61 protein-coding genes (1 of these 61 only partly in view) are annotated in these 54,820 nt (G+C 61.0%); 26 read left to right on the top strand and 35 right to left on the bottom strand.

Annotated elements, in window-relative coordinates; translation table 11 throughout:
• Positions 1–53: 53 nt before the first annotated feature.
• The 5 genes from QMK50_RS18395 to QMK50_RS18375 form a co-directional block, all read right to left on the bottom strand.
• Positions 54–965 (bottom strand): SDR family oxidoreductase, encoded by a 912-nt coding sequence (locus tag QMK50_RS18395; protein WP_095169390.1) that lies wholly within the window; start codon positions 963–965, stop codon positions 54–56.
• Between the two features lie 162 nt (positions 966–1,127).
• The gene (locus QMK50_RS18390) at positions 1,128–2,030 is read right to left on the bottom strand and encodes an alpha/beta hydrolase (RefSeq protein WP_320333671.1); all 903 of its coding nucleotides are present in this window, start codon (positions 2,028–2,030) and stop codon (positions 1,128–1,130) included.
• Positions 2,030–2,812, bottom strand: a complete 783-nt coding sequence (locus QMK50_RS18385) for a class II aldolase/adducin family protein (protein ID WP_095169388.1) — start codon at positions 2,810–2,812, stop codon at positions 2,030–2,032. The genes QMK50_RS18390 and QMK50_RS18385 overlap by 1 nt, the downstream gene beginning before the upstream one ends.
• A gap of 141 nt (positions 2,813–2,953) precedes the next feature.
• Positions 2,954–3,640 carry an LrgB family protein gene (locus QMK50_RS18380; protein ID WP_095169387.1) on the bottom strand — a complete coding sequence of 229 codons (687 nt, stop codon included), beginning with the start codon at positions 3,638–3,640 and terminating at the stop codon, positions 2,954–2,956.
• Positions 3,630–4,016: a CidA/LrgA family protein gene (locus tag QMK50_RS18375; protein ID WP_159993810.1), complete on the bottom strand. Its 387-nt coding sequence runs from the start codon at positions 4,014–4,016 to the stop codon at positions 3,630–3,632. Before QMK50_RS18375 ends, QMK50_RS18380 begins: the two co-directional genes overlap by 11 nt.
• A gap of 95 nt (positions 4,017–4,111) precedes the next feature.
• On the opposite strand from QMK50_RS18375, the gene QMK50_RS18370 reads away from it, so the two are divergent.
• Positions 4,112–5,008, top strand: a complete 897-nt coding sequence (locus QMK50_RS18370; protein ID WP_320333670.1) for a LysR family transcriptional regulator — start codon at positions 4,112–4,114, stop codon at positions 5,006–5,008.
• Here QMK50_RS18370 and QMK50_RS18365 read toward each other — a convergent pair.
• Complete coding sequence (locus QMK50_RS18365) at positions 4,989–5,444, bottom strand: flavodoxin (RefSeq protein WP_095169384.1); 456 nt, start codon at positions 5,442–5,444, stop codon at positions 4,989–4,991. The two genes, QMK50_RS18370 and QMK50_RS18365, sit on opposite strands and share 20 nt — an antisense overlap.
• 153 nt (positions 5,445–5,597) lie before the next feature.
• Between QMK50_RS18365 and QMK50_RS18360 the strand changes: the two genes are divergently transcribed.
• Both QMK50_RS18360 and QMK50_RS18355 read left to right on the top strand, forming a co-directional pair.
• Positions 5,598–6,062, top strand: a complete 465-nt coding sequence (locus tag QMK50_RS18360) for a PAS domain-containing protein (protein ID WP_320333669.1) — start codon at positions 5,598–5,600, stop codon at positions 6,060–6,062.
• A gap of 63 nt (positions 6,063–6,125) precedes the next feature.
• Positions 6,126–6,731: a hypothetical protein gene (locus QMK50_RS18355; RefSeq protein WP_320333668.1), complete on the top strand. Its 606-nt coding sequence runs from the start codon at positions 6,126–6,128 to the stop codon at positions 6,729–6,731.
• Positions 6,732–6,734: 3 nt separating this feature from the next.
• On the opposite strand, the gene QMK50_RS18350 is transcribed toward QMK50_RS18355, so the two are convergent.
• A complete protein-coding gene (locus tag QMK50_RS18350; RefSeq protein WP_159998734.1) occupies positions 6,735–7,694 on the bottom strand; it encodes a MerR family transcriptional regulator in 960 nt (319 codons plus the stop codon).
• Positions 7,695–7,900: 206 nt separating this feature from the next.
• Between QMK50_RS18350 and QMK50_RS18345 the strand changes: the two genes are divergently transcribed.
• The 6 genes from QMK50_RS18345 to QMK50_RS18320 all read left to right on the top strand — a co-directional run bounded on the left by QMK50_RS18345 (position 7,901) and on the right by QMK50_RS18320 (position 10,923).
• A complete protein-coding gene (locus tag QMK50_RS18345; protein ID WP_159993804.1) occupies positions 7,901–8,470 on the top strand; it encodes an antibiotic biosynthesis monooxygenase in 570 nt (189 codons plus the stop codon).
• 61 nt (positions 8,471–8,531) lie between these two features.
• Positions 8,532–9,242 carry a dihydromonapterin reductase gene (gene folM, locus QMK50_RS18340; RefSeq protein ID WP_320333667.1) on the top strand — a complete coding sequence of 237 codons (711 nt, stop codon included), beginning with the start codon at positions 8,532–8,534 and terminating at the stop codon, positions 9,240–9,242.
• A gap of 22 nt (positions 9,243–9,264) precedes the next feature.
• Positions 9,265–9,825, top strand: a complete 561-nt coding sequence (gene folE, locus QMK50_RS18335) for a GTP cyclohydrolase I FolE (RefSeq protein ID WP_159993800.1) — start codon at positions 9,265–9,267, stop codon at positions 9,823–9,825.
• A 2-nt stretch (positions 9,826–9,827) separates the two neighbouring features.
• A complete protein-coding gene (folX, locus tag QMK50_RS18330; RefSeq protein ID WP_027618555.1) occupies positions 9,828–10,199 on the top strand; it encodes a dihydroneopterin triphosphate 2'-epimerase in 372 nt (123 codons plus the stop codon).
• A 96-nt stretch (positions 10,200–10,295) separates the two neighbouring features.
• Positions 10,296–10,592, top strand: a complete 297-nt coding sequence (locus tag QMK50_RS18325) for a DUF1244 domain-containing protein (protein WP_095169378.1) — start codon at positions 10,296–10,298, stop codon at positions 10,590–10,592.
• A complete protein-coding gene (locus QMK50_RS18320) occupies positions 10,585–10,923 on the top strand; it encodes a HopJ type III effector protein (protein ID WP_320333666.1) in 339 nt (112 codons plus the stop codon). The genes QMK50_RS18325 and QMK50_RS18320 overlap by 8 nt, the downstream gene beginning before the upstream one ends.
• Positions 10,924–11,170: 247 nt before the next feature.
• Here the strand turns inward: QMK50_RS18320 and trxB are convergent, their stop codons facing one another.
• Complete coding sequence (gene trxB / locus QMK50_RS18315) at positions 11,171–12,127, bottom strand: thioredoxin-disulfide reductase (RefSeq protein WP_095169376.1); 957 nt, start codon at positions 12,125–12,127, stop codon at positions 11,171–11,173.
• A gap of 312 nt (positions 12,128–12,439) precedes the next feature.
• On the opposite strand from trxB, the gene cysZ reads away from it, so the two are divergent.
• Positions 12,440–13,195: a sulfate transporter CysZ gene (gene cysZ / locus QMK50_RS18310; RefSeq protein WP_320333665.1), complete on the top strand. Its 756-nt coding sequence runs from the start codon at positions 12,440–12,442 to the stop codon at positions 13,193–13,195.
• A 40-nt stretch (positions 13,196–13,235) separates the two neighbouring features.
• Positions 13,236–14,459 carry a glycosyltransferase family 4 protein gene (locus QMK50_RS18305; RefSeq protein ID WP_159993798.1) on the top strand — a complete coding sequence of 408 codons (1,224 nt, stop codon included), beginning with the start codon at positions 13,236–13,238 and terminating at the stop codon, positions 14,457–14,459.
• On the opposite strand, the gene QMK50_RS18300 is transcribed toward QMK50_RS18305, so the two are convergent.
• The 3 genes from QMK50_RS18300 to QMK50_RS18290 all read right to left on the bottom strand — a co-directional run bounded on the left by QMK50_RS18300 (position 14,428) and on the right by QMK50_RS18290 (position 16,789).
• Positions 14,428–15,531 carry an NADH:flavin oxidoreductase gene (locus QMK50_RS18300; protein ID WP_095169373.1) on the bottom strand — a complete coding sequence of 368 codons (1,104 nt, stop codon included), beginning with the start codon at positions 15,529–15,531 and terminating at the stop codon, positions 14,428–14,430. The genes QMK50_RS18305 and QMK50_RS18300 overlap by 32 nt on opposite strands.
• Positions 15,532–15,688: 157 nt before the next feature.
• Positions 15,689–16,171: a glutathione peroxidase gene (locus QMK50_RS18295; RefSeq protein ID WP_095169372.1), complete on the bottom strand. Its 483-nt coding sequence runs from the start codon at positions 16,169–16,171 to the stop codon at positions 15,689–15,691.
• Between the two features lie 132 nt (positions 16,172–16,303).
• Positions 16,304–16,789, bottom strand: a complete 486-nt coding sequence (locus tag QMK50_RS18290; RefSeq protein ID WP_095169371.1) for an FKBP-type peptidyl-prolyl cis-trans isomerase — start codon at positions 16,787–16,789, stop codon at positions 16,304–16,306.
• Between QMK50_RS18290 and QMK50_RS18285 the strand changes: the two genes are divergently transcribed.
• From QMK50_RS18285 to QMK50_RS18275, 3 genes are read left to right on the top strand one after another with little or no spacing between them, the layout of a single operon-like run.
• Complete coding sequence (locus tag QMK50_RS18285; RefSeq protein ID WP_095169370.1) at positions 16,758–17,096, top strand: DUF3565 domain-containing protein; 339 nt, start codon at positions 16,758–16,760, stop codon at positions 17,094–17,096. The genes QMK50_RS18290 and QMK50_RS18285 overlap by 32 nt on opposite strands.
• A 60-nt stretch (positions 17,097–17,156) precedes the next feature.
• Entirely contained in the window at positions 17,157–19,256 is a 2,100-nt protein-coding gene (gene pta / locus QMK50_RS18280) for a phosphate acetyltransferase (protein ID WP_095169369.1), read from the top strand.
• Positions 19,257–20,159: an acyltransferase gene (locus QMK50_RS18275; protein ID WP_320333664.1), complete on the top strand. Its 903-nt coding sequence runs from the start codon at positions 19,257–19,259 to the stop codon at positions 20,157–20,159.
• 187 nt (positions 20,160–20,346) lie between these two features.
• On the opposite strand, the gene cysN is transcribed toward QMK50_RS18275, so the two are convergent.
• From cysN to QMK50_RS18255, 3 genes are all read right to left on the bottom strand, one after another.
• Entirely contained in the window at positions 20,347–22,245 is a 1,899-nt protein-coding gene (gene cysN, locus QMK50_RS18270; RefSeq protein ID WP_159993790.1) for a sulfate adenylyltransferase subunit CysN, read from the bottom strand.
• A gap of 9 nt (positions 22,246–22,254) precedes the next feature.
• On the bottom strand, positions 22,255–23,172 hold the full coding sequence (gene cysD / locus QMK50_RS18265; RefSeq protein ID WP_060542996.1) for a sulfate adenylyltransferase subunit CysD: 918 nt from the start codon (positions 23,170–23,172) through the stop codon (positions 22,255–22,257).
• 260 nt (positions 23,173–23,432) lie between these two features.
• On the bottom strand, positions 23,433–24,191 hold the full coding sequence (locus QMK50_RS18255; protein WP_159993788.1) for a Nif3-like dinuclear metal center hexameric protein: 759 nt from the start codon (positions 24,189–24,191) through the stop codon (positions 23,433–23,435).
• 102 nt (positions 24,192–24,293) lie between these two features.
• Here QMK50_RS18255 and algW point away from each other — a divergent pair, with 102 nt between their 5' ends.
• The gene (gene algW / locus QMK50_RS18250; protein WP_095169365.1) at positions 24,294–25,451 is read left to right on the top strand and encodes a Do family serine endopeptidase AlgW; all 1,158 of its coding nucleotides are present in this window, start codon (positions 24,294–24,296) and stop codon (positions 25,449–25,451) included.
• 69 nt (positions 25,452–25,520) lie between these two features.
• On the opposite strand, the gene hisC is transcribed toward algW, so the two are convergent.
• From hisC to QMK50_RS18200, 10 genes are all read right to left on the bottom strand, one after another.
• Positions 25,521–26,573 (bottom strand): histidinol-phosphate transaminase, encoded by a 1,053-nt coding sequence (hisC, locus tag QMK50_RS18245; protein WP_320333663.1) that lies wholly within the window; start codon positions 26,571–26,573, stop codon positions 25,521–25,523.
• 2 nt (positions 26,574–26,575) lie between these two features.
• Entirely contained in the window at positions 26,576–27,901 is a 1,326-nt protein-coding gene (hisD, locus tag QMK50_RS18240; protein ID WP_320333662.1) for a histidinol dehydrogenase, read from the bottom strand.
• Between the two features lie 125 nt (positions 27,902–28,026).
• Complete coding sequence (hisG, locus tag QMK50_RS18235) at positions 28,027–28,662, bottom strand: ATP phosphoribosyltransferase (RefSeq protein WP_095169362.1); 636 nt, start codon at positions 28,660–28,662, stop codon at positions 28,027–28,029.
• Between the two features lie 125 nt (positions 28,663–28,787).
• Positions 28,788–30,053, bottom strand: coding sequence for a UDP-N-acetylglucosamine 1-carboxyvinyltransferase (murA, locus tag QMK50_RS18230; protein ID WP_095169361.1), 1,266 nt, complete (start codon positions 30,051–30,053; stop codon positions 28,788–28,790).
• Positions 30,054–30,075: 22 nt separating this feature from the next.
• Positions 30,076–30,315 (bottom strand): BolA family protein, encoded by a 240-nt coding sequence (locus QMK50_RS18225; protein WP_003439919.1) that lies wholly within the window; start codon positions 30,313–30,315, stop codon positions 30,076–30,078.
• 114 nt (positions 30,316–30,429) lie between these two features.
• Positions 30,430–30,735, bottom strand: a complete 306-nt coding sequence (locus QMK50_RS18220) for a lipid asymmetry maintenance protein MlaB (protein ID WP_095169360.1) — start codon at positions 30,733–30,735, stop codon at positions 30,430–30,432.
• Positions 30,732–31,373, bottom strand: a complete 642-nt coding sequence (locus QMK50_RS18215; protein ID WP_159993784.1) for a phospholipid-binding protein MlaC — start codon at positions 31,371–31,373, stop codon at positions 30,732–30,734. Before QMK50_RS18215 ends, QMK50_RS18220 begins: the two co-directional genes overlap by 4 nt.
• A gap of 11 nt (positions 31,374–31,384) precedes the next feature.
• A complete protein-coding gene (gene mlaD, locus QMK50_RS18210; protein WP_027618532.1) occupies positions 31,385–31,852 on the bottom strand; it encodes an outer membrane lipid asymmetry maintenance protein MlaD in 468 nt (155 codons plus the stop codon).
• The gene (mlaE, locus tag QMK50_RS18205; protein ID WP_320333661.1) at positions 31,852–32,649 is read right to left on the bottom strand and encodes a lipid asymmetry maintenance ABC transporter permease subunit MlaE; all 798 of its coding nucleotides are present in this window, start codon (positions 32,647–32,649) and stop codon (positions 31,852–31,854) included. Before mlaE ends, mlaD begins: the two co-directional genes overlap by 1 nt.
• Positions 32,649–33,458, bottom strand: a complete 810-nt coding sequence (locus QMK50_RS18200; RefSeq protein ID WP_320333660.1) for an ATP-binding cassette domain-containing protein — start codon at positions 33,456–33,458, stop codon at positions 32,649–32,651. The genes mlaE and QMK50_RS18200 overlap by 1 nt, the downstream gene beginning before the upstream one ends.
• Before the next feature lie 277 nt (positions 33,459–33,735).
• Here QMK50_RS18200 and QMK50_RS18195 point away from each other — a divergent pair, with 277 nt between their 5' ends.
• The 10 genes from QMK50_RS18195 (at position 33,736) to QMK50_RS18150 (ending at position 40,792) form a co-directional block, all read left to right on the top strand.
• The gene (locus tag QMK50_RS18195; protein WP_320333659.1) at positions 33,736–34,710 is read left to right on the top strand and encodes a KpsF/GutQ family sugar-phosphate isomerase; all 975 of its coding nucleotides are present in this window, start codon (positions 33,736–33,738) and stop codon (positions 34,708–34,710) included.
• Entirely contained in the window at positions 34,710–35,234 is a 525-nt protein-coding gene (locus tag QMK50_RS18190; RefSeq protein WP_320333658.1) for an HAD family hydrolase, read from the top strand. The genes QMK50_RS18195 and QMK50_RS18190 overlap by 1 nt, the downstream gene beginning before the upstream one ends.
• A 7-nt stretch (positions 35,235–35,241) precedes the next feature.
• A complete protein-coding gene (gene lptC, locus QMK50_RS18185; RefSeq protein ID WP_095169354.1) occupies positions 35,242–35,814 on the top strand; it encodes an LPS export ABC transporter periplasmic protein LptC in 573 nt (190 codons plus the stop codon).
• Complete coding sequence (gene lptA, locus QMK50_RS18180) at positions 35,801–36,349, top strand: lipopolysaccharide transport periplasmic protein LptA (RefSeq protein WP_095169353.1); 549 nt, start codon at positions 35,801–35,803, stop codon at positions 36,347–36,349. Before lptC ends, lptA begins: the two co-directional genes overlap by 14 nt.
• Positions 36,349–37,074 (top strand): LPS export ABC transporter ATP-binding protein, encoded by a 726-nt coding sequence (gene lptB / locus QMK50_RS18175; RefSeq protein ID WP_095169352.1) that lies wholly within the window; start codon positions 36,349–36,351, stop codon positions 37,072–37,074. The genes lptA and lptB overlap by 1 nt, the downstream gene beginning before the upstream one ends.
• Positions 37,075–37,256: 182 nt before the next feature.
• Positions 37,257–38,750 carry an RNA polymerase factor sigma-54 gene (locus tag QMK50_RS18170; protein WP_320333657.1) on the top strand — a complete coding sequence of 498 codons (1,494 nt, stop codon included), beginning with the start codon at positions 37,257–37,259 and terminating at the stop codon, positions 38,748–38,750.
• Between the two features lie 108 nt (positions 38,751–38,858).
• A complete protein-coding gene (gene hpf, locus QMK50_RS18165) occupies positions 38,859–39,167 on the top strand; it encodes a ribosome hibernation-promoting factor, HPF/YfiA family (RefSeq protein WP_003178005.1) in 309 nt (102 codons plus the stop codon).
• 12 nt (positions 39,168–39,179) lie between these two features.
• Positions 39,180–39,644, top strand: a complete 465-nt coding sequence (ptsN, locus tag QMK50_RS18160) for a PTS IIA-like nitrogen regulatory protein PtsN (protein ID WP_095169350.1) — start codon at positions 39,180–39,182, stop codon at positions 39,642–39,644.
• A 2-nt stretch (positions 39,645–39,646) separates the two neighbouring features.
• Positions 39,647–40,504, top strand: a complete 858-nt coding sequence (gene rapZ, locus QMK50_RS18155; protein WP_320333656.1) for an RNase adapter RapZ — start codon at positions 39,647–39,649, stop codon at positions 40,502–40,504.
• Between the two features lie 15 nt (positions 40,505–40,519).
• Positions 40,520–40,792 carry an HPr family phosphocarrier protein gene (locus QMK50_RS18150; RefSeq protein WP_095169348.1) on the top strand — a complete coding sequence of 91 codons (273 nt, stop codon included), beginning with the start codon at positions 40,520–40,522 and terminating at the stop codon, positions 40,790–40,792.
• A 58-nt stretch (positions 40,793–40,850) separates the two neighbouring features.
• Here the strand turns inward: QMK50_RS18150 and QMK50_RS18145 are convergent, their stop codons facing one another.
• The 6 genes from QMK50_RS18145 to pmbA all read right to left on the bottom strand — a co-directional run bounded on the left by QMK50_RS18145 (position 40,851) and on the right by pmbA (position 46,124).
• Positions 40,851–41,744: a ZIP family metal transporter gene (locus QMK50_RS18145; RefSeq protein WP_095169347.1), complete on the bottom strand. Its 894-nt coding sequence runs from the start codon at positions 41,742–41,744 to the stop codon at positions 40,851–40,853.
• Positions 41,745–41,775: 31 nt separating this feature from the next.
• Positions 41,776–42,387, bottom strand: coding sequence for a superoxide dismutase (locus QMK50_RS18140; RefSeq protein WP_159993772.1), 612 nt, complete (start codon positions 42,385–42,387; stop codon positions 41,776–41,778).
• Position 42,388: 1 nt separating this feature from the next.
• On the bottom strand, positions 42,389–42,826 hold the full coding sequence (locus QMK50_RS18135) for a hypothetical protein (protein ID WP_095169345.1): 438 nt from the start codon (positions 42,824–42,826) through the stop codon (positions 42,389–42,391).
• A gap of 27 nt (positions 42,827–42,853) precedes the next feature.
• Positions 42,854–44,230, bottom strand: coding sequence for a class II fumarate hydratase (locus QMK50_RS18130; protein WP_320333655.1), 1,377 nt, complete (start codon positions 44,228–44,230; stop codon positions 42,854–42,856).
• Entirely contained in the window at positions 44,223–44,618 is a 396-nt protein-coding gene (locus QMK50_RS18125) for a FagA protein (protein WP_095169343.1), read from the bottom strand. Before QMK50_RS18125 ends, QMK50_RS18130 begins: the two co-directional genes overlap by 8 nt.
• Positions 44,619–44,777: 159 nt before the next feature.
• A complete protein-coding gene (gene pmbA, locus QMK50_RS18120; RefSeq protein WP_095169342.1) occupies positions 44,778–46,124 on the bottom strand; it encodes a metalloprotease PmbA in 1,347 nt (448 codons plus the stop codon).
• A gap of 108 nt (positions 46,125–46,232) precedes the next feature.
• Between pmbA and yjgA the strand changes: the two genes are divergently transcribed.
• Positions 46,233–46,757, top strand: a complete 525-nt coding sequence (yjgA, locus tag QMK50_RS18115; RefSeq protein ID WP_095169341.1) for a ribosome biogenesis factor YjgA — start codon at positions 46,233–46,235, stop codon at positions 46,755–46,757.
• Between the two features lie 49 nt (positions 46,758–46,806).
• Here yjgA and tldD read toward each other — a convergent pair whose 3' ends face one another.
• From tldD to QMK50_RS18090, 5 genes are all read right to left on the bottom strand, one after another.
• A complete protein-coding gene (gene tldD / locus QMK50_RS18110; protein ID WP_095169340.1) occupies positions 46,807–48,249 on the bottom strand; it encodes a metalloprotease TldD in 1,443 nt (480 codons plus the stop codon).
• 16 nt (positions 48,250–48,265) lie between these two features.
• Positions 48,266–49,114: a carbon-nitrogen hydrolase family protein gene (locus QMK50_RS18105; RefSeq protein ID WP_095169339.1), complete on the bottom strand. Its 849-nt coding sequence runs from the start codon at positions 49,112–49,114 to the stop codon at positions 48,266–48,268.
• Between the two features lie 69 nt (positions 49,115–49,183).
• Entirely contained in the window at positions 49,184–52,987 is a 3,804-nt protein-coding gene (locus tag QMK50_RS18100) for a YhdP family protein (RefSeq protein ID WP_320333654.1), read from the bottom strand.
• A 69-nt stretch (positions 52,988–53,056) separates the two neighbouring features.
• Positions 53,057–54,514 (bottom strand): ribonuclease G, encoded by a 1,458-nt coding sequence (gene rng / locus QMK50_RS18095; RefSeq protein ID WP_095169337.1) that lies wholly within the window; start codon positions 54,512–54,514, stop codon positions 53,057–53,059.
• Between the two features lie 45 nt (positions 54,515–54,559).
• Positions 54,560–54,820: the end of a Maf family protein gene (locus tag QMK50_RS18090; protein WP_320333653.1), read on the bottom strand. It continues 357 nt past the right edge of the window; only the last 261 of its 618 coding nucleotides appear in the window; its start codon lies beyond the right edge, outside the window; the stop codon is at positions 54,560–54,562.

Genomic DNA, 54,820 nt, shown 5'->3' with positions numbered 1-54,820 from the left:
CCGTAGTTGAGACAGAGCGCAAGCCGCCAGCCTTGCGCTCGATTCTTGCCCGCTTACAACGAATACTTCTGCAAATTGCCCATCATTTCCTTCAGCGCTTCAATGTTGTCTTTGGGGTGCGCCGCGCCTTCGAAGTCGCAAATCTGCTGCCAATGCGCCGCCACATCCTCAGGCGAGAAACCCTCCCGCGGATCAAACCCCGCCCCCAGGCTGCGCTCCCATCGCACTTTGCCCATCCAGCCGCCGCCGACTTCAAACAGCCCCGAGGTTTCCTGGCAGTTTTCGCTGGCCAGGTACACCACCAACGGGCTGACCAACTCCGGCTTAAGTTGCTCGAACACTTGCGGCGGGATCAGGCCTTCGGTCATGCGCGTGCCGCCGGTGGGGGCGATGGCGTTGACCAGGATGTTGTTCTTGCGCCCTTCGATGGCCAGGGTCCGGGTCAGGCCATAGAGCCCGAGCTTGGCCATGCCGTAGTTGGACTGGCCGAAGTTGCCGTAGATACCCGAGGTGGATGCGGTGAAGATCACCCGCCCGTAGTTTTGCTCGCGCATGTGCGGCCAGGCGGCGCGGGTGACTTTGTAGGCACCTTCGACATGCACCCGGTAAACCAGGTCCCAGTCGCTGTCGTCCATTTTATGGAAGGTCTTGTCCCGCAGGATTCCGGCGTTGTTGACTACCACGTCGATCCGGCCAAAGGCATCGAGGGCGTGCTGGACGATTTTTTCGCCATCGGTCACCGAGTCATGGTTGGCCACGGCAGTGCCGCCGGCCTCACGAATCTCTGCCACCACGCGGTCAGCGGCCGAGGCGTTGGCGCCTTCACCCTGCGCGGAACCACCCAGGTCGTTGACCACCACCCGGGCACCCTGCCTGGCGAACAACAGTGCATGGGCCCGTCCCAGGCCGCCGCCCGCACCAGTGACGATCACGACTTTATCTTCGAAGCGCACAGACTCATTCATTACCCAACTCCAGCAGGCCAAGGACAGTGAGGCCGAGTGTCAGGCACGAGGCCTGGGCTCACAATCAACTGGGCTGGGGCTGAATGGTGCGCGATAAGGCACGGGGATGATTGCACGGCAGGCGCTCATCGAACCGCAAGGCTTGGTTAACTGGAAGTCACCTCAGGAACAGGCAATTTTCAACGCCGGGGAGTCCTGCTGGTCACGAAACGCCAAGTAGTGCTTGAGCACCTGCACCGGGGCTTCGATCTGTGGGTAATGACCAATCCCGGGCAAGAGCACGGTATCGGCATCTGCGATCAATTGCCGATAACGCTCGACCATGTGGGCACCGGAAACCGGGTCGACTTCGCCGTCGATCACCCGCAACGGTACTTCGCCCGATTGCATGGCTTTGAGCCAGCGATCGCGCTGTACGCGGCGCTGGGGCACGTACTGGATCAGCTTGTGCATGATCCGCGTCCCGCGGTTGTTGTCGATCAGGCTCCAGAAATCGTCCAGCTCGCTTTCGCTGGGCCGGGTCTGCGGGCCGAAGATCTGCCGGAAGCTCTTGACCAGGGCATCCCGGGTAAAGGCACGACCGATCATCCAGCCCAAGGGGCTGAGCAACAGCTTCTGCATCAGTACCGGACGGTGCGTCTCGGGAAACAGGCCGCCATTGAGGAACACACAGCTGGCGATGTCGCTTCGCGCCTCAAGGTGCCTGGCGAGCAATTCCTGGGCGACGCTGTCGCCATAGTCATGGGCCAGCAAGTGCACCGGCTGATCGATGCCCAGGTGTGCCAGCAACGCCTGCTGCAAGTCGGCCTGCTCCAGCAGGCAGTATTCATGGCCCACGGGTTTGGCCGAATCGCCGAAGCCCAGCATGTCGCAGGCAATCACCCGATAACGCTGGGCCAGGGGCTGCCACAGGTAGTGCCAATCCCAACTGGCGGTAGGAAAACCGTGGATAAGCAGTAAGGGCTCACCCTGTCCGGCCACCCAGTAACGAATGGTCTGACCCCGGAATACAAAGCTCTGGCCGCGTTTGCGCCAGACGCACAGTGGAATCTCGGCGAGTGGCATTAGAGTTTATAACCCGGGTCTTGTTTATCGAGTTTACGCAGCAGCGCCGGCCAGGCCAGCGCGCCTCCCATTCCTTGTGCACTTTTGGTCACGCCGGCAATCATCGCCTTGGCCCCCGCGAGGATCTGCGGCTCGATGCTGATCAGCTCGGCGCCACCGTTCTGCGCCAGCACCTGGATATCGCAGGCCCGCTGGAAGGTAAACATCATCAGAAACGTATCGGCGATGGTGCCGCCACAGGTCAACAACCCATGGTTGTGCAGCATCAGGAAATTCTTGTCACCGAGGTCGGCCTGCAACCGCGCCTTTTCCTCGTGATTGAGCGCCACCCCTTCGTAGGCGTGATAACCCAGGCTGGAAAGGACAAACAAGGATTGCTGGCTGATCGGCAGCACGCCTTGTTTTTGCGCCGAAACGGCCACGCCAGCTGCGGTGTGGGTATGCAGGACACAGACCACATCGTGACGCACTTCGTGCACGGCGCTGTGAATGGTGTAGCCGGCGGGGTTGATCTCGTAGGGACTGTCCATCAGCTTGTTGCCGGCCTGGTCAACCTTGACCAGGCTCGAGGCGGTGATTTCGTGAAACATCATGCCAAACGGATTGATCAGGAAATCTTCGGTGCCGGGGACCTTGGCCGAGATATGCGTGAAGATCAAATCATCCCAGCCATGTGCGGCTACCAGGCGATAACAGGCGGCCAGGTCCACTCGGGCCTGCCATTCGGTGGCACTGACCTGGTCTTTCACGCTCTGGCTTGACTGGACGGGGGCTACGCTCACGGCAAGGACCTCTGGTTTTTATTCTTTTGGGGGTGTCAAAGCAGTCTAGTCAGCTGCCGGGATTCGGGTAGTTGCATTGGCAGCCAGCTTACTGACCCAACGAGTCAGTTGGCTTTCAAGCAAAATCCACTGTGCAGTGAGTCACAGTATGTGCGTCAGCAATGGCGCCGCGAACAGGTTCATCAAGCCCGTCAGGACCATCACCAACCCCGCCACCGAACCTTCTTCGCCGCCCACCTCATGGGCGCGACTGACCCCGGCGCCATGGGCCCCGACCCCGAACAACGCGCCGCGGGCCAAGGCGCTGCGCAGTGGCAACCACTTGAGCAGGATCCCGCCGAGCATGGCGCCAAATACTCCGGTGAACATGACGAACACCGCCGTCAGCTCCGGTACGCCCCCCAGGTCGTGGGCCAGCGGCATGGCGAATGGCGTGGTGATCGAACGAGGCAGCAGCGACAGGGTCACCGAACTGTCCAGCGCCAGGAGCCGAGCCAGGCCAAACGAGCTACCCATCGACGCGGCGCTCCCGGCCAGCATCCCCACCAGCAACGCCGACCAATGCCGCGCCAGCAACTGACGCTGCTGCCAGATCGGCACCGCGAACGCCACGGTGACCGGCCCCAGCAACGCCATCAACCAATGGGTATTTTGCGCATACTCGCTATAGGCCGTGTGCAGCGGTACCGCCACCAGCAGCAACAGCACGGGCACCAGGATCAGCGGCGACACCAGGTAACGTCCGCTGCGTCGATACAGCCAGCGACTCAATACATAAGCGGCCAGGGTAAAGACCAACCAGAACAGCGGCATCCACTCACTTCTCATGAGCCAGCCTCCAGCGGCAGACCCATTCGACCGTGAATGCCGTCACCAGCATGACCAGCAGGGTACTGAGCGCAATCACCACGAGGATCCGCCAACCTTCATCGCGCAATAGGCCGCCATAGTCGAGCAAACTCATCAAGGCTGGAATGAAGAACAGCAGCATCTCGGCCATCAACAGCCCGGCCCCCATTTGCAACGCCGCCGGCTTGACCCACCCCAGGGCAAATACCAGCAGCAACAATGCCAGGCCCATCACCCCGCCCGGGATCGGCCAGGCCAACCATATGGCCAACTGGCATCCGAGCAGATAAATAGCCGACAACACCAGCAGTTCAGCGAGCAGGCGGGCGAGTTTTTTAGCGCGTGTTACGTTCATCGGTTGGCTCCTCACAGGAAGCCATTTTAAAGAGCGGGCTGTCATCACCGAAGCGAATTGTTAGACTCAAGACTATTCCAAAATGGAATCAGATCATGGAATTCAAACAACTGCGCAGCTTCATTGAAGTCGTTCATCAGGGCGGCTTCACCCAGGCCGCCAAGACCTTGCACATCAGCCAATCGGCGGTCAGCAAACAAGTGGCACAGCTGGAGCACAGCCTGGGCACGCTGCTGCTTGAGCGACTGGGGTCACAGGTGCGGTTGACGGCGGCCGGCACGGTGGTCCTGCAACGCGCCGAGAGTATGCTGCGCTTGCGCAATGAACTGCTCAGCGAACTCGACGACCTGAGCGACCTGCGCCGTGGCGAACTGCGCCTGGGCCTGCCGCTGCTGGGCAGCGATGCGCTGTTCGCTGGTTTGTTCGCCGAGTACCGGCGGCGTTATCCGAACATCAGCGTGCAGTTGCTGGAAGGCGGCAGCCTGAACATTGAGCAGGCAGTGCTCAGCGGTGAACTGGAACTGGGCGGCAGCCTGCTGCCCCAGGACCCGCAGTTCGCCTGGCAACCGTTCTGCGACGAACCCCTGGATGCGCTGCTGGCGGCGGACCATCCATTGGCCGGCAAGACCAGCCTGCGCCTGGAAGAACTGGCCGACACTCCGTTCCTGCTGTACCAGCGCAGCTTTGTACTCAATGAACGGTTGCTGCAGGCGTGCCAGCAAGTGGGCTTTACCCCCAAGGAGGGCGGGCGTAGCGGGCAGGCGGATTTTCTCGTGGCCCTGGTGGCCGCGGGACAAGGCGTGGTGCTATTGCCACGGGTGGTCGCCCGCGGGCTGGTCCGCCCGGGCGTGGTGCGCCTGGGATTGCAGGCGCCCCGTGAACTGCGCTGGGATATTGCGTTTATCTGGCGTCAGGGTGCCTATCTGTCGAAAGCCGCCCAGGCTTGGCTCGCGTTGTTGCGCGAGTTTCCGGTCAGCCGCGCAGAGCCGTGATCAACTGCTCCAGCCAAGGCTCGGCATCACTTTCCGGGGTCACGCTTTCACTGGCGTCCAGGCGCAGCATTGGCAGCACTTCGCGCACGCCCAGTTCACCGAACAGCTCACGCAATTGTTCACCGCCGCCACAGAAAGTATCGCCGTAGCTGGCATCGCCGAGGCCGATCACCGCCCCAGGCAAGCCACGCCAGGCGCCTGGCAGTTGATCACGAATCATCGAATACAGCGGTTGCAGGTTGTCCGGCAACTCGCCCATGCCAGTGGTGGAGGTCACCGCCAGAAAGGCTTCGGGGGCAAATGCCTGAAGTTCGTCGAGGGTGGCACGCGGGTTATACAAGGTCTGAAAACCTGCCGCGTCGAGAAGTTTCGACGCGTGCCGGGCAACTTCTTCTGCCGTGCCGTACACCGAGCCGGAAATGATGGCGACTTTCATCAAACTGATCCTGCACCTGAGTCAAAGACCGAGATCTTAACAGCAGACGACAAAAAACCGCGATTGACTCTCATCGACGCCGATGGCAAGTGGACAGCCCAGCAGCCTGTCTTAGAATGCAACGCATTACACAACACAGAAAGGACTCGCACGATGATCAATGCGCAATTGCTGCAACTGGTGATCAACGCTTCAAACGACGGCATCGTGATCGCAGAAAAGGAAGGCGAAGATAACATCCTGATTTACGTGAACCCGGCCTTCGAAAAGCTCACCGGCTACAGCGCTGACGAAATACTCTATCAGGACTGTCGTTTTCTCCAGTCTGGCGATCGGGATCAAGCCGGATTGGCACCGATTCGCGAAGCCCTTCAAAGTGGCGGATCCTGTCGAGAGATCCTGCGAAACTATCGTAAGGATGGCACTCCATTCTGGAATGAGCTGTCACTTTCAACGGTCTACAATGAGAATGACAAGCAGACCTATTTTGTCGGTGTACAAAAAGATGTCACCACCCAGGTCAAGGCGTTGCAGCGCGTGGCGCAACTGGAGGCGCAGTTGGCAGCCGCTCAGGCTGAGTTGCAGGCAATGAAAACGACCAACGGTCAGAACCTGTAAGCGAATTAGCGGTCACTAACTACAATCACCAGTGACTTTGTAACTATATCTTTCGAGCTAGCCATGCAGCAAGATGCCCTCCTCACCCAGGATGAGCTGGATTTTATCCAGACCATGCAACATAACCCGCAGCTCAACGTGCGTGATGCGACGTCGAGCCTGCTGGTTAACGGGGGTTCGCAAATCCGTGACCTGCTGACACGCCTGGCGGCCAACGAACAGGTGACTATCCAGGCACAGTTCGAAAACCAGCAGATGACCTTCCCGCTGCACCTGGTGGAAGATGAGTTCCATGCGCTGCATCTGCGCCTGGGCGTACCGAGCATTTATGAAAGCGGGCCGAAGGTGCGACCTTGGCGCCTGCCCCTGGAAGAGCCGGTTGCCCTGGAAAACGCCAAAGGCCAGGCGGGTACACTGTGGGTCCACGAAGTGTCGTTCAAGGGTATCTTGCTCGAGGTGCGCAACCGGACCAAACCGCCGAAGAGTTTCGCGCTGTGGTTCAGCCCTTCTGGTTACGAGCGCATTGCCTTGCGCGGCACTTTCGAGCGGCAGACCGAGCAGGGTTATTACGCCTACCAACTCAACCAAGGCAACTCGGTCGAAACCGAGCGCCTACGCCAGTACATCCTTCAGCAACATCGCCTGACCCACCCCGCCATGCACGTCTGAATTTCAGGTATCCAGCGTTCCGCCAAGAAAATGCTGCAGGCGCTGGCGCATCAGGCCACCTTCATTGCCCAGGCAACCGATAGACGAACCGGCCAGGCTGTCCTGCGCCAGCTCCGACGCATCGCCGCACAACAACAGACGACACTGCAGGCTCATCGCCAGCCGATTCAGACGCCGGGCAAAGTCAGCGGCCGGCGCCCGATTGGAAACCAGCACCAGCACCTCGGGCCGGATTTTCTCACAGACCAGGGACAGCTCCTCGAAAGGCTTGCCCAGCGCCAGTACCCGGACGCCCACCGCGCCACCGCTCAGGAACAATGCCGCCAGTAGCAACTCCAGCTCATGGCAATGGCCTTCGATTGCCGCCACCGCAGCCCGAACCGGCTGTGAGCCGCGCAACATAATCAGTCGTTGCAGCACCCGTGACCGCAGGAAGGCGTCGAGCATCACCCATTCACTGGTTTGCCCGAAGGTCTCCTTTTGTTGCAGCGCCTGAGTCCACAGCGGCATAAAAATGTCCTGGAACACCACATCCAATGAATAAGTGGAGAACACTTGGCCGTAGATCCGCGCCAGTTCCAGATCATCATAATTGCTCAATGCCGTGCGAATCTGGACCTGCCACTGGACATAGTCAGCCTGGACCAACGGGTCCGGAACAATGCTCGACAGCGCCTGCGCGGCCTGGCTCCTGGCCAGAAGCCGGGCGATCTTGCTGACCGCCACCCCCCGAGCGATCCAGCTCAGAATGCTGCGAATCTGCTCGATATCGGTCAGGGAATACAGTCGATGCCCGCTTTCGGTGCGCACTGGCTGGATCAAACCGTAGCGTCGCTCCCAGGCACGCAACGTCACTGGGTTCACACCGGTCAGGCGTGCCACTTCACGAATGGGGAACATTTGCGCTTGGCTGGTGGCATCAACAGCCTGCAACGGCTCGGGAGACTCAGTGATGACGGGCATCGGTGCGTAGACATCCATTTCAAGTTGGATCCATTTTATCGCGCAAGCATGGACGATGTTCAAGTACTGCCTGATCGACGAAGGTCACTGGCGTATTTCGCAAAATCAGGAATAATCCTTGCTTGTTGTAACCCAGCCCTCCACCCCGGGCTGAGTTTGGCGCGCCTCCTACCCGGAATCGCGCCCCCGTTTTATGGAGATACATAATGTCTACCTCACCTGTCACCTTGATGGTGGCGCGCCGCGTTGCCAGCGGACGCTATCAGGAACTGATCGCCTGGTTGCGCGAAGGCGAACAACTGGCCACTGACTTTCCCGGCTACCTGGGCTCCGGCGTACTCGCTCCGCCGCCTGGTGATGACGAATTCCAGATCATTTTCCGTTTCGCCGACGAACCGACCCTGCACGCCTGGGAGCACTCCGCCTCGCGCACGGCCTGGCTAGGGCGTGGCAGCGAACTGTTTGCCCATCCTTCGGAACATCGAGTCAGCGGCATCGATGGCTGGTTCGGCGCCGCCGGCCAGCGCCCGCCGCGCTGGAAACAGGCTGTCGCCATCTGGCTGGCATTCTTTCCGGTCTCGCTGCTGTTCAACTTTGTCCTGGGCCCATTGCTCAGCGACCTCGACATGCTGCCCCGGGTGTTCATCAGCACCCTGGCCCTGACCCCCTTGATGGTCTATTTCTTCATCCCGCTGTCGACTCGCCTGCTGGCCAGTTGGCTGAGCAGCACGCCCGCACCGTCGTTGCCGGCCGAGGCGACTGCGCAAAACCGCTAAAAGGGGCATGGCTCGTGCAGTCGCTGGTATAGTTTTGCCATACCCGCGATGCGAGCCCTTCATGACCTCCTCCCCCGCCCCGATCCTCATCACCGGCGCCAGCCAACGCGTCGGCCTGCATTGCGCGCTGCGGTTGCTGGAGGCCGGGCAGCCGGTGATCATCAGCTACCGCAGCGAACGCCCGGGCGTGCAGACCCTGCGCGACCTGGGGGCAACCGCGCTGTTTGGCGACTTTTCCACGCAAGCCGGAATCCTCGCCTTCATCGCCGAGCTCAAGACTCACACCCAGCAACTGCGGGCCATCGTGCACAACGCCTCGGCATGGACTGCGGAAACTCTCGATAACGAAGTCACGGCCTTCACCCAGATGGTCAATGTGCACATGCTTGCGCCTTATCTGATCAACCTGCAGTGTGCCGAGATGCTGCGGCGCTCGAGCCCCGCCGATATCGTGCACATCAGCGACGACGTCACGCGCAAGGGCAGCAGCCAGCACATCGCCTATTGCGCCAGCAAAGCCGGGCTCGATAGCCTGACCCTGTCGTTCGCCGCCAAGTACGCGCCGCACATCAAGGTCAACGGCATCGCTCCCGCCCTGCTACTGTTCAACCCCGACGACGACGCGGCGTACCGCGCCAAGGCCTTGGCCAAGTCGGCGCTGGGCATCGAACCCGGCAGCGAAGTGGTCTACCAGAGCCTGCGCTATTTGCTGGACAACCCCTATGTCACCGGCACGACCCTGACCGTCAACGGCGGACGGCACGTCAAATAGGCCGCCCCCGCGAGGATGTTCCATGCCATTGTCCCTGCCCCAGAATTACCGCGAGATCCTCATCGGTCTTGGCGAAGACCCAGACCGCGAAGGCCTGCTCGATACCCCGGCCCGCGCGGCCAAGGCCATGCAGTATCTGTGTCATGGTTACGCGCAAAGCGTCGATGAGATCGTCAACGGTGCCTTGTTTGCCTCTGACAACGATGAAATGGTGATCGTCGACAACATCGAGTTGTACTCACTCTGCGAACATCACTTGCTGCCCTTCATCGGCAAGGCCCATGTGGCTTATATTCCTACCGGCAAGGTACTGGGCCTGTCGAAGATCGCCAGGATCGTCGACATGTTTGCCCGACGCCTGCAGATCCAGGAGAACCTCACCCGGCAGATTGCCGACGCCGTGCAGCGCGTGACGGGGGCCGCCGGCGTTGCGGTGGTGATCGAGGCCCGACACATGTGCATGATGATGCGCGGCGTGGAAAAACAGAATTCGACCATGAACACCTCGGTGATGCTCGGCGCCTTTCGCGACTCGAGCAACACTCGCCAGGAGTTCCTGCAATTGATTGGACGGAGCAAGTAGCAATGCCACAACTTCAACCAGGAATGGCCCGCATCCGGGTCAAGGACCTGTGCCTGCGGACCTTCATCGGCATCAATGAAGACGAGATCCTCAACAAGCAGGACGTGCTGATCAACCTGACGATCCTCTATGCGGCACAGGAAGCGGTGCGCGATAACGACATCGACCACGCGCTCAACTATCGCACCATTACCAAGGCGATCATCGCGCACGTGGAAGGCAATCGTTTTGCCCTGCTCGAACGCATGACCCAGGAATTGCTGGACCTGGTGATGGCCAACCAAAGCGTGCTGTACGCCGAGGTCGAAGTCGACAAACCCCACGCCCTGCGTTTCGCCGAGTCGGTGTCGATTACCCTCGCAGCAAGCCGCTAGCTTCAAGCGGCAAGCTGCAAGCGCTAAACTTGCCGCCACCGCCATCCAACTTGCAGCTTGAAGCTTGCCGCTTGAAGCTGTCTCGCAGAGACCGCCATGACCGAACAACAACGCCTGGAACTCGAAGCCGCCGCCTTTCGCCGGCTGGTTGCCCACCTGGACAGCCGCAAGGACGTGCAGAACATCGACCTGATGAACCTCTCGGGTTTCTGCCGCAACTGCCTGTCCAAGTGGTACAAGGCTGCGGCCGACGATCGCCAGATCGACGTCAGCCTCGATGACGCCCGCGAAGTGGTCTACGGCATGCCGTACGCCGAGTGGAAAGCCCAATACCAGCAAGAAGCCAGCGCCGAGCAGCAAGCCGCGTTCGCCAAAGGAAAGACCCATGACTGACCTGAACACCCTGCGCGCCAGCCTCAAGACCGGTGAACATGCATTTGCCCAGACCCTGGCCTTCATCGGCGCGAACTACGACTACCAGCCGCAAGCCTTCAATAACGGTGGCGTGGAAAACGCCGCCGGACAGAACGAAGGTTCGTGCAAGACCCTGGGCCTGGCTGTGCTGGAAGGCTTGAGCGATGAAGAAACCCTGCTGGCATTCGGTGAGCACTACCGTGCTGTGCTGGCCACCCCAGAGGGCAGTGACCACGGCAATATCCGTGCGCTGATGGTCCATGGGTTGGCGGGGGTCAAGCTCTCGGCACAGCCGCTGGCACGGCGCTGATTGCACCGCTGGAGCTTTTTCAGCGCTACAAAAAAACCGGCCGAAGCCTAATGCCGATCAGTTAAGCCCTTTTGTAGGAGCGGGTGCCCGCTTGCGGCTTGCTCGCGAAGAACTCAACGGCGCCGCGTTTATACTGAATACACGCGTTATCGTTGACGTTTTTCGCGAGCAAGCTCGCTCCTACAATTGACAGCGTCGCTTAACTGATCGGCATTAGGCCGAAGCCGGTTTTTTCATGCCCAAAGAATCAAGCGTTCTTCAGGTTGTCCAGGTAACGCTCTGCGTCCAGTGCGGCCATGCAGCCGGCACCGGCGGAGGTGATGGCCTGGCGGTAGACGTGGTCAGCCACGTCGCCGGCGGCAAAGATACCTTCGATGCTGGTGGCAGTGGCGTTGCCGTCACGGCCGCCCTGCACAACCATGTAGCCGTCCTTGAGGGTCAACTGGCCTTCGAACAGCGAGGTGTTCGGGGTGTGGCCGATGGCGATGAACACGCCGTCGACTTTCAACTCGTCGAAGCTGCCGTCGTTGTTCTTCAGGCGCGCACCGGTCACGCCCATGTTGTCACCCAGCACTTCGTCCAGGTTGGAGTTGAGCTTGAGGATGATCTTGCCTTCGGCCACACGGGCGTTCAGCTTGTCGATCAGGATCTTCTCGGCGCGGAAGGTCTCGCGGCGGTGCACCAGGGTCACGGTGCTGGCGATGTTGGCCAGGTACAGGGCTTCTTCCACGGCGGTGTTACCGCCACCAACCACAGCGACCGGCTTGTTGCGATAGAAGAAACCATCGCAGGTAGCGCAGGCCGAAACGCCCTTGCCCATGAACGCTTCTTCCGACGGCAGGCCCAGGTAACGCGCACTGGCGCCGGTGGCGATGATCAGCGCGTCACAGGTGTAAGTGCCGCTGTCGCCAGTCAGGGTGTAAGGCTTGGCTGCGAAGTCGACGGCATTGATGTGGTCGAACACGATTTCGGTCTCGAAGCGCTCGGCGTGCTCTTTCATCCGCTCCATCAGCGCCGGGCCGGTCAGGCCATGGACGTCGCCAGGCCAGTTGTCGACTTCGGTGGTGGTGGTCAGTTGACCGCCAGCCTGCATGCCGGTGATCAGCAGCGGCTTGAGGTTCGCACGGGCGGCATAGACCGCGGCGCTGTAACCGGCAGGGCCGGAACCGAGAATAATCACTCGCGAATGACGTACATCAGACATGACTCACTCCTATCGACCGGCCGGTATTACCTGGCGCGGGTGCCGGATTGCCGGCTGGAATAAAAAAGGACCGTGACAGCACTTGGGGAAGTGCATCGCGCGACAGTCCTGAAAAATAATGGGTGCAGCGTATCGAGGAGGCGAAGATTAAGGAAATACCGTTTAACAATCCAGCTCATAGGCGGTCTCTATCTCCAAGCGGCCGATTTAACGGCGCCTTTGTTACAGTTAATGTCGATCCGCTTGCCACGCTTTCGCCTGTGGGGCAAAGCCGGTAAGGTCGGCGCGTTTTCCCCTTGCTCGGAGCACCTTATGCCCGCCCCCGTTCTGTCCGGCCCGCAATACCTGCGCGAAGGCCTCAAGCTGGTCTTGAGTCCCGGCCTGCGCTTGTTCGTGCTGCTGCCGCTGGCCATCAACCTGGTGCTGTTCGTCGGCTTGATCTACCTGGCCGGCCACCAGTTCAGCCTGTGGGTCGACACCCTGATGCCGTCGCTGCCCGACTGGCTGAGCTTCCTCAGTTATGTTCTCTGGCCAATGTTCGTGGTGTTGGTGGCGCTGATGGTGTTTTTCACCTTCACCCTGCTGGCCAACGTGATCGCTGCGCCCTTCAACGGCTTTCTTGCCGAGAAAGTCGAAGTGGTGGTCCGCGGCACCGATGACTTCCCGGCCTTCAGTTGGGGCGAACTGATGGCCATGGTCCCACGCACCCTGGCCCGGGAAATGCGCAAGCTGGGGTACTTCCTGCCCCGGGCGTTGGCGCTGTTCATTTTGTCGTTCATTCCGGTGGTCAACCTGATCGCCGCACCGCTGTGGTTGATCTTCGGGGTGTGGATGATGGCGATCCAGTACATCGACTACCCGGCAGACAACCACAAGCTGGGCTGGAACGAGATGCTCGCCTGGCTGCGGGAAAAACGCTGGCAGAGCATGAGCTTTGGCGGGATCGTCTATCTAGTGCTGCTGATTCCGGTGGTGAACATTCTGATGATGCCGGCCGCAGTGGCGGGGGCGACCCTGTTCTGGGTGCGTGAGCGCGGTGCGGAAAACCTGGAAACCAGCCAGGGCTGAGCCGGTCATCAATTCATCATCACCCTGACACAATGACGACATGACCCCAACTGACACTGGGGTCATGACGACAACTCTGCATATCACCCTGATCACCGAAACCTTCCCTCCGGAAATCAACGGCGTGGCCAATACTCTGGGCCGCTTGTGTGATGGCCTGCGCGCCCGTGGGCACCAGGTCGAACTGGTGCGCCCGCGCCAGGACGGCGATCAGGCCCTGGCCAGCGACGACGCCCTGCTGCTCTGCCGCGGCTGGCCGCTGCCGGGATATCCGGGGTTGCAGTGGGGTCAGTCGTCGATGCACAAACTGCTCAGGCGCTGGAAACGCCAGCGCCCGGACGTGCTGTACATCGCCACCGAAGGCCCGCTGGGCCTGTCGGCCCTGCGGGCAGCGCGGCGCCTGGGGATCTCGGTGGTGAGCGGTTTCCACACCAATTTCCAGCAATACACCAGTCAGTACGGTCTCGGTTTGCTGACCCGGATGCTGACGCATTACTTGCGCTGGTTTCATAACCGTTCGACGCTGACATTGGTGCCGAGCATCAGTCAGCGACTGGAACTGGAGCGCCGGCATTTCGAGCGCCTGGCGCTGTTGTCCCGGGGCGTCGACAGCCAGTTGTTTCATCCGACCAAACGGCTGAACGCCTTGCGTGAGCAATGGGGCCTGGCTGAGGGAGACATCGCGGTCATGCACGTCGGTCGGCTCGCCCCCGAAAAAAACCTTGGCCTGCTCAAACGTTGTTTCGAAAAGCTGTGCAGTACTTATCCACAGCGCAATCTGAAATTGATCGTGGTCGGCGACGGGCCGCAACGCGCGGCACTGGAAAAGGAGCTGCCGCAGGCGATCTTCTGTGGCTCACAGCGCGGTGAGGCCTTGGCGGCGCACTATGCGTGCGGGGATGTGTTTGTGTTTCCGAGCCTGACCGAAACCTTCGGTAATGTGGTGCTGGAGGCGCTGGCCTCCGGGCTGGGCGTGGTGGCTTATGATCAGGCCGCGGCGGCGCAGCATATTCGCCATGGCTACAACGGCGTGTTGGCGATGCCGGGTGATGAAGAGGCGTTCTGCGATGCGGCAGCGTGGTTGCTGGAGGAGGATGAAACCCTGCGCTGCGTGCGCCTGAATGCGCGACAGCACGCGAGCCGCCAGGGTTGGGCGGCGATCATCGAGCAGTTCGAAGACCAATTGCGCGGGGCCTGTCAGGTCCCCGCGCCAGAGAAGGTTGCGGTGGCGCTTAAACCAGCGTCATCAACGCTTCGCGACTGAACGGCAGAATCTCGCCTTCACGGCCATCGCGGACTTTCTGCGCCCAGTCCGGGTCAACCAGCAGCGCCCGCCCTACCGCCACCAGATCGAACTCATCGTTGTTCAGGCGCTCCAGCAGGTTTTCCAGGCTGGCCGGCTGCGCCACCTTGTCAGTGTTGACCATGAACTGCAGGAATTCGCCGTCCAGGCCCACGCTGCCCACGGTGATGGTCGGCTTGCCGGTCAGCACGCGAGTCCAGCCGGCCAGGTTGAGGTCGGAACCGTCAAACTCCGGCTCCCAGAAACGCCGTGTCGAGCAATGGAAAATGTCCACACCAGCGTCGGACAACGGCTTGAGGAACTCACCCAGCGCCTCGGGCGTCTGCACCAGGCGCGCGGTGTAGTCCTGCTGCTTCCACTGGGAGAAACGGAAAATGATCGGGAATCCTTCGCCGACCGCTGTCCGCACCGCCTGGATCAATTCGATGGCAAAGCGCGAGCGGTTGGCCAGACTACCGCCGTACTGATCGGTACGCTGGTTACTGGTCTCCCAGAAGAACTGGTCCAGCAGGTAGCCGTGGGCGCCGTGGATTTCCACGCCGTCCATGCCGATGCTCTGGGCATCCTTGGCGGCCTGGGCGAAGGCAGCGATTACTTCCTGGATATCCTGCTCGGTCATGCCGTGCACCACGACCTGGCCGTCCTTGAGCTTTTCCGACGGACCATAGCCCGGAACACTGGCGTCCGGCTCGGTGCCGATGCGCCGCACGCTACCGACGTGCCAGAGTTGCGGAACGATCTTGCCACCTTCGGCATGCACCGCGTCCACGACCTTTTTCCAGCCGGCCAAGGCCGCTTCACCATAGAACTGCGGAACGTTCGGGTAACCGTTGGCTGCCTTGTGGCCTACCGTGGTGCCCTCGGTGATGACCAGGCCCACGCCAGCCGCCGCGCGACGACGGTAGTACTCGATGACTTTCGAGTTCGGCACGCCGCCCGGGGAAAACGAACGGGTCATGGGTGCCATGACCACACGGGTCGGCAATTGCAGGGTACCCAGGGAAAACGGCTTAAACAGGGCTTGTACAGGCATGCGGCACTCCACAGGGATCCAAGGTTTATGACGGGGATAATATGGAGTGAGCGCGCGCTTGAATAGCACTATTGATTGCAGTGATTAAGGACCAAAAGATAGGAAATATTGTAGGAGCGAGTGCCCGCTTGCGGCTCGCTCCTACAGGGGGGAGATATCAGCTCAGCGCTTTTTCAATCGCCTGGACGACCGCAGGATCATCCGGTGCCGTACGCGGCGAAAAACGCGCCAGCACCCGGCCGTCCTTGCCCAGCAGGAATTTTTCGAAATTCCAGGTGATGTCGCCAGGAAACTCCGCACCCTCGCCCGCCAGCAGACGGTACAACTGATGGCGCTCATGGCCGTTGACTTCCAGCTTGCTGGACAACGGAAAGCTCACGCCGTAGTTGAGGCTGCAGAAATCCTTGATCTCGTCTTCAGTGCCCGGCTCCTGGCCGGCGAACTGGTTGCAAGGCAAGCCCAGCACGCTGAAGCCTTGGCCTTTGTACTGCTGGTAGAGGCTTTCCAGGGCGGCATATTGTGGGGTCAAACCACACTTGGAGGCCACGTTGACCACCAATACGACATGCCCTTTGAAGGGCGCCAGCGGTAACGCCTGGCCGTCCAACGCTTTTAAAGTAAGGTCGTGAAAAGCACTCATGATGAACTCCAGATATCCCGTGTTTTTCTCGAAACGCCCTTCAACCGCACTCTCGCCCGGCGCCCTTTAACCGGCGCCGACTAAAAAGGCGCCCAAAGGCGCCTCTCCAGATACCTGAGCTTAGCGCAGAAATCAGTGGTGATGACCACCTTCGCCATGGACGTGACCATGGGCGACTTCTTCTTCGCTGGCGTCACGGATGTCGATGATCTTCACTTGGAAGTTCAGGCGCTGGCCGGCCAACGGGTGGTTGCCGTCAACGGTCACGTCGTCGCCGTCCAGGTCACGGATGGTGACGATCTGCATTTGGCCGTCTGGCGCGGAAGCGTGGAACTGCATGCCCACTTCCAGTTCGTCGACGCCTTCGAACATGCTGCGGCTCAGGGTGCTGACCAGCTCGGCGGCGTATTCGCCGTAAGCGTCTTCAGGTTCAACAGCTACGGTCAGTTCGTCGCCGACAGCTTTACCTTCCAGGGCTTTTTCCAGGCCTGGAATGATGTTACCTGCGCCTTGCAGGTAGACCAGCGGCGCGCCGCCGGCGGAGCTGTCGATGACCTCACCAGCGTCGTTGGTCAGGGTATAGTCGATGGAGACAGCCTTATTGGCGGCGATCAGCATGGGGCGAGACCTTTTGCAGAAGAATAAAGAATGGACAAGTTTAGCGAAGCAAACGCCCGAAAGCGAACGGAACCCTGACCAACGGCCCGCTTCGAAAGCTTCGATCATTACCGGTTTCCATCTGGACGAGGATGGGCACTGGGTGGCCGAGCTGTCCTGTGGTCATACCCAGCACCTGCGCCACCAGCCTCCCTGGCAATCCCGGGCCTGGGTCCTGGACCCGTTGCAGCGCCAGGAAAAAATAGGCCAGGCCTTTGATTGCGGTTGGTGCGCTCAAGGCCCGGTTAGCGATAACCTTGGCGTCTGAAATTTCGGTAGGAGGCCAGTCATAGGCCTTCACCTTGCCATGCACCTCTAGAGAATCCGCATGCAAACTTTTTTTATCGCACCCACCGATTTTGGTGTGGGCCTGACTTCCATCAGCCTCGGGCTGGTGCGTACCCTGGAACGTGCTGGGTTGAAAGTCGGCTTCTTCAAACCGATTGCCCAGCCGCACCCCGGCGACACCGGGCCTGAACGCTCCACCGAACTGGTGGCCCGTACCCATGGCCTGAAGCCGCCTCAACCGTTGGGCCTGGCGCATGTCGAGCGGATGCTCGGCGACGGCCAACTGGACGAACTGCTGGAAGAAATCATCACCCTGTACCAGCAAGCCGCCATCGGCAAGGACGTGCTGATCGTCGAAGGCATGGTGCCGACCCGAAGCGCCAGCTATGCCGCCCGGGTCAACCTGCACCTGGCCAAAAGCCTGGATGCCGAGGTGATCCTGGTCTCGGCGCCGGAAAACGAAGTGCTCACCGAACTGTCCGGGCGCGTCGAGTTGCAGGCGCAACTGTTCGGCGGCCCGAAAGACCCGAAAGTCCTCGGCGTGATCCTCAACAAGGTCAAGACCGAGGAAAGCATGGAGGCCTTCGCCGCGCGCCTGAAAGAACACTCGCCGTTGCTGCGCAGCGGTGACTTCCGGCTGCTCGGCTGTATCCCGTTCCAGCCGGAGCTCAACGCCCCGCGTACCCGCGATGTGGCCGACCTGATGGGCGCGCAAGTGCTCAACGCCGGCGACTTCGAAACCCGGCGCATGACCAAGATCATCATTTGTGCGCGGACCATGCGTAACACCGTGGAGCTGCTCAAGCCCGGCGTGCTGGTGGTGACCCCGGGAGATCGCGACGACATCATCCTGGCCGTCAGCCTGGCGGCGATGAACGGCGTGCCGCTGGCCGGCCTGCTGCTGACCAGTGACACCCTGCCAGACCCGCGCATCATGGACCTGTGCCGCGGTGCATTGCAGGCCGGCTTGCCGGTGCTGTCGGTGAGCAGCGGCTCCTACGACACCGCCAACCAGTTGAACGGCCTGAACAAGGAAATCCCGATCGATGACCGCGAGCGCGCGGAAATCATCACTGACTTCGTCGCCAGTCACCTCGACGCCAACTGGCTGCACCAGCGCTGCGGTACGCCGCGAGAAATGCGCCTGTCGCCCGCGGTGTTCCGCTATCAGTTGATCCAGCGCGCCCAGGCAGCCAATAAGCGCATCGTCCTGCCCGAGGGCAGCGAGCCTCTGACCGTGCAGGCGGCAGCCATCTGTCAGGCTCGCGGCATTGCCCGATGCGTGTTGCTGGCCAAACCGGCGGACGTCGAGGCTGTGGCGCGCGCCCAGGGCATCGAGTTGCCGCCTGGCCTGGAGATTCTCGACCCGGACCTGATCCGCGACCGGTATGTCGAACCGATGGTTGCCCTGCGCAAGACCAAGAGCCTCAATGCGCCGATGGCCGAGCAGCAACTGGAAGACACCGTGGTGATCGGCACCATGATGCTGGCGCTGGACGAGGTCGACGGGCTGGTGTCCGGGGTCATTCACTCCACCGCCAATACCATCCGCCCTGCCCTGCAACTGATTAAAACCGCACCGGGCTGCACCTTGGTGTCCTCGGTGTTCTTCATGCTGTTTCCAGAGGAAGTGCTGGTCTACGGCGACTGCATCATGAACCCGCACCCCAGCGCCAGCGAGCTGGCGGAAATCGCCCTGCAAAGCGCCGACTCCGCCGCCGCCTTCGGCATCACGCCACGGGTGGCGATGCTCAGCTACTCCAGTGGCGACTCGGCCAGCGGCGAAGAAGTGGAGAAAGTACGCGAGGCCACGCTATTGGCCCACGAAGCGCAAAATTCGCTGCTGATCGACGGGCCGCTGCAGTACGACGCCGCCGCCAACGCAGACGTCGCGCGACAACTGGCCCCCAACAGCCAGGTAGCCGGGCGCGCCACGGTGTTCATTTTCCCCGACCTCAACAGTGGCAACACCACCCACAAGGCCGTGCAGCGCAGTGCCGATTGCGTCAGCCTCGGGCCGATGCTGCAAGGCCTGCGCAAACCGGTGAACGACTTGCCGCGCGGCGCGCAGGTCGACGACATCGTCTACACCATCGCCCTGACCGCGATTCAGGCCGCCAACCGACCTATGGATCTCTAAATGCTGGATTTTCTCCCTGGCGCCGTGCGTGGCGTGATCGCTGCGCTGCTACTGGCACTCAACACCCTGCTGTTGTGTTCGTTCCTGTTCTGCGTGGCGATCTTCAAGGTCCTGCCATTCGCCCTCACCCAGCGCTTCACCGCCTGGCTGATGAACCACACCCATGAGGCCTGGATCAGTAACAACAAGGCTTGGATGCGGCTGGTCTGCCGCACCCGCTGGCACCTCAGCGGCCTTGAAGGCCTGGACTACCAGCACTCGTACCTGATCACCAGCAACCACCAGAGCTGGGTCGACATCATGGTGCTGCAGTACCTGTTGAACCGGAAAATCCGCCCGCTGAAATTTTTCCTCAAGCAGGAGTTGATCTGGGTCCCGGTAATTGGCCTGGCCTGGTGGGCCCTGGGCTTTCCGTTCATGAAGCGCTACTCCAAGGCCTACCTGGAAAAACACCCGGAGAAGAAAGGCAAGGACCTGGAAACCACCCGCAAGACCTGTGCGAAATTTCGCAACAATCCGGTGGGCATGTTCAACTTCGCCGAGGGCACGCGCTTCACCGAGGCCAAGCACAAACAGCAGCAATCACCGTTCCGCTACCTGCTCAAGCCCAAGGCCGGCGGGATTGCCTTTGTGCTGGACGCCATGGGCGAGCAGCTTGAATCAGTGGTCAATGTGACCATTCACTACCCCGCCGGGCGCCCGGGTTTCTGGGACCTGCTGTGTGGCAACGTGAAGGAGGTGGTGGTGCATTTCCAGGAGCTGTCGATCCCGGCGCAGTTCATTGGCAAGAACTACGAGCAGGATGGCGCCTACCGCTTGCAGTTCCAGGGCTGGATCAATCAGTTGTGGCAGGACAAGGATGCTCTGCTCGCGCAGATGCATCGGGAATATCCGGCAAACTAATCGGGTGCCTGTTCTGACCTCATCGCGGGCAAGCCCGCTCCCACAGGTTTCGCGTACACCACATACCTTGTGGGAGCGGGCTTGCCCGCGATGGGGTCAGAACAGACACAAAAAAGCCCCCAGACAATCACTTGTCTGGGGGCTTTTCCTTGCAGCATGAAGCTAGAAACTTGCCGCTGCTCCTGTCTTAGATCGCGCCGCGGCTACGCAGCAGATCCAGCACCTGCTTGACGCTGTCTTCCAGCGACAGCGCCTGGGTGTCGACCACCAGGTCGGCGTCCAACGGCACGTCGTACGGGAAGGACTCGCCCGGGATGTTATCCCCGGCCGCCGCATACAGGCCCTGTGGATCACGTTCGGCGCAGACCGCCGGCGAAGCCTGGACGTAGACCGTCAGCAGACGGTCCTTGCCGATCAGGTCCTTGGCCTGCTCACGACCTTCGGAACTCGGCGCCACGAAGGCCGCCAGGGTCAGCAGGCCGGCTTCGTTGAACTGCCGGGCAACATGCGCCGCACGACGCCAGTTCTCGGTGCGCCCGGCGCGATCCTGCGGCAGGCCTTTGTTCAGGTCGTGACGCAGGTTCTGGCCATCGAGCACGAACACCGCACGGCCCATGTCGAACAGCTTGCGCTCGACCGCATAGGCCAGGGTGCTCTTGCCCGCGCCCGACAGGCCGCTGAACAGCACGGTGGCCGGCTGCTGGCCGAAGCGCTGGGCACGTTCTTCTGTGGCCACGTGCGCCAGTTTGCCGTGGTGGGTAGCACTGCCGTGCGCCACCGGTTGGGCGACGATCATGCCGGCGCCCACGGTGCCGTTGGTCAAGCGGTCGATGATGATGAACGCGCCGGTGGTGCGGTTGCTTTCGTAACCGTCGAGGGCGATCGGCGCATCGAGCGCGATCCTGACCTTGCCGATTTCGTTCAGTTGCAACGCACTGGCCGGGCCTTCTTCCAGGGTGTTGACGTCGACCTTGTTGACGATGCTGGCAATGGAGCCTGGCACGTAGCTGGTGGCGCGCTTGATGTCGTACTTCTTGCCCGGCAGCATCGGCTCTTCAGCCATCCACACCAGCATGGCTTCGAAGCTGTCGGTCACCGGCGGCACGTTGTCGGCATGTACCAGCAGGTCGCCACGGGAGATGTCGATCTCGTCTTCCATGGTCAGGGTGACCGCCTGGCCAGGACCGGCGTGCTCCAGCTCACCTTCGAAGGTGACGATGGATTTGACGCGGCTGCTCTTGCCCGAAGGCAGGACCACGATTTCGTCGCCTTTCTTGACGATACCGCTGGCCAAGGTGCCGGCGAAACCGCGGAAGTTCAGGTTGGGACGGTTGACGTACTGCACCGGGAAACGCAGGTCGGTGAAGTTACGGTCGCCCGCCACTTCAACGGTCTCGAGGATTTCCATCAGCGACTGGCCGGTGTACCACGGCGAACGCTCGGACTTGTTCACCACGTTGTCGCCCTTGAGGGCTGACATCGGCACAAAGTGCATGCTGGTGGGCTTGAGCTTCAAGCCTTCGGCGAACTGCAGGTAGTCGGCCTTGATCGACTCGAACACGCCCTGGTCGAAGTCCTTGAGGTCCATCTTGTTGATGGCCACGACGATGTGCTTGATGCCCAGCAGGGATGCGATGAAGCTGTGGCGACGGGTCTGGGTCTGCACGCCGTAGCGGGCGTCCACCAGGATGATCGCCAGGTCACAGGTCGACGCGCCGGTGGCCATGTTGCGGGTGTACTGCTCATGGCCCGGGGTATCGGCAATGATGAATTTGCGTTTGGCGGTGGAGAAGTAGCGGTACGCGACATCGATGGTGATGCCTTGCTCGCGCTCAGCCTGCAGGCCGTCGACCAGCAATGCCAGGTCGATATCGTCACCGGTGGTGCCGACTTTTTTCGAGTCGCGGGTAATGGCTTCCAGATGGTCTTCGTAGATCATCTTGGAGTCGTGCAGCAGGCGCCCGATCAGGGTGCTCTTGCCGTCATCGACGTTACCGCAGGTCAGGAAACGCAGCAGTTCTTTACGTTCGTGCTGGCCCAGGTAGGCGAGGATGTCCTCGCTGATCAAATCAGATTGATGCGACATGACAGCCCCTTAGAAATAACCTTGACGTTTTTTGTCTTCCATCGAGCCGGCGCCATCGTGGTCGATGACACGGCCCTGGCGCTCGGAAGTTCGCGTCAGGAGCATTTCCTGAATGATGTCCGTAAGGCTTTCAGCCTCGGACTCCACCGCGCCCGTCAACGGGTAGCAACCAAGGGTACGGAAACGCACTTTCTTTTTGACGATGCGGGCTTTGTCTTCATCGCTCAGGTGTTCGAGGATGCGCTCGTCGTCGATCATGATCAGCGTGCCATTTTTCTCGATGACCTCGCGTTCGGCGGCGAAGTACAGCGGCACGATCGGGATGCCTTCCAGGTAGATGTACTGCCAGATATCCAGCTCGGTCCAGTTCGACAGTGGGAAGACGCGGATCGACTCGCCCTTGTTGACCTTGCCGTTGTAAACGTTCCACAGCTCGGGGCGCTGGTTTTTCGGGTCCCAGCGGTGCTTGCTGTCGCGGAACGAGTACACGCGCTCCTTGGCGCGGGATTTCTCTTCATCGCGGCGCGCACCACCGAAGGCGGCGTCGAAACCATGCTTGTCCAAAGCCTGTTTCAGGCCTTCGGTCTTCATGATGTCGGTGTGTTTGGCACTGCCGTGGGTGAATGGGTTGATGCCCTGCGCAACACCGTCCGGGTTGACGTGGGTGATCAGGTCCAGGCCCAGCTCGGCGACCATTTTGTCACGGAAGCTGTACATCTCCTGGAATTTCCACTGGGTGTCGACGTGCATCACCGGAAACGGCAGCTTGCCCGGGAAGAACGCCTTGCGTGCCAGGTGCAGCATCACGGCGGAGTCTTTACCGATGGAGTACAGCATCACCGGGTTATCGAACTCGGCGGCCACCTCGCGGATGATGTGGATGCTTTCCGCCTCCAGCTGTTTCAGATGCGTCAGTTTGTCGACCATGGCTACTCACGAAAACTTTCTTATGAACGGCCACCGGGCCGTGTTCGAGCGGGGAATCCTAGCACAGCGACCCCTTCTAATCAGGACGCCAACTAGATCGAAAGGGTATATCAATATACCGTCGCGTTCGGGTGATCCGCGCCCCCTGTAGGAGCGAGCTTGCTCGCGATGAACCTGAGAACACTGCGGGATGTCAGGCTTCCTGCGTTATCGTTGACGACCATCGCGAGCAGGCTCGCTCCTACAAAGAAAGCGATTCGTCAGATGGGATTCGGGCAGTCGATGAAGATGTGCTCCAGGGCAAACCGACGCGCCAGGTATTCTCCCAGCGCCTGCACGCCGTAGCGTTCGGTGGCGTGGTGACCGGCGGCGACGAAACTGATGCCGTTTTCCCGGGCGCTGTGGAAGGTCTGCTCCGACGCTTCACCGCTCAGGTACAGGTCGACGCCGGCCTGCACTGCCTGGTCGATATAGCCCTGCCCGCCGCCGGTGCACCAGCCGACTCGCCGGATCATCTGCTCGCCTTCGATCAACAGCGGCTCGCGGCCCATGACCTGCTGCACGTGGCGGGCAAAGTCGCGGGCGGTCATCGGTTCGGCAAGGGAGCCGACCAGCCCGACCACCTTGGCATTGTCTGGGTCCAGCGGGCCTTCCACAGTAATCTCCAGTTGCCGGGCCAGTTGCACGTTGTTGCCCACTTCCGGATGCAGGTCCAGCGGCAGGTGGTAGGCCAGCAGGCTGATGTCGTGTTTGAGCAGGGTCTTGAGCCGGCGCTGCTTCATGCCGGTGATGCACGGGCTTTCGCCCTTCCAGAAGTAGCCATGGTGGACCAGGATCAGGTCGGCGCTGGCTTCGACGGCGGCATCGAGCAAGGCCTGGCTGGCCGTGACGCCGCTGACGATACGCATGACTTGCGGCCGCCCCTCGACCTGCAGGCCATTGGGGCAATAATCGGCAATCCGCGAACTGCCAAGGTAACGATCCGCTTCTGCTACCAGGGTGCTCAGGGCAACGGCCATAAAAGACTCCTAAATATCCCGTTCAGAGGCACGCGCGGCCTCGTATAATGCGCGACATTATGGGCCGTCGTTGGCCCCTCGTAACCTCCCAGGATTTGTTCAATGCTCAAGGGTCTGCGTTTTTTTGGCTGGCCGCTATTGGCCGGCGTGCTGATTGCGTTGCTGATTATCCAGCGTTACCCACAGTGGGTCGGGCTTCCGAACCTGGATGTGAACCTGCAGCAGGCCCCGCAAACCACTCTGACGCAGCAGGGCCCGGTGTCCTACGCGGACGCGGTAGTCATCGCCGCACCCGCGGTGGTCAACCTCTACACCACCAAAGTGGTCAACAAGACCAGCCACCCGCTGTTCGAAGACCCGCAGTTCCGACGTTTCTTCGGCGATAACGCGCCCAAGCAGAAGCGCATGGAATCGAGCCTCGGCTCGGGCGTGATCATGAGTTCGCAAGGTTATTTGCTGACCAACAACCACGTCACCTCCGGCGCCGACCAGATCGTGGTCGCGCTCAAGGACGGTCGCGAAACCCTGGCCCGGGTTATTGGCAGTGACCCGGAAACCGACCTGGCGGTACTCAAGATCGACTTGAAGAACCTGCCGTCGATTACCGTCGGCCGCTCGGAAAGCATTCGTGTGGGTGATGTGGCACTGGCCATCGGCAACCCGTTCGGCGTCGGCCAGACCGTGACCATGGGCATCATCAGTGCCACCGGACGCAACCAGTTGGGCCTGAACAACTACGAAGACTTCATCCAGACCGATGCGGCGATCAACCCCGGCAACTCCGGTGGCGCACTGGTGGACGCCAACGGCAACCTGACTGGCATCAACACGGCGATCTTCTCCAAGTCCGGCGGCTCCCAGGGCATCGGCTTCGCGATTCCGATCAAGCTGGCCATGGAAGTGATGAAGTCGATCATCGAGCACGGCCAGGTGATTCGTGGCTGGCTGGGCATTGAAGTGCAACCCTTGAGCCAGGAACTGGCAGAGTCGTTTGGCCTGTCCGGGCGTCCGGGCATTGTAGTGGCGGGGATTTTCCGTGACGGCCCGGCGCAGAAAGCCGGCCTGCAACTGGGGGATGTGATCCTGAGCATCGACGGTGAGCCGGCTGGCGACGGTCGGCGCTCGATGAACCAGGTGGCGCGCATCAAGCCTACCGACAAGGTCAGCATCCAGGTGATCCGCAATGGCAAGGAACTCAAGCTGACCGCAGAAATCGGCCTGCGCCCACCTCCTGCACCCATGGTCAAGGAACAAGAGTAACGCCTGATATAAACCCTTGTAGGAGCGAGCGCCCGTTGGCGGCTTGCTCCTACAGGGGGCAACGGTGCTTTAGAGGTCGCCCAAGCCGTCGATCAACGCCTGGTTCTGCTCCGGCGTGCCGATGGAGATACGCAGGAACTGGGCAATCCGCTCCTGCTTGAAGTGCCGGACAATCACCCCTTGCTCACGCAACTTCGCCGCCAGTGCAGCCGCATCGTGTTGCGGGTGACGGGCGAAGATGAAGTTGGCTGCCGACGGCAGGACCTCAAAGCCTTTTTCCTGCAACTGCGCGACCACTTGCTCACGACTGTCGATGACCAACTGGCAGGTCTTGGTGAAATACTCGCGATCCTCGAACGCCGCTGCCGCCCCGACAATCGCCAGGCGATCCAACGGGTAGGAGTTGAAGCTGTTCTTGATCCGCTCCAACGCCTCGATCAGGTCCGGATGACCGACGGCCAGGCCAACCCGCAAGCCGGCCAACGAGCGCGACTTGGACAGGGTCTGGGTTACCAGCAGGTTCGGATAGCGGTCCACCAGGCTGATCGCCGTCTCACCGCCGAAGTCGATGTAGGCCTCATCCACCACCACCACGGAATCCGGGCTGGCCTTGAGGATCTGCTCGACAGCCTCCAGGGCCAACAGGCAGCCGGTCGGCGCGTTCGGGTTGGGGAAGATGATCCCGCCGTTCGGCCGCGCGTAGTGCGCCGGGTTGATCTGGAACTGTTCGTCCAGTGGCACCGCGTCGAAGGTGATGCCGTACAGGCCGCAGTACACCGGATAGAAGCTGTAGCTGATATCCGGGAACAGCAGCGGCTTGTCGTGCTGCAGCAGGCCGTGAAAGATGTGGGCCAGGACTTCGTCGGAACCGTTACCGAGGAACACCTGGTTACCCTGCACGCCGTAGTAGCTGGCCACGGCTTGCTTGAGCAGGTCGCTGTTGGGGTCCGGGTACAGGCGCAGGTTGTCGTTCAGCTCGACCTGCATGGCGGCCAGCGCCTTGGGCGATGGACCGTAGGGGTTTTCGTTGGTGTTGAGCTTGACCAGCTTGGTCAGCTTCGGCTGCTCGCCCGGGACGTAGGGCACCAGGTCCTTGACGAACGCACTCCAGAATTTACTCATGTTCAGTTCCCTTCCTGATCGGCAACGATGCGGTATTCGGCGCTACGGGCGTGGGCAGTCAACGACTCGCCGCGAGCCAGCATCGAGGCGGTCTTACCCAGCTCGGAGGCACCCGCTTCGGAGCAGAAGATGATCGACGAGCGCTTCTGGAAGTCGTAGACCCCCAGCGGCGAGGAAAATCGCGCGGTGCCGGAGGTCGGCAGCACGTGGTTGGGGCCGGCGCAATAATCGCCCAGGGCCTCAGAGGTGTGGCGCCCCATGAAGATCGCGCCAGCGTGACGAATCTGCGGCAGCCAGGCTTGCGGGTCGGCCACCGACAACTCCAGGTGCTCCGGGGCGATGCGGTTGGCTACGTCGATGGCTTGTTGCATGTCACGCACCTGGATCAGTGCGCCACGACCGTTGATCGACGTCTGGATGATCTCGGCACGTTCCATGGTCGGCAGCAGCTTGCTGATGCTCGCCGCCACCCGGTCGAGGAATTCGGCGTCGGGACTGACCAGGATGGCCTGGGCGTCTTCGTCGTGCTCGGCCTGGGAAAACAGGTCCATGGCAATCCAGTCCGGATCGGTCTGGCCGTCGCACACCACGAGGATCTCCGAAGGCCCGGCAATCATGTCGATACCGACCTGGCCAAACACGTGGCGCTTGGCAGTGGCAACGTAGATGTTGCCCGGGCCGACCACCTTGTCGACCCGCGGCACGCTTTCGGTGCCGTAAGCCAATGCGGCAACGGCTTGAGCGCCACCGATGGTGAACACGCGGTCGACGCCGGCGATACAGGCCGCGGCCAGCACCAGCTCATTGATTTCGCCCCGTGGCGTCGGCACCACCATGACCACCTCGGGCACACCCGCGACCTTGGCTGGAATCGCGTTCATCAGCACCGAAGACGGGTAGGAAGCCTTGCCGCCTGGCACGTACAGGCCCGCGCGATCCAGCGGCGTGACTTTCTGGCCCAGCACCGTGCCATCGGCCTCGGTGTAGCTCCAGGAGTCCTGCTTCTGCTTTTCGTGGTAGCTGCGCACACGGGCGGCGGCGACTTCCAGCGCTTCGCGCTGAGGCACGGAGATGCGGGTGAGCGCCAGCTCCAGACGCTCGCGCGGCAGGATCAGGTCGGCCATGGACTGCACGTCCAGGCCGTCGAACTGGCGGGTAAAGTCCACCAGTGCCGCATCGCCACGCTCACGCACGGCCTTGATGATGTCCAGCACCCGCTGATTGACCGAGTCGTCAGACACACTTTCCCAGCTCAGCAGATGATCCAGATGATGCGCGAAATCCGGGTCAGCAGCGTTGAGTCGGCGAATTGCAGTCGGTGCGGTCATAGCGAGAGCCTCATAGGAATGGCAAAAACTCAGGCGCCCTAAACTAGCAGTCGTTCCGCTTGGGCACCTGAGAATTCTGGCTATGAGGCGGATAGACGGGCGCGACTTAACGTCGCGCAAGTGAATCAGCCGCGGTGTCGCGACTCCACTGCCTGGCGCAGGGTGTCGATCAACGCCTGGATCCTGGCGTGTTGCATTTTCATCGAAGCCTTGTTGACGATCAGCCGGGAGCTGATCGCCGCAATGAACTCCTGTGGCTCCAGGCCGTTGGCCCGCAGCGTGTTGCCGGTATCGACCACGTCGATGATCTTGTCCGCCAGGCCGATCAGCGGTGCCAGTTCCATCGAGCCATACAGCTTGATGATGTCGACCTGGCGGCCTTGCTCGGCGTAGTAACGCTTGGCAACGTTGACGAACTTGGTGGCGATCCGCAGGCGGCCCTTGGGCTCGATGGCACCGACTTTGCCGGCGGTCATCAGCTTGCATTGGGCGATCTGCAGGTCCAGCGGCTCGTAGAGGCCCTGGCCGCCGTATTCCATCAACACATCTTTACCGGCGACGCCCAGGTCAGCGGCACCATGCTCGACGTAGGTCGGCACATCAGTGGCGCGCACGATGAGCAAGCGCACATCGGCCTGGGTCGTGGGGATGATCAGCTTGCGGCTCTTGTCCGGATTCTCGGTTGGCACGATGCCCGCTTCAGCCAGAAGCGGCAGGGTGTCGTCGAGGATGCGGCCCTTGGACAGTGCGATGGTCAGCATGGGAAACGTCAGTCCTTATCAGGCAACGATGCCCGGTCGCAAACGGCGCCGGACACAGATCGAGCCCGTAACAGGCTCGACTTCAACAAATCTGTGGGCACCTCCCTGTGCCCTTGACGCAACGACTAGCCCGGTACGCGGCGGATCTTCGCGCCGAGCATCTGCAGCTTCTCTTCGATGCACTCGTAACCACGGTCTATGTGGTAGATGCGATCGATCAGCGTATCGCCTTCGGCTACCAGCGCCGAAATCACCAGGCTGGCCGAAGCACGCAGGTCGGTGGCCATGACTGGCGCGCCCTTGAGCTTGTCGATGCCGGTAACGATGGCAGTGTTGCCTTCGACCTGGATATGAGCGCCCATGCGGTGCAGCTCGTAGACGTGCATGAAACGGTTTTCGAAGATCGTCTCGATCACAGCGCCCGTGCCTTCGGCAATAGCGTTGAGGGAGATGAACTGCGCCTGCATGTCGGTCGGAAACGCCGGGTACGGAGCAGTACGCACGTTGACCGCTTTCGGTCGCTTGCCGTGCATGTTCAGCTCGATCCAGTCTTCGCCCGTGGTGATTTCAGCACCGGCTTCGCGAAGTTTTTCCAGCACCGCTTCGAGGATGGTCGGATCGGTGTCCTTGACCTTCACCCGGCCGCCGGTCACGGCTGCCGCGACCAGGTAGGTACCGGTTTCGATACGGTCCGGCATCACGCGGTAGGTCGCAGTGCCCAGGCGCTTCACGCCTTCGATGGTGATGGTGTCGGTGCCAGCGCCCTGGACGTTGGCGCCCATGGCGTTGAGGAAGTTCGCCAGGTCGACGACTTCCGGCTCACGAGCGGCGTTCTGCAGCACGCTGCGGCCGTTGGCCAGTGCTGCGGCCATCATGATGTTCTCGGTACCGGTCACACTGACGGTATCGAAGAAGAAGTTGGCCCCGCGCAAGCCGCCTTCTGGCGCCTTGGCCTTGATGTAGCCGCCTTCCACGTCGATGGTCGCGCCCATGGCTTCAAGGCCACGGATGTGCAGGTCGACCGGACGCGAACCGATGGCGCAACCGCCAGGCAGTGCCACTTCGGCCTCGCCAAAACGGGCAACCATCGGCCCCAGCACCAGGATCGAGGCACGCATGGTTTTCACCAGTTCGTACGGCGCGATCAGGGTCTTGATGGTACGTGGGTCGATTTCGACGCTGAGTTTTTCGTCGATCACAGGCTCAATGCCCATGCGACCGAACAGCTCGATCATGGTGGTGATGTCGTGCAGGTGCGGCAGGTTGGCAACCGTCACCGGGCCATCGCACAGCAGCGTTGCCGCCAGGATCGGCAGGGCAGAGTTCTTTGCCCCGGAGATACGGATTTCGCCATCAAGACGAACGCCGCCGGTAATAATCAATTTATCCATAAGAATCTCGACGCCCTTGGGCTCAGGTGCGCTCGGCCCAGGCCGCGCTGCTGAAAAATTTCATAGTGACCGCGTGGATGCTGCCATCGGCGATCCATGGGTTCAAATGGGCATAGATGCTCTGCTGACGCTTGACCGGGCTCAAAGCCACCAGTTCATCGCTAATCACGTTCAGCTGAAAGTTGCAGCCTTCGCCTTCAACTTCTACCTGAGTTCCGGGAAGCTTTCCCTCAAGGAAGCTCTTCACTTCTACGGCCTGCATGCTAAACCTCAATCGGCGCCCTGTGCGCGCGGGTCGGACATCATACAAAAAAGCCCCGCGCCTGCGAACCCCGCATAGCAGGACTCTGACGGGGGGCTTCTTTATAGATGGTAGTTAAGGGTGCGCCAAAAGCTCGGTCAAACCCGAGACCTGAGCAATTTCACGCATATCGTCAGGCAGGGCACGGATGCTCACCGCCTTGCCGGCCGCTGCCGCATCACGAATGAACGCCAGCAGCAAGGACAAGCCAACGCTGCTGGATTTCTCCACGCCGGCGCAATCGAGCACCACGGCAGGTGCCGTGCTCGATTTGATCAAGGCCTGGCCCTGCTTGCGCAGGACTGGCCCGGAGCGGTAATCGAGAACTCCGCTGAGCAGCAGCTCACCGGCCTCCCCCAAACGCACGGCCGAGTCACTCATTGGCTTTGCTTCTCGGTGTTTTCCTTGGCCTTGGCCACTTCACCGGCCCAACCATTGATGGTCTTGTCCAGGTCGTTGCCGTTGCGTTGCATGGCGTCGGCGAACTGGTCACGGAACAGCTTGCCAATGTTGATGCCATTGATGATCACGTTGCGCAGTTTCCACTCGCCATTGATCTTTTCCAGGGTGTAGGACACTGGATAGATCGCGCCGTTGCTGCCCTTGACGGTCATGCCGACGCTGGTGCGGTCGCCCGACTCGTCCTTGGCCGGGTCCACGGTGATGCCCTGGTTGTTGTACTCAAGCAGCGCATTGCCATAGAACTGGAACAGGCCAGTCTTGAAGTTCTCTTCGAAGGTCTTCATCTGCGCCGGCGTGGCTTTGCGCGAATACTTGACGGTCATGATGCTCTTGGAGATGCCTTCGGCATCCACCACGGGCCCGACAATGCTGTTCAGCGCGGCGTAGAAGTCTTTCGGGTCCTGCTTGTACTTTTCCTTGTTGGCCGCCAGATCGGCGAGCAACCGGCTGGTCGTATCCTGCACCAGATCATGCGCAGAGGGCGCAGCCACGGCGTTAGCCACCAGCGGCAAGGCCGCGAGCAGTACCAACAGGCCACGTCGCAAGGTAGAGATCATGGAAAAACTCCTCATTTAGCTTCTTTACTAACAGTATTGAGCAGGAATTTACCGATCAGGTCTTCGAGCACCAGCGAGGACTGCGTGTCATGGATGGTCCCGCCATCCTTGAGCAAGGATTCTTCGCCGCCCACGCTGATACCGATGTATTTCTCGCCCAACAGGCCAGCGGTGAGGATAGATGCAGTGGAGTCGGACGGCAGGTTATCTACCCGTTTTTCCAGCTGCAGCGTCACACGTCCGGTGAAACTGTCGCGATCCAGATCGATTGCCGTGACCTTGCCGATGGTCACACCGGCCATGGTCACTTTCGATCTGACAGTCAAACCGGCGATATTGTCGAAATACGCATAAAGTTTATAGCTGTCGGTGCTCGACACCGGGGACAGTCCACTGACCCGCAGAGCAAGCAACAGTAAAGCCAGGATGCCAGCCAGCAAGAAAAGGCCGACACCGATTTCCAGGGTGCGGTTTTGCATCAGAAATCTCCAAACATCAAGGCGGTCAGAATAAAGTCCAGGCCGAGAATGGCCAATGAGGCATACACCACGGTCTTGGTGGTGGCACGACTGATCCCCTCTGAAGTGGGCTCACAGTCATAGCCTTGGAATACGGCGATCCAGGTCACGACAAAGGCAAAGACCATGCTTTTAATGACACCATTGAGCACGTCGCCATTGAACGTCACGCTGTTTTGCATGTTCGACCAGTAAGAGCCTTCATACACGCCCAGCCAGTCGACAGCCACCCAGGAACCACCCCAGATACCGACCACGCTGAAAATCATCGCCAGCAGCGGCAGGGAAATGAAGCCGGCCCATAGTCTTGGGGCAATGATGTACTTGAGCGGGTCGACGCCAATCATTTCCAGGCTGGACAACTGCTCGGTGGACTTCATGTTGCCGATTTCCGCGGTCAGCGCCGAACCGGCGCGCCCGGCAAACAGCAGAGCAGTCACCACCGGCCCCAGCTCGCGCAACAGGGTCAGCGCCACCATCTGCCCAACCGCCTGCTCCGAACCGTAGCTGGAGAGGATGTTGAAGCCTTGCAGCGCCAGCACCATGCCGATGAAGATCCCCGAGACCACAATGATCACCAGGGACATCACGCCAACCGAGTGCAGCTGCTTGATCAGCAGGCTGAACCCGCCGCCGACGCTGCCGCGCCCGAGCAAGGCGTGAAACAGGAACAATGACGAACGGCCAAGCACCGCGACGCTGTCGATGGCGCCCTGGCCGAATCGACGCACTCTCTCTATCAGTGAAGTCTTGCGCATCAGCGCTTCCCCAGAAGATCTGCGCGGTAATCCGTCGCTGGAAAATGGAAGGGTACCGGACCGTCCGGATCACCTTTCATGAATTGGCGGATCCGCGGATTATCGGAATCCATCAGTTCGGCGGGCGTGCCCTGCCCCAGTACCTGGCCATCACCGACTACATACAGGTAATCAGCGATGCTCGCGGTTTCGGCCAGGTCATGGGAAACCACGATGCTGGTGATCCCCAGAGCATCGTTGAGCAGGCGGATCATGCGTACCAGCACCCCCATGGCGATGGGGTCCTGGCCGACGAAGGGCTCGTCGTACATGAGGATGCCCGGGTCCAGGGCAATCGCCCGGGCCAGCGCGACACGACGCTTCATGCCGCCGGACAGTTCGTCAGGCATCAACTCGGTAGCCCCGCGCAAACCCACCGCCTGCAGTTTCATCAGGACGATGTCGCGGATCATTTCTTCGGGCAGCTGGGTATGCACGCGCAGCGGAAACGCGACGTTCTCGAATACATCGAGGTCGGTGAACAGCGCTCCGCTCTGGAACAGCACGCCCATATGCTTGCGCGCATCGAACAGATCGCTGCGCGACAGCTTGGGCAAATTCTGGCCGTTGACCCACACTTCGCCACTGGAAGGACGCAACTGCGCGCCCATCAGGCGTAGCAGCGTGGTTTTCCCGCAACCGGAAGGCCCCATGATGCCGGTGACCTTACCGCGTGGTATGCGAATATCGACATTGTTGAAAATGCTGCGCGCGCCGCGCTTGAAGGACACTCCCTTAAGCTCGACCGCGTAGGCGTTATCGGCACTCATCTAAACTCCTTGCGATGCAAGCCTCTCACTCGGACGCCGCACCCTCCGACGAGAGCACATATCATCCTTGGCAGGCCGGACAGGCGACGAACTATATCACTGCCCAGCCACGGCGCCCAAGGCCGAAGACCGCCGCATTCAGCTTCAATTAAGGTTAAAGCCGGTTAATCGCAGGGTTCCCGTGACGCAGCCCGCACAAAGCGTGACGAACTAACGTGAGGGAATTGATCATTACCGTTATAATCGCCACCTTTTCCCAGGCTATTCGACTTCAGACATGAGCCAGTCCAGCGACCCGATCAAATCGGCACAACGTACGATCCGCCTCGAGCTGGAAGCCGTCAAAGGCTTGCTGGCCCATATCGACGCAGACTTCGTACGCGCTTGCGAGTTGATTCTGTCCAGCAAAGGCCGAGTGGTGGTAGTCGGCATGGGCAAGTCCGGGCACATCGGCAACAAGATTGCCGCGACCCTGGCCAGCACCGGCACCACGGCCTTTTTCGTGCACCCCGCCGAAGCCAGCCACGGCGACATGGGCATGATTACCCGCGATGACATCATCCTGGCCCTGTCCAATTCCGGCTCGACCCACGAAATCATCACCCTGCTGCCGCTGATCAAGCGCATGGGGATCCAGTTGATCAGCCTGACCGGCAATCCTGGCTCAGCGCTGGCCAAGGCCGCCGATGTCAATCTCAATGTGCATGTCGAGCATGAAGCCTGCCCGCTGAACCTGGCACCCACCTCATCAACCACCGCCGCGCTGGTGATGGGCGACGCCCTGGCAGTGGCCCTGCTGGAAGCCCGGGGCTTTACCGCCGAAGACTTCGCCTTTTCCCACCCGGGTGGCGCGCTGGGTCGCCGCCTGCTGCTGAAGGTCGAAGACGTCATGCACATCGGTGCCGACTTGCCGCAGGTGGCGCGCGGCACGCCGCTCAAGGACGCCTTGCTGGAAATGACCCGCAAGGGCCTGGGCATGACCGTGGTCCTGGAAGCCAATGGCACCCTGGCAGGGATTTTCACCGACGGCGACCTGCGCCGCTCCCTGGACCGCTCGATCGATTTCCAGAGCGCCAGAATCGAAGAGGTCATGACCCTTCACGGCAAGACCGCCCGGGCCGACATGCTCGCCGCACAAGCCCTGAAGATCATGGAAGACAACAAGATCAACGCCCTGGTGGTGGTCGACGACAACGACCGCCCGGTAGGCGCCCTGAACATGCACGACTTGTTGCGCGCAGGGGTGATGTAATGGCTGACGACCTGCTCGAACGCGCCAGGCCCGTCAAGCTGGCGGTCTTCGACGTCGACGGCGTGCTCACGGACGGACGCCTGCATTTCCTTGAGGATGGCTGCGAGCTCAAGAGTTTCAGCACCCTCGACGGCCAGGGCATGAAAATGTTGCGAGCCAGCGGTGTGACAATGGCCATTATCAGTGGTCGAACTAGCCCGGCAGTCCAGCATCGCGCCAAAAACCTGGGGATTACCCACCTTTATCAAGGCCGCGAGGACAAACTTGCGGTGCTCGACGAGCTTCTCGCGCAACTGGGCCTAAGCTATGAACAGGTCGCCTATCTGGGCGACGATCTGCCCGACCTGCCGGTGATTGTGCGGGTCGGCCTGGGCATGGCCGTTGCCAACGCCGCGAGTTTTGTCCGCGAACACGCCCACGGCATCACCGAGGCCCGTGGTGGTGAAGGTGCTGCTCGAGAATTCTGTGAATTGATATTACGCGCCCAAGGCAATCTGCAAGACGCCAACGCCGCGTACCTGTGAGTCATTTATGCTGAGTAAAAAGTTTCGCAACATCGTGTTCTTCGCAGCCATCGCCGCGCTGTTTGCGGCTGTCGGCTACTGGAACATCAGCCCCGAGCGCTTTCTCGACAAGCCGGTAGCCGCAGTCAACGAGAGCGAGATCGACTACTACGCCATCAACGCCCACAGCGTGCAGTTCCTGCCAGATGGCAAGTTGCAGTACGACATGACGTCCGACAAGGTCGAGCACGTCAAGGCCAGCGAAGTGACCTTGCTGACCAAACCGGACCTGCAGATGTATCGCGGCAGCGAATTCCCCTGGCACGTGCAGAGCGAACGTGGCGAGGTCAATCCTGACGGCACCGAGGTCGAGCTGATCGACTCGGTGCGCATTGCACGCACCGATGCCAAGAATCGCCCAATGGTCATCACCACCACACGCATGACGGTATTCCCCAAGCAACAATATGCGCAGACCCAGCAAGCCGTTAGAATCGACGGCGCTGGCGGTGTATCGACTGGTACCGGAATGAAGGCGTATTTGAAAGACAGCAGGATACACCTGCTATCGAACGTAAGAGGACAGTATGAGGCTCGTTAAAACCCTCCCTATTTTGCTCAGTCTGGGCGCAGCACTGGGAAGCGTGAGCGCCTGGGCCCTGCCGACCGATAGAGATCAACCTATCCGCATCCAGGCCGACGACGCCCAACTGGACGACAAGAACGGTATCGCCACCTACAAGGGCGACGTGATCATCACCCAGGGCTCGATGAAGGTCACCGGCAACACCGTGACCATCACCCGCACCGCGGCTGGTGATATCGACGTCGTGACCTCGGTCGGCAACCTGGCCTACTTCGAGCAGATGCAGACTGCGGGCGACTCCAAGCCCGTGCAGGGCTACGGGGTGACCATCCAGTACCACGCCTCGCAAGACCGCGTCGTGCTGATCGATCGGGCCAAAGTCGTCGACAAGGACGGCAACATTACCCAGGGCGAGAAAATCGTCTACGACACCAACAAAAAGCTCGCCAGCGCCGGTCGCGCCACGGGCAGCAAGGTCACTGAGCAACGTCCGCGGATCGACATGGTCATCCAGCCGAAAAAGAAAACTGACGAGCAAAAGGCCCAGTAATGGCAACTCTCAAAGCCCAGCACTTGGCCAAGAGCTACAAGAGCCGTCAGGTCGTGCGTGACGTCAGCCTGTCCATCGACAGCGGCCAGATCGTCGGCCTGCTTGGCCCTAACGGTGCCGGCAAGACTACCTGCTTCTATATGATCGTCGGCCTGGTGCAGGCCGATCAGGGTCGCGTACTGATCGATGACCTGGACGTCAGCCACCAGCCCATGCACGGTCGCGCGCGGGCAGGTATCGGCTATCTTCCACAGGAAGCGTCGATCTTCCGCAAACTGTCGGTTGCCGACAACATCATGGCCATTCTCGAAACCCGCAAGGAACTCGACAAGGCCGGTCGGCGCAAGGAACTCGAAAGCCTGTTGCAGGAGTTCCACATCAACCACATCCGCGACAACCTGGGCATGAGCCTTTCCGGTGGCGAACGACGCCGCGTGGAAATTGCCCGCGCCCTCGCCACCGCGCCGAAATTCATCCTGCTCGACGAACCTTTCGCCGGCGTGGACCCGATTTCGGTCGGCGACATCAAGCAGATCATCCATCACCTCAAGGCCAAGGGCATTGGCGTGCTGATCACGGACCACAACGTGCGTGAAACCCTGGACATCTGCGAAACCGCCTACATCGTCAACGATGGTCAACTGATCGCAGAAGGTGACGCTGAAACCATCCTGGCCAACGAACTGGTCAAGGAAGTGTACCTGGGCCATGAGTTCCGCCTTTAAGCTGCGAGGCGTCTGGTCTGCCGGCAGAGCGGATTGTCAATGAAAGCCTTAATATTTTTATTGTCATGACGCTCTAGGCAAACACTTCAGTTTCAGGCATATAATTTGCTTAAGTTTGGCGCTCCGGCGCCCTGTAGTGGATGGCGCACGTGCGCCGGCGAATAAGGTGTTAAGCCCCAGCCATGAAACCATCGCTAGTCTTGAGAATGGGCCAGCAGCTGACGATGACACCGCAGCTGCAACAGGCCATCCGCCTGCTCCAATTGTCGACCCTGGACCTGCAACAGGAAATCCAGGAAGCCTTGGAGTCAAATCCAATGCTCGAACGCCAGGAAGAAGGCGACGACTTCGATAACGCCGACCCGATGGCGGACAACATCGAGCACAAACCCAACACCGACGTCCAGGAACCCTCCTACCAGGAAACCGCCCCCACGGTGGATAACCTCGAGGAAGGAGAATGGAACGAGCGCATTCCCAATGAACTACCGGTCGACACCGCCTGGGAAGACGTCTACCAGACCAGTGCCAGCAGCTTGCCCAGCAACGATGACGACGAGTGGGACTTCACCACCCGCACCTCCGCCGGGGAAAGCCTGCAGAGCCACTTGCTCTGGCAATTGAACCTGTCCCCGATGTCCGACACCGATCGCCTGATCGGCGTGACCCTGATCGACTGCATCAACAATCAGGGTTACCTGGACGAAACCCTTGAGGAGATTCTCGAGGCATTCGACCCGGAACTGGACATCGAGCTGGACGAAATCGAAGCCGTCCTGCACCGCATCCAACAATTCGAACCCGCCGGCATCGGCGCCCGCAACCTGGGCGAGTGCCTGTTGCTGCAATTGCGCCAACTGCCCGCCAAGACCCCTTGGCTGGCAGAAGCCAAGCGCCTGGTCAGCGATTACATCGACCTGCTCGGCAGCCGCGACTACAGCCAACTGATGCGGCGCATGAAGCTCAAGGAAGACGAACTGCGCCAGGTCATCGAACTGGTCCAGAGCCTCAACCCGCGACCTGGCTCGCAGATCGAGTCCAGCGAAGCCGAGTACGTGGTGCCGGATGTGATCGTGCGCAAGGACAACGAGCGCTGGCTGGTGGAACTGAACCAGGAGTCGGTACCGCGCTTGCGGGTCAACCCCCAGTACGCCGGATTCGTCCGTCGCGCTGACACCAGCGCCGACAACACCTTCATGCGCAATCAGTTGCAGGAGGCGCGCTGGTTCATCAAGAGCCTGCAAAGCCGCAACGAAACCCTGATGAAAGTGGCCACCCAGATCGTCGAGCACCAGCGCGGCTTTCTCGAATATGGCGACGAGGCGATGAAGCCGTTGGTCCTGCATGACATTGCCGAAGCGGTAGGCATGCACGAGTCGACGATTTCCCGGGTCACCACGCAAAAATTCATGCATACCCCGCGCGGTATCTATGAGCTGAAATACTTTTTCTCAAGCCACGTCAGCACCTCCGAAGGCGGCGAATGCTCGTCCACGGCGATCCGCGCGATCATCAAAAAACTGGTTGCCGCGGAAAATCAGAAAAAGCCGTTGAGTGACAGCAAGATCGCTGGTTTACTGGAGGCACAAGGTATTCAGGTAGCCCGTCGTACCGTCGCCAAGTACCGTGAATCCCTCGGGATCGCGCCTTCGAGCGAACGCAAGCGATTGATGTAACGGGCCACGCCACAGCGTTCCAGGGTGTTTTCGAAATCTTTCGCAGACACCCTAGTGGCAGGCAACTCGGCCTGCCGCCTTATGCACTGGCAACGAAGGAGAAGCTGTATGCAAGTCAACATCAGTGGACACCAACTGGAAGTTACCGAACCTCTGCGCACCTACATCGGCGAAAAACTCGACCGGCTGGAGAGGCATTTCGACAAGATCACCAACGTGCAAGTCACGATGAACGTCGAGAAGCTGTTGCAGAAAATCGAAGCCACGCTGCATATCCCCGGCGGAGAAGTAGTCGCCAATGCCGAGCATACGGACATGTATGCCGCCATTGACCTGCTGACCGACAAGCTGGACCGTCAACTTAAAAAGCATAAGGAAAAGACCCAGAGCCTCCTCCAGGGCGCAACCGGTCGTTAACACCCCCATCCCATGATCCGACTTGAAAGCATCCTGACCCCCGGCCGTTCTTTGGTGAACGTGCCGGGCGGCAGTAAAAAACGCGCCCTCGAACAAATTGCCAACCTGATCGCCCGGGAAGTCCCGGATCTGGAGATGCAAGATGTCTTCGAGAGCCTGATCGCCCGTGAAAAACTCGGCTCGACCGGTTTTGGCAACGGCATCGCCATTCCTCACTGCCGCCTCAAAGGCTGCGAGGCGCCCATCAGCGCCTTGATGCACCTGGACGCACCTATTGATTTCGATGCCATCGATGGCGCTCCGGTCGACCTGCTGTTTGTTCTGCTGGTCCCGCAAGCCGCCACCGATGCCCACCTGGAGCTCTTGCGCCAGATCGCCAGCATGCTGGACCGCAAGGAAGTGCGCGATCGCCTGCGCAGCGCCAGCACCAGTGAAGCCCTGTACCAGGTTGTCCTGGACGAGCAAAACGGTCATTAATCATGCGTTTGATCATCGTCAGCGGCCGCTCCGGCTCCGGTAAAAGCACGGCCCTCAATGTACTGGAGGACAACGGCTACTACTGCATCGACAACCTGCCCGCCGGGTTGCTCCCTGAATTGGCCGAACGCGCGTTGATTCACAACGACATGGCCCAGCCACTGGTGGCCGTGTCGATCGATGCGCGCAACCTGCCGAGCCATCTGTCACGCTTCCCTGATTTGCTCGAAGAAGTGCGTAACCGGCATATCCAATGTGATGTGCTGTACCTCGACGCCGATGAAGAAACCCTGCTCAAGCGCTTCTCGGAAACCCGTCGGCGCCACCCACTGAGCAACTCGCAGCGCTCGCTCGCCGAAGCTATCAAGGACGAGACCACCCTGCTGGGGCCGATCTCCGACCTCGCCGACCTCAAGCTCAACACCACCAACCTGAACCTCTACCAGCTGCGTGACACCATCAAATTGCGCCTGCTCAATCAACCCGAGCCGGGCACCGCATTCCTGGTCGAGTCGTTCGGGTTCAAGCGCGGCATGCCGGTGGATGCAGACCTGGTGTTCGACGTACGCTGCCTGCCCAACCCCTACTGGAAACCGGAACTGCGCGCACAATCCGGGCTGGACCAGCCGGTTGCCGAATACCTGGCCGCTCAGCCGGATGTCGAAGAAATGTTTGAAGACATCTCCAGCTACCTGCTCAAATGGCTGCCACGTTTTGCCGCCAGCAATCGGGCCTACGTGACCATTGCCATTGGCTGCACAGGCGGGCATCACCGCTCCGTCTACCTGACCGAGCGCCTGGGCCAGGTCCTGCAAAAAACCCTGAAGAACGTCCAGGTTCGCCACCGCGACCTTAGCTAAAGGATTCACACCGCGATGCCTGCTCTGGAAATTGAAATCATCAACAAACTGGGCCTGCACGCCCGCGCTTCAGCCAAGTTCGTCGGCGTTGCAGGCCAGTACCCGTGCCAGATCCGTGCAGGACGCACTCCAGAGTCGATGGTCGACGGCAAGAGCATCATGGCTATGATGATGCTGGCCGCAGGCAAAGGCACCCGCATCCACCTGAGCACCGAAGGCGAGCAGGAACAAGAAGCGCTGGATGCACTGGTAGCACTGATCAACAACTACTTCGACGAAGGCGAATAAAGCCGTAATAGCCCGTAGCAGCTGCTACAGCGAGACAGCGACAACACGCCACAGCCCCCTACCCCAGCGCCGTATCCATCACCATCATCAGGCAAAACCCGATCAGCAAGCCGAGACTGGCAAGTTTCTCGTGGCCATTGCGGCGCGATTCGGGGATCACCTCATGAGTCACCACCAGCAGCATCGCACCCGCAGCAAGGGCCAGGCCCAACGGCAGGATCACCTCGGCCAGGCTTACCAGCCAGGCACACAGCAATGCAAACACCGGCTCGACCAACCCTGATGCGGCGCCGATCAGGAAGGCTTTGACCCGCGACATCCCGGCTCCCGCCAGTACCAGCGCGATTACCAGCCCTTCCGGCACATCCTGCAAGGCAATGCCCATGGCCAGGCTATCTGCGTCCGCCATGCCACCACCGGCCGAAACTCCCACTGCCATGCCTTCAGGAATGTTGTGGGCAATGATGGCGAACACGAACAGCCAGATGCGTGGCGGGATGACCGGGCGCTCCTGGGTGCCCACCAGCATCTCGGGGGTCGCACCGGACATCTGCCGATCCACCACAAACAGCCCGAACGCCCCCAGCATGATGCCGCAGCACATCAGGCCGCTGGCAGCCCAGGATGACAGCCCCAGACTTTCAGCAGCGGCGATTCCCGGCACAATCAGCGAAAAGGCCGTCGCCGCCAGCATTACCCCGGCGCCAAAACCCAGCAAGGTATCGCTGAGCGCCACTGGCATCCGCCGGATCACCAGCACCGGCACCGCCCCAAGGGCCGTGCCCAGCGCGCAGATCGCCCCGCCCTGCAGGGCCCGCATCAACTTTGGCTCAAGGTCGAGCCACGCCAGGCCATGGGCAACCAGCAAGGTGGTACCTGCCAGCAGCAGGAGCGAACCCAGCGCATAACGAAACATTCGCCCACTGCTGATCGTCAGTGTTTCAGTGCCCATAAGTGGCCTTAGGTCTTTTTATAGTGAAGGCTCAAGCCAGCGCAGCCTGATAGCGCTGCGCAACTTGCGGCCAATGGATCACGTTGTAAAACGCATTGATGTATTCCGGGCGGCGGTTCTGGTAGCGCAGGTAATACGCGTGCTCCCAGACATCCAGACCGAGGATTGGCGTATTGCCATTCATCAACGGGCTATCCTGGTTGCCACTGCTTTCCACCACCAGGGTCTTTTCCGGGGTAACGCTCAACCACGCCCAGCCACTGCCGAAACGGCTCAACGCGGCCTTGGTGAAGGCCTCCTTGAAGCTGTCGAAACCACCCAATTGAGCATCGATCGCCTTGGCCAACTCGCCAGCTGGCAGACCACCACCGTTGGGTACCATGACCGCCCAGAACAACGAATGGTTGGCATGCCCGCCACCCTGGTTGATTACCGCTGCGCGCAGCTTTTCCGGCAATTGCTGGACACTGGCCACCAAGCGCTCCACTGGCCACTCGGCAAACTCGGTGCCCTCCACTGCAGCATTGAGGTTGTTGATGTAAGTCTGGTGGTGCTTGGTGTAGTGGATCTCCATGGTCTGCGCATCGATATGCGGTTCCAGGGCATCGTAGGCGTAAGGCAGGGCCGGCAGGGTAAAAGCCATTTTAATGAGCTCCATAAAAAGCGCGCGCAGCATTAGGCTGCGCTGCGGTATCGATGTGCAGCAGACGGTGGGTACGCGGGTACTCGCCGTACTCGCTGATGAAAGTGAGCAGCTCGACATAAGTCTTGCTGCTTTGACGCAGTGCCGCCTCGCGCAAGGCCGGTGCCTGGCGCGGGTCCTGCAGGGTCTGCAACAGCAATTGATGGATGGCGCACAGGTATTCGGCGCTCTCCTCCGGCTGGTTCAGGCGCAGATGCAGGTCGGCGAGGTTGTGATGGGAGATCACACAGGCGGCGACCGCCTCGTCCGCGTCCGCCCAGCGAGCGAACAGCACCTGCGCCAGTGCCAGGGCCTGCAGGTAGGCCTCGCGAGCATCGACCAACTCGCCCAGCATGAAGCAGCGGTTGGCCCTTTCGATCGTGCGTTTCCAGTGCTCCATGGTGAGCCTCCTATGCGGTGACAGTGATTACACGCCGCCTGCGGTGAGCTTTTCCGGATTAAGCAGCTCTTCCAGTTGGCTTCGCGACAGGTCGGTGTATTCGAGGGCCACGTCGATCACCGGGCGACCTTGCTGATAGGCGGTCTTGGCGATTTCGGCGGCCTTCTGGTAACCAATGATCGGGTTGAGCGCAGTGACCAGGATCGGGTTGCGCGACAGTGCTTCCTTGAGCTTGGCCTCGTTGACCTTGAAGCTGGCAATGGCCTTGTCCGCCAGCAGGCGACTGGAGTTGGCCAGCAACTCGATGCTGCTCAGCAGATTCTGGGCAATGATCGGCAGCATCACGTTCAGCTCGAAGTTGCCCGACTGCCCGGCGACGGTGATCACGCTGTCATTGCCGATCACTTGCGCGGCCACCATCGCGGTCGCTTCTGGAATCACCGGATTGACTTTGCCCGGCATGATCGATGAGCCAGGCTGCAGCCCTTCGAGCTCGATTTCACCGAGGCCGGCCAAGGGGCCCGAGTTCATCCAACGCAGGTCGTTGGCGATCTTCATCAGCGATACGGCAGTCGCCTTGAGCTGCCCGGACGCCGCCACGGCGGTATCCTGGGAGCCGATCAAGGCAAACAGATCCTTGCCCGGGGTGAACGCCACCTTGGTCAGGCTGCTCAGTTGCTGGCTGAAACGTGCCGCGAACTGCGGGTGCGCATTGATCCCGGTGCCCACCGCCGTGCCGCCCTGGGCCAGGGATTGCAGGGCCGGCAACAGGTTGTGCAAATGGCCGATGTTGGCCTTGAGCTGCTGCGCCCAACCGTTGAGTACCTGGCTCATGCGCACGGGCATGGCGTCCATCAGATGGGTACGCCCGGTCTTGATGAACGGGTGAACCTGCTCGGCCTTGCGCTCGATCACCTGCACCAGGTGGTCGAGCGCCGGCAGCAGTTGTTCGTGCAGCGCCAGCGCAGCACTGACGTGGATGGTGGTGGGAATGATGTCGTTGCTGCTCTGGCCGCAATTGACGTGGTCGTTGGGATTGATCGGCTCGCCCAACAGGCGACTGGCCAGGGTGGCCAACACTTCGTTGGCGTTCATGTTGGAACTGGTGCCGGAGCCGGTCTGGAAAATATCCACCGGGAAGTGCGGCATGAAATCCCCTTCAAGCAGACCCTGGGCCGCATCGACAATGGCCTTGCCCTGGGCTTCGCTCAGTTGCTGGAGCTCCACGTTGGCCTTGGCTGCCGCCGCCTTGGCGAGGATCAGCGCGCGAATGAACTGCGCCGGCATGCGCTGGCCACTGATGGGGAAGTTGTCCACGGCACGCTGGGTCTGTGCGCCGTACAAGGCGTCTACCGGGACTTGCAACTCACCCATGCTGTCACGTTCGATACGGGTATTACTCATCGGGAAATCCTTGCACCAGTTCAATGAGGGGAATGGAGGGCAGCAACTCGCAGGTCGCCAGTTGCCAGGTGTAGCTTTGCCAGCGCTTGAGCCGGCATTTGCACAAAGACAGGCGCTCCAGGTCGCGCAGCGGTCGCCAGGCCTGGTCCAGGCAGAGGCTGCGCCAATGCCAGGGCAAGGCGACATCGGCAGCGGTGTCCAGGAGCAATCGAAATGAGGTTTCAGCGACGGTCCAGGCCGAAGTGGCCGTACAACAGGACAGATACCGGCCTTCGGCCAGGTAATGTTCGATCAGGCGCGGTTCGTCAGGATCCAGCGCACAGCGGATCTGACGACTCATCCAGCGCCAGCTTTCGAGGTAAGGCTGCTCGTGCAAGGCAGAACTCATGACCCAGGCTCATTCGATAATGAGATTCATTATTAGATGATAATGATAACCAAAACAACCCCGCCATCAATATAGAACTCATTGTGCGAGCCCGAGCAAGGCCCATAAAAAAGGCGCGCCATCCGATGGGATGGCGCGCCTTTTTGGCAACGGTATGGTTTAGCTACCCGCCACCGTCATCCGCTCGATCAGTACCGAGCCGGTGCGAATGTTGCTGCGCAGTTCCAGGTCATTACCGACGGCCACGATCTGCTTGAACATGTCGCGCATGTTGCCGGCAATCGTCACCTCCTGGACCGCGAACTGGATTTCGCCGTTCTCGACCCAGAACCCCGCCGCACCCCGGGAGTAGTCGCCGGTCACCATGTTCAGCCCATGGCCCATCAACTCGGTCACCAGCAGGCCGCGGCCCATGCGCCGCAACAGCGCTGCCTGGTCTTCATCACCATGGGTGACGAAGAGGTTGTGCACGCCGCCTGAGTTGGCGGTGCTCGGCATACCGAGCTTGCGGCCGGAATAGGTACCCAGCACGTACGATACCAACTCGCCGTTTTCGACGAACGGCTTGGCGTAGGTGGCCAGGCCATCACCGTCGAACGCCGAACTGCCCATGGCGCGCATCAAGTGCGGGCGCTCATCGATGGTCAGCCACTCAGGAAACAGTTTCTGGCCCAGTGCACCCTCGAGAAACGACGACTTGCGGTACAGATTGCCGCCGGAGATCGCCCCCAGAAAACTGCCAAACAGGCCACCCGCCAGTTCGGCGGAAAACAGCACTGGCACTTCACAGGTCGGCACCGGCCGTGCGCCCAGGCGGCTGGCGGCACGCTGCGCAGCGCGTTGGCCAATGCTCAACGGATCGGCCAGCAAGTTGCCCTGGCGATTGACGTCATACCAGTAGTCGCGCTGCATCTGGCCATCCGCCTCGGCGATCATCACGCAACTGAGGCTGTGGCGGGTAGACGCATAACCACCGATGAAACCATGACTGTTGCCATACACCCGGCAGCCCTGATGGGTGCTGAGGGTGGTGCCATCGGCATTCTTGATCCGGCTGTCGGCGGCAAAGGCGGCGGCTTCGCAAGCCAGGGCCTTTTCGATCGCCTGCTCAGGCGTGATGTCCCAGGCGTGGAACAGGTCGAAGTCCGTCAGGTCCCTGGCCATCAGCGCGGCATCGGCCAGGCCCGAGTGTTCGTCTTCGGAGGTGTGCTTGGCGATCGCCAGTGCCGCGGCAACGGTTTCACGAATCGCCTCGGCGCCACTGGCCGAGGTGCTGGCCGAGCCTTTGCGCTGGCCAACATACAAGGTGATGCCAAAGCCCTGGTCGCGGTTGAACTCAACCGTTTCGACTTCCCGCTGGCGTACCGATGTCGACAGGCCCTGCTCCAGAGACACAGCCACTTCGCAGGCACTGGCACCCTGGCGCTTGGCTTCGGCGATGATCTGCTCGACTTGCTCTTGCAGTGCCGGCAACGCTTGTGGGCCGACGCTTTCAACTGCACTCATGCTGTTCTCCACTCAAATTCTGCTTTCGGTTAAGGCCATCGAGCGACCGGGCCGGACAAGCGGCCCCCGACTGGTTATCATGGCGGCGTTTCTTTGCGGACGGCCACCATGGTTGATTCTTACGACGACTCCCTCGATACGGGAGAAAAAAGCAAATCCCAGGTCAAACGTGAGCTGCATGCTCTGGTTGACCTTGGCGAGCGCCTTACAACACTCAAGCCTGACTTGCTGGCAAAACTGCCTTTGACCGACGCCTTGCGCCGGGCACTGGCCGATGCGCCCAAGCACACCGCGAATATCGCGCGTAAACGGCACCTGCAGTTCATTGGCAAGCTGATGCGCGATCAGGACACCAGTGCCATTCTGGTACTGCTGGACCAACTCGACGCCTCCACTCGCCAATACAACGAACGTTTCCACGGTCTGGAACGCTGGCGTGATCGCTTGATCGCCGGCGACGACGCTGTCCTGGAAAAATTCGTCATCGAGTACCCGGACGCGGACCGCCAGCAATTGCGCTCCTTGATCCGTCAGGCTCAGCACGAGGTTGCGCAAAACAAACCTCCTGCTTCCAGCCGTAAAATCTTCAAGTACATCCGCGAGCTGGACGAGACACAACGCGGCCTGCGTTGAACCTCGTCGCGGATGGGTTGCCTGGCAACCCATCCGCAGCTCCATCCCTTTACGCGCCCGTGCCACCCACGGTGATCGCGTCGATTTTCAAGGTTGGCTGGCCAACACCCACCGGCACCGACTGCCCATCCTTGCCACATGTCCCTACCCCACTGTCCAGCGACAGGTCGTTACCGACCATCGACACCCGACTCATGGCTTCCGGCCCGTTGCCGATCAGGGTTGCGCCCTTGACCGGTGCGGTAATCTTGCCGTCTTCGATCAGGTACGCTTCGCTGGTGGAAAACACGAACTTGCCACTGGTGATGTCGACCTGGCCACCGCCGAGGTTGGCGCAATAGATGCCCTTCTTCACCGAGGCGATGATTTCTGCCGGATCGCTTTCGCCACCGAGCATGTAGGTATTGGTCATGCGGGGCATCGGCAGGTGCGCATAGGATTCGCGACGACCGTTGCCGGTGCGTGCCACGCCCATCAGGCGCGCGTTGAGCTTGTCCTGCATGTAGCCCTTGAGCACGCCGTTTTCGATCAGCGTGGTGCACTCGGTCGGTGTGCCTTCGTCATCGACGCTCAACGAGCCACGGCGACCGGCCAGGGTACCGTCGTCGACAATGGTGCACAGCTTCGAGGCGACCATCTCGCCCATGCGGCCGCTGTAGGCCGAACTGCCCTTGCGGTTGAAGTCGCCTTCCAGGCCGTGGCCCACCGCTTCGTGCAGCAACACCCCGGACCAGCCCGAGCCCAGCACGACGGGCAAGGTGCCGGCCGGCGCCGGAATCGCTTCCAGGTTCACCAGCGCCTGGCGCAGGGCCTCGCGGGCGTAACCCATGGCACGGTCTTCGGCCAGGAAGTAGCGGTAGTCGGTACGCCCGCCACCACCGTGACCACCGCGTTCACGACGGCCGTTCTGCTCGACGATTACGCTGACGTTGAAGCGCACCAGGGGCCGCACATCCGCCGCCAGGCCACCGTCGGTGGAGGCCACCAGGATCCGCTCCCAGACCCCGGCCATGCTCACGGTGACTTGCTGGATGCGTGGATCGAGCGCGCGCGTGGCCACGTCGATGCGCTTGAGCAGCTCGACTTTTTCCGCACGGCTCAACACTTCCAGCGGGTTATCCGGCGCGTACAGCTGGGCGACGTCCTGGGTGGTAAAGGCCTGCACCGTGCCGTTCTGTCCGGCGCGGGAGATCGAACGGGCCGCACGAGCGGCCAGGCCCAGGGCTTCCAGGGTGATGGCATTGCTGTAGGCAAACCCGGTCTTCTCACCCGATTGCGCCCGCACACCCACACCCTGGTCCAGATTGAAGCTGCCTTCCTTGACGATGCCGTCTTCCAGCGCCCAGGACTCGGAGATCTGGCCCTGGAAATACAGGTCGGCGGCATCGATGCCCGGCCCCGCCAGGTCACCCAGCACGCTTTGCAGGTTCTCGATGGTCACGCCGCCTGGCGCTAGCAGATGTTCACTGACTGAGGACAACAACTCGCTCATAGGTTTACGCCTTAATTCAACGTTCTGAGGCAGGTCGCTGTGCGCCCTGCGAGAAAAAGCGCCGGTGACTGGACACCGGCATCCGCGCCCTGATGGACGCCTGTTCGCTGCTATCACGTGTGGCCAGCAGCACGGCCTCGCCTTGGTCCTGCTGGGCCAACACGCGCCCCCAAGGGTCGACAATCGCGGCGTGACCAAAGGTCTCGCGCGGCCCCGGGTGTGTGCCGCCCTGTGCGGCCGCCAGCACATAACACTGGGTCTCGATGGCGCGTGCCCGGATCAGCACCTCCCAATGGGCCGCACCGGTCACCGCGGTAAACGCCGCAGGGGCGGTAATCAGCTCAGCCCCGGCGGCGCGCAATTCGCTGTACAACTCGGGGAAGCGCAAGTCGTAGCACACCGTCAGGCCAACCCGGCCTACCGGTGTCTGGGCAACCACCACCGCACTGCCATGAGCATAGTCATCGGATTCACGGTAGCGCCCCCGATTGTCCGCCACATCGACATCAAACAGATGCAGCTTGTCGTATCGCGCTACGGTTTCGCCATGCTCGTCGACCAGCAACGAGCAGGCATTGGCCTTCGCATGGGGTTGATCCCGCGGCGGCAACGGCAGGGTGCCCGCGACTATCCATAACTTGAGGTCGCGGGCGGTCTGTTTCAACCACGGCAGGATCGGACCATCGCCCAACGCCTCGGCGCGGCCAAGGTCAGCGACGTCGCGCCGCCCCATGGCGGCGAAGTTTTCCGGCAGCACGGCCAGGCGCGCACCACCCTCGGCGGCCTGCTCGAGCAACTTGCGGGCCTGGGCAAGATTGGCCAGCACATCGCTCTGGCTGACCATTTGAATCACCGCAAGAGACATGGCGCACTCCGTTTCAGGTATGCGGCCATGCTACTCCATAGGCCCTTTGCGTGCGGGGGAAAAAGCGCCTCAAAAAGGTTTTTCAAAGGTGATCTTCGGCTCTTTCACCGGACCTTTGACGGTGTATTTGACGCTGGCAAATCGTGCTACACGATCACCGATCAGTTTGTCGATCAGGAACAACGCACCACCCACCGCCGGCGCGCCGACGATCAGCGCGGCGATTGGCAGGTTATTGGTCAGCGGCAGGGTCACCAGCACCTTGGCATCAATACGGTCAGCGACCATGTCCAGGGTGCCGTTGAGCTCCAGGTTGCTCGAGGGCCCGGTCAAGGTAATCGGCTCGCGGGTGACAAACACCCCGTTGCTGGCGACCAGCAGGCCCTTGACCCGGTCGTAGCTCAAGCCCTTGTCGAACAGGTCGGAGAAGTCCAGGCGCAAGCGTCGGCCAATCGAGTTGAAGTTGAGCAGGCCGAACACCCGCAGCGCCTGGGCACCGCCTTCGACTTCGACCATCTGCCCCTTGTTCAGCGTGGCATCCAGGCTGCCGGAGTAACGTTTCAGCCCGACCCAGGCCGGCGAACCGGGCCACCGCCCGTCGATATCCAGGTGGAAGTTGTCACTGGTCACCGTCGGCGCGAACCCCCAGCCCTTGAGCACATCCGCGAGGTTCTTGCCCTCGAGTCGGCCTTTGTACCAACTGCTGGTGGTGCCCGGTACGCCTTCCCAGCCGCCCGCACCCTGCAACTGCATGCCCTTGAGCCCCAGGTTCATGCTGTTGAACGCCAGCCCCTTGGCAGTCGGCCGCACTTTCAAGGACCAGGCGCCTACCAGGTCCTTGCCCTGGAACAGCTGAGCGATGTTGATATCCAGCGCCGGCACCTTCGTCGGGTCGACCGAAGCCAGCGGATCCGGGGCGTTTTCGTCGGCCTGCACCGCGGGGTCCGGCGCCGGCAGGCGCACGTACTGCAGGTTCACGGCAATCGGTGCGCCCTTGGCATTCGGTAGCCCGACCGTGCCCTTGACTTGCTGGCTATCGAGTTGCAGTCCCCAGGCCGCTGGCTTGCGATCCAGTTGTACCCGCGCCTGGTCCAGGGTGGTGCCGAATCCCGTGAGCTTGCCGACCCGGAAGTCAGCACCGCTGAGCAACTGCTTGGCGCTGCCCCCCGGATCCTGCCCGGCATAACGATCGACCAGGGCCTTCCAGGGTTCCACATCCAATTCCGAGAGCACACCACGAATACTCAGGCCCTTGGCGCCCGGCAGTACCGCGTTGCCGCTGCCGAGGAACAACTCACCACGACCCTCGGCAAAATTGCTCGCCGGCGCGGCGAAGGTGAAGTCCGCAAGGTCGCCGTAGTCGAGCCAATAGCGCCGCTCGGCGCCCTGCAGGGTCATGCGAAACACCGTGTCGCGGCCTTGTGCCGCCGGCATGCCAAAGGGTGCTGGTAAATCAACCGCGACGCCCTTGAGGCTGGAGCTGACCATCAACTGGCTGTCGGCGCCGTCGAGGTTGAGCTGCAACTGATAGGGGATGTCGCCGGAAACCGGCAGCGACTGGCTGACTTTGAGCCAATCAGTGAGCTTTTTCACCGTGACCTGGCCGGACGCGACGACCCGAGTATTGATCTTGCCACCCTTGCCATCGGCGAAGATCTGCGCGCTCACCGGCCGGTCGAAAGCCCGCGCGGTAATGCCCTGGCCACTCAGGCCCTTGCTGCTGTCAAAGCGGAAGTCGCCCTTGAGCTGAGTCAATTCCAGTTCCGGCTCGCTGAGCTTGAGGCGTGCCTTGGCCGTCTTGAAGTCCACCAGGATCTTCGGCTCCTCACCCTTTTCCAGGGGGATATCGAGCTTCAGCTTGCCTTGCAGGTCACCCTCGCCCTGCCAACCGGCAAAGGTCGGACCGGTGCCGATCGGCGCCTCCTGCAGAATCTTCACGCCATCGCCCAGGCCACCGGCAAAGGCGCCGTCGATGTACATGTGGCTGTTCTTGCCCGCTGGCACATGGGGAATGTTGACGAAGACATCGCGCACCTGGGTATCGAGCAGTTGCCCTTGGCTTGCCAGGATGCGCACGCCACTGTCCTCGACGAACACATCGCCGCTGATCTTGCTCAGGTGCGGCCAGCCCGGCTGGAATGCCAGCTGCGCGTCGTGCACCTTGAAGAATAAGCTGATGCTGCGTGCAGCCTCGACCGCATCATGATTCAGCGAGCCCTGGTACTGGAAGAAGCCCTCATCGACCGCGCCCTTGAGAATGGCGGTACGCAGCCATTCGTCCAAGCCGGGACTGAGGACCGTGGGCAAGTACTTGGCGGTGTAGCGCCCATCACCCTCCAGCAGGCCGACCCGCAGGTCCATGTAGTCTTCCTGGGTGGGATCGAAGTGCAGGCGGATCAGGAAGTCACCAGCAATCTTGCCCTCCTCCCCCAGCACTTTCAGGTACGGTGCGATCAGCGTGAAGGCTTGCTTGTCGAGCTTCCAGGTCAACCGCGCATTGGCCTGGATGTACTGCCATGGCTTGGCGAAGATCGGGTCCAGGTGCAGGGAGAAGTCCTTGCTGTCCATGCGCAACTCGCCCTGCCCGAGGTCGCCGCTGATGCTCCCGGACACGTTACGAGCCGCGGGCGCACCGTGATAGGCATCAAAACCGACCTGCTGCAGATTGGCGGCGAAGCTGAACTTGCTGTCGTCGGTGGCTTCGGGTCGGATATCGAGCAACACGTTGCGCAAGGTACCGGTAACCTTGAGTCGCTCCACCACCGTGGCAAAGCCTTCGGGCAATGGCCCCAAGGCATTGAGGATCGGGGTGATGGGGGTCAGGTCGAGGCGATCGGCCTGCAGGTGCCAGAGCTCCTGGTTTTTTTCCGTGGTGGCCGTCTGCTGCAATTGCAGGCGGGTTTCCCAGCGAGTCTCACCGAGGTTCAGGGCCAGCGAATCCAGGCTCAACTTGAAGCCTTCGGCGCTGCGCTGGAAATAACCGTTGAGCGCCAGATTGTTGATCTGCACCGGTTTGCGCTCGGCATAGGCACCCTTGAATTGCGGGGCATTGAGGCGAATCGCGGCGCTCTGCAAGACGCCCTTGCCCCAACTCGCCCACAACTCGCCACCGGCCCTGATCTGGGAAAACTGCCATTGCTGGGTGATTCTCGCCGGCAACCAGCGCGCCCAGTCACTTTGCGGCAGGCTCAGATAGGCGTCGACCTCGGCGTCTTGCCACTGACTGGCGCGAATCCGGCTGCGCAGGCTCATGGCCAGCGGTTGGCCGTCGGGCAGGGTTAACCGCGCGTCGAGGCGCTGCCGGCTACTGCCAGTCTTGAGGCTCAGGCCCACGTAAGTCAGGGTCAGCGGCGGCTGATCCAAAGGTTGCAGGGTGATCTGGCTGTCGAGCACCGACAGCTGGGAGACCATCTGCATCTGGTTCAGCAGTTGCTCGGGGTCCAACGGCTTGTCCTGCTGCACCGGCAGGCCTTCGAGCGACCATTGACCGTCGGCACCTTCCTTGAGGCTGATCTTCAGGCCATTGAGCTCCAGGTGCTGGACGCGCACCGCGCGCGACAGCAGACTGTCCCAGACATTGGGCACCACCCGCACCTGATCCAGGTGCAAGGCATTGACGCCCTCCCCGACCGTTACGTCGTGGGCCAACAGGACCGGCGACATACCGCTCCAGCGCCCTTCCAGGCTGCCGATTTGCAGGGGCATGCCGAGCGCTTCACGGGCTTTGGTCTCGACCTCGCTCCGATACTCGGCCACCAGCGGAAACAACTCCCGCCCCAGGTTGACGTAAAGCGCGACCAGCACCAGCAGCAACGCGCAAAGCCCCAGCCCCCAGCGGGTCAGCGTGCCCAGAATGCGGATCAGACGTTCCATGTCAGTGGGTCCCCATGGAAAACAGGTTTCGCGAGTACAGGCCCGCCATCAGTCGCACAACGCAGCGATTCAGAGCAACACCACGTCGTATTGTTCCTGGGAGTACATGGTCTCCACCTGGAACCGGATGGTACGGCCGATAAAACCTTCCAGCTCGGCGACGTTGCCCGACTCTTCGTCGAGCAGCCGGTCGACCACTTTCTGGTTGGCCAGCACCCGATAACCTTCGGCCTGATAGGCCCGCGCTTCCCGCAGGATCTCGCGGAAAATTTCATAGCACACGGTTTCCGGCGTCTTCAGCTTGCCCCGGCCCTGGCAACTGCTGCAAGGCTCGCACAGGACCTGCTCGAGGCTTTCACGGGTGCGCTTGCGCGTCATCTGCACCAGGCCCAACTCGGTGATCCCGATGATGTTGGTCTTGGCGTGATCACGCTCCAGTTGTTTCTCCAGCGTGCGCAACACCTGGCGCTGGTGCTCCTCATCTTCCATGTCGATGAAGTCGATGATGATGATCCCGCCCAGGTTGCGCAGGCGCAGTTGCCGGGCAATTGCAGTCGCCGCTTCCAGGTTAGTCTTGAAGATAGTCTCTTCGAGGTTGCGGTGCCCGACGAATGCACCGGTGTTGACATCGATGGTGCTCATGGCCTCTGCCGGGTCGACCACCAGATAGCCGCCGGACTTGAGCGGCACCTTGCGCTCCAGGGCTTTCTGGATTTCGTCTTCGACGCCATACAGGTCGAAGATCGGCCGCTCGCCGGGGTAGTGCTCCAGACGATCGGCAATTTCCGGCATCAATTCGGCGACGAACTGTGTGGTTTTCTGGAAGGTTTCCCGCGAGTCGATGCGGATCTTCTCGATCTTCGGGCTGACCAGGTCGCGCAGGGTACGCAGGGCCAGGCCGAGATCCTCGTAAATCACGTTGGGTGCACCGACGGTCTTGATCTGCGCGCCGATCTGGTCCCACAGGCGCCGCAGGTAACGGATGTCCATCAGGATCTCATCGCCCCCCGCGCCTTCGGCGGCGGTACGCAGGATGAAGCCGCCCGCTTCCTTGATACCTTCCTTGGCCACGCAATCGGTGACCACCTGTTTGAGGCGCTCGCGCTCGGCTTCGTCCTCGATCTTCAGCGAAATACCGACATGGGCGGTGCGCGGCATGTACACCAGGTAGCGCGAAGGAATCGACAGCTGGGTGGTCAGGCGTGCACCTTTGGAGCCGATCGGGTCCTTGGTGACCTGCACCACCAGGCTCTGGCCTTCATGCACCAGGGCGCTGATGCTCTCGACCGCCGGCCCCTCGCGCAGGGAGATTTCCGAGGCGTGGATGAACGCCGCGCGATCCAGGCCGATATCGACGAACGCTGCCTGCATCCCCGGCAACACTCTGACCACCTTGCCTTTGTAGATGTTGCCGACGATGCCGCGCTTCTGGGTACGCTCGACATGCACCTCTTGCAGGACACCGTTTTCGACCACCGCCACGCGTGATTCCATCGGCGTGATGTTGATCAGAATCTCTTCACTCATGGCAGGATCTCGTTCAGGCATGTTCACGATTATGGCCGCATCAAGTCAGTACGGCGCAGAGCGCGCGATAAGGGTTTGCCAACAGGGTATGCCGAAATGGCCGAGCAGCTCGCAGGTTTCGCACAGGGGCAGGCCAACCACGGCCGAGTAGCTGCCATTGAGCCCGCTGACGAATACCGCCCCGAGCCCTTGAATACCATAGCCGCCAGCCTTGTCATGGGGCTCGCCGCTGGCCCAGTAGGCGCTGGCCTCGGCCTGGTCGATGGAGCGAAAACGTACCAGGCTGCGCACCACGCGCGACTCGCA

The organism is Pseudomonas sp. P5_152 (assembly GCF_033989915.1).
Taxonomy (GTDB): domain Bacteria; phylum Pseudomonadota; class Gammaproteobacteria; order Pseudomonadales; family Pseudomonadaceae; genus Aquipseudomonas.
The sequence above is the reverse complement of the archived record's forward strand: the minus strand, read 5'-3'. Positions and strand labels throughout refer to the sequence as shown.

Coding starts and splice junctions, on each gene's coding strand:
- QMK50_RS18395 (WP_095169390.1), bottom strand. CDS start 965: ATGAATGAGTCTGTGCGCTTCGAAGATAAAGTCGTGATCGTCACTGGT.
- QMK50_RS18390 (WP_320333671.1), bottom strand. CDS start 2,030: ATGCCACTCGCCGAGATTCCACTGTGCGTCTGGCGCAAACGCGGCCAG.
- QMK50_RS18380 (WP_095169387.1), bottom strand. CDS start 3,640: ATGAGAAGTGAGTGGATGCCGCTGTTCTGGTTGGTCTTTACCCTGGCC.
- QMK50_RS18375 (WP_159993810.1), bottom strand. CDS start 4,016: ATGAACGTAACACGCGCTAAAAAACTCGCCCGCCTGCTCGCTGAACTG.
- QMK50_RS18370 (WP_320333670.1), top strand. CDS start 4,112: ATGGAATTCAAACAACTGCGCAGCTTCATTGAAGTCGTTCATCAGGGC.
- QMK50_RS18365 (WP_095169384.1), bottom strand. CDS start 5,444: ATGAAAGTCGCCATCATTTCCGGCTCGGTGTACGGCACGGCAGAAGAA.
- QMK50_RS18360 (WP_320333669.1), top strand. CDS start 5,598: ATGATCAATGCGCAATTGCTGCAACTGGTGATCAACGCTTCAAACGAC.
- QMK50_RS18355 (WP_320333668.1), top strand. CDS start 6,126: ATGCAGCAAGATGCCCTCCTCACCCAGGATGAGCTGGATTTTATCCAG.
- QMK50_RS18350 (WP_159998734.1), bottom strand. CDS start 7,694: ATGCCCGTCATCACTGAGTCTCCCGAGCCGTTGCAGGCTGTTGATGCC.
- QMK50_RS18345 (WP_159993804.1), top strand. CDS start 7,901: ATGTCTACCTCACCTGTCACCTTGATGGTGGCGCGCCGCGTTGCCAGC.
- folM (WP_320333667.1), top strand. CDS start 8,532: ATGACCTCCTCCCCCGCCCCGATCCTCATCACCGGCGCCAGCCAACGC.
- folE (WP_159993800.1), top strand. CDS start 9,265: ATGCCATTGTCCCTGCCCCAGAATTACCGCGAGATCCTCATCGGTCTT.
- folX (WP_027618555.1), top strand. CDS start 9,828: ATGCCACAACTTCAACCAGGAATGGCCCGCATCCGGGTCAAGGACCTG.
- QMK50_RS18325 (WP_095169378.1), top strand. CDS start 10,296: ATGACCGAACAACAACGCCTGGAACTCGAAGCCGCCGCCTTTCGCCGG.
- QMK50_RS18320 (WP_320333666.1), top strand. CDS start 10,585: ATGACTGACCTGAACACCCTGCGCGCCAGCCTCAAGACCGGTGAACAT.
- trxB (WP_095169376.1), bottom strand. CDS start 12,127: ATGTCTGATGTACGTCATTCGCGAGTGATTATTCTCGGTTCCGGCCCT.
- cysZ (WP_320333665.1), top strand. CDS start 12,440: ATGCCCGCCCCCGTTCTGTCCGGCCCGCAATACCTGCGCGAAGGCCTC.
- QMK50_RS18305 (WP_159993798.1), top strand. CDS start 13,236: ATGACCCCAACTGACACTGGGGTCATGACGACAACTCTGCATATCACC.
- QMK50_RS18300 (WP_095169373.1), bottom strand. CDS start 15,531: ATGCCTGTACAAGCCCTGTTTAAGCCGTTTTCCCTGGGTACCCTGCAA.
- QMK50_RS18295 (WP_095169372.1), bottom strand. CDS start 16,171: ATGAGTGCTTTTCACGACCTTACTTTAAAAGCGTTGGACGGCCAGGCG.
- QMK50_RS18285 (WP_095169370.1), top strand. CDS start 16,758: ATGGAGACAGCCTTATTGGCGGCGATCAGCATGGGGCGAGACCTTTTG.
- QMK50_RS18290 (WP_095169371.1), bottom strand. CDS start 16,789: ATGCTGATCGCCGCCAATAAGGCTGTCTCCATCGACTATACCCTGACC.
- pta (WP_095169369.1), top strand. CDS start 17,157: ATGCAAACTTTTTTTATCGCACCCACCGATTTTGGTGTGGGCCTGACT.
- QMK50_RS18275 (WP_320333664.1), top strand. CDS start 19,257: ATGCTGGATTTTCTCCCTGGCGCCGTGCGTGGCGTGATCGCTGCGCTG.
- cysN (WP_159993790.1), bottom strand. CDS start 22,245: ATGTCGCATCAATCTGATTTGATCAGCGAGGACATCCTCGCCTACCTG.
- cysD (WP_060542996.1), bottom strand. CDS start 23,172: ATGGTCGACAAACTGACGCATCTGAAACAGCTGGAGGCGGAAAGCATC.
- QMK50_RS18255 (WP_159993788.1), bottom strand. CDS start 24,191: ATGGCCGTTGCCCTGAGCACCCTGGTAGCAGAAGCGGATCGTTACCTT.
- algW (WP_095169365.1), top strand. CDS start 24,294: ATGCTCAAGGGTCTGCGTTTTTTTGGCTGGCCGCTATTGGCCGGCGTG.
- hisC (WP_320333663.1), bottom strand. CDS start 26,573: ATGAGTAAATTCTGGAGTGCGTTCGTCAAGGACCTGGTGCCCTACGTC.
- hisD (WP_320333662.1), bottom strand. CDS start 27,901: ATGACCGCACCGACTGCAATTCGCCGACTCAACGCTGCTGACCCGGAT.
- hisG (WP_095169362.1), bottom strand. CDS start 28,662: ATGCTGACCATCGCACTGTCCAAGGGCCGCATCCTCGACGACACCCTG.
- murA (WP_095169361.1), bottom strand. CDS start 30,053: ATGGATAAATTGATTATTACCGGCGGCGTTCGTCTTGATGGCGAAATC.
- QMK50_RS18225 (WP_003439919.1), bottom strand. CDS start 30,315: ATGCAGGCCGTAGAAGTGAAGAGCTTCCTTGAGGGAAAGCTTCCCGGA.
- QMK50_RS18220 (WP_095169360.1), bottom strand. CDS start 30,735: ATGAGTGACTCGGCCGTGCGTTTGGGGGAGGCCGGTGAGCTGCTGCTC.
- QMK50_RS18215 (WP_159993784.1), bottom strand. CDS start 31,373: ATGATCTCTACCTTGCGACGTGGCCTGTTGGTACTGCTCGCGGCCTTG.
- mlaD (WP_027618532.1), bottom strand. CDS start 31,852: ATGCAAAACCGCACCCTGGAAATCGGTGTCGGCCTTTTCTTGCTGGCT.
- mlaE (WP_320333661.1), bottom strand. CDS start 32,649: ATGCGCAAGACTTCACTGATAGAGAGAGTGCGTCGATTCGGCCAGGGC.
- QMK50_RS18200 (WP_320333660.1), bottom strand. CDS start 33,458: ATGAGTGCCGATAACGCCTACGCGGTCGAGCTTAAGGGAGTGTCCTTC.
- QMK50_RS18195 (WP_320333659.1), top strand. CDS start 33,736: ATGAGCCAGTCCAGCGACCCGATCAAATCGGCACAACGTACGATCCGC.
- QMK50_RS18190 (WP_320333658.1), top strand. CDS start 34,710: ATGGCTGACGACCTGCTCGAACGCGCCAGGCCCGTCAAGCTGGCGGTC.
- lptC (WP_095169354.1), top strand. CDS start 35,242: ATGCTGAGTAAAAAGTTTCGCAACATCGTGTTCTTCGCAGCCATCGCC.
- lptA (WP_095169353.1), top strand. CDS start 35,801: ATGAGGCTCGTTAAAACCCTCCCTATTTTGCTCAGTCTGGGCGCAGCA.
- lptB (WP_095169352.1), top strand. CDS start 36,349: ATGGCAACTCTCAAAGCCCAGCACTTGGCCAAGAGCTACAAGAGCCGT.
- QMK50_RS18170 (WP_320333657.1), top strand. CDS start 37,257: ATGAAACCATCGCTAGTCTTGAGAATGGGCCAGCAGCTGACGATGACA.
- hpf (WP_003178005.1), top strand. CDS start 38,859: ATGCAAGTCAACATCAGTGGACACCAACTGGAAGTTACCGAACCTCTG.
- ptsN (WP_095169350.1), top strand. CDS start 39,180: ATGATCCGACTTGAAAGCATCCTGACCCCCGGCCGTTCTTTGGTGAAC.
- rapZ (WP_320333656.1), top strand. CDS start 39,647: ATGCGTTTGATCATCGTCAGCGGCCGCTCCGGCTCCGGTAAAAGCACG.
- QMK50_RS18150 (WP_095169348.1), top strand. CDS start 40,520: ATGCCTGCTCTGGAAATTGAAATCATCAACAAACTGGGCCTGCACGCC.
- QMK50_RS18145 (WP_095169347.1), bottom strand. CDS start 41,744: ATGGGCACTGAAACACTGACGATCAGCAGTGGGCGAATGTTTCGTTAT.
- QMK50_RS18140 (WP_159993772.1), bottom strand. CDS start 42,387: ATGGCTTTTACCCTGCCGGCCCTGCCTTACGCCTACGATGCCCTGGAA.
- QMK50_RS18135 (WP_095169345.1), bottom strand. CDS start 42,826: ATGGAGCACTGGAAACGCACGATCGAAAGGGCCAACCGCTGCTTCATG.
- QMK50_RS18130 (WP_320333655.1), bottom strand. CDS start 44,230: ATGAGTAATACCCGTATCGAACGTGACAGCATGGGTGAGTTGCAAGTC.
- QMK50_RS18125 (WP_095169343.1), bottom strand. CDS start 44,618: ATGAGTTCTGCCTTGCACGAGCAGCCTTACCTCGAAAGCTGGCGCTGG.
- pmbA (WP_095169342.1), bottom strand. CDS start 46,124: ATGAGTGCAGTTGAAAGCGTCGGCCCACAAGCGTTGCCGGCACTGCAA.
- yjgA (WP_095169341.1), top strand. CDS start 46,233: ATGGTTGATTCTTACGACGACTCCCTCGATACGGGAGAAAAAAGCAAA.
- tldD (WP_095169340.1), bottom strand. CDS start 48,249: ATGAGCGAGTTGTTGTCCTCAGTCAGTGAACATCTGCTAGCGCCAGGC.
- QMK50_RS18105 (WP_095169339.1), bottom strand. CDS start 49,114: ATGTCTCTTGCGGTGATTCAAATGGTCAGCCAGAGCGATGTGCTGGCC.
- QMK50_RS18100 (WP_320333654.1), bottom strand. CDS start 52,987: ATGGAACGTCTGATCCGCATTCTGGGCACGCTGACCCGCTGGGGGCTG.
- rng (WP_095169337.1), bottom strand. CDS start 54,514: ATGAGTGAAGAGATTCTGATCAACATCACGCCGATGGAATCACGCGTG.